The organism is Myxacorys chilensis (assembly GCF_059505265.1).
In genome coordinates this window covers 1-40738 of sequence record NZ_JCACKG010000271.1, presented here as the reverse complement: position 1 = coordinate 40738, position 40738 = coordinate 1, and the positions used below count along the sequence as shown (strand labels likewise).

The 40738-nt window shown below is 46.3% G+C and carries 38 protein-coding genes and 1 pseudogene; 24 read left to right on the top strand and 15 right to left on the bottom strand.

The genetic code is table 11. The annotated features are described in order from the left end of the window. Window positions 1–98: 98 nt before the first annotated feature. Window positions 99–848: a DUF561 domain-containing protein gene (locus tag AC5JLB_RS27785; RefSeq protein WP_495877075.1), complete on the bottom strand. Its 750-nt coding sequence runs from the start codon at window positions 846–848 to the stop codon at window positions 99–101. Between the two features lie 767 nt (window positions 849–1615). Here AC5JLB_RS27785 and AC5JLB_RS27780 point away from each other — a divergent pair. The 9 genes from AC5JLB_RS27780 (at window position 1616) to AC5JLB_RS27740 (ending at window position 11292) form a co-directional block, all read left to right on the top strand. Beyond that, window positions 1616–4843, top strand: coding sequence for an ABC transporter transmembrane domain-containing protein (locus AC5JLB_RS27780; RefSeq protein WP_495877074.1), 3228 nt, complete (start codon window positions 1616–1618; stop codon window positions 4841–4843). A gap of 566 nt (window positions 4844–5409) precedes the next feature. Then, the gene (locus AC5JLB_RS27775) at window positions 5410–6771 is read left to right on the top strand and encodes a beta-barrel domain-containing protein (protein ID WP_495877073.1); all 1362 of its coding nucleotides are present in this window, start codon (window positions 5410–5412) and stop codon (window positions 6769–6771) included. 39 nt (window positions 6772–6810) lie between these two features. Next, window positions 6811–7290 carry a HetP family heterocyst commitment protein gene (locus AC5JLB_RS27770; RefSeq protein WP_495877072.1) on the top strand — a complete coding sequence of 160 codons (480 nt, stop codon included), beginning with the start codon at window positions 6811–6813 and terminating at the stop codon, window positions 7288–7290. A 327-nt stretch (window positions 7291–7617) separates the two neighbouring features. Beyond that, window positions 7618–7953: a hypothetical protein gene (locus AC5JLB_RS27765; RefSeq protein ID WP_495877071.1), complete on the top strand. Its 336-nt coding sequence runs from the start codon at window positions 7618–7620 to the stop codon at window positions 7951–7953. 302 nt (window positions 7954–8255) lie between these two features. Further along, entirely contained in the window at window positions 8256–8558 is a 303-nt protein-coding gene (locus tag AC5JLB_RS27760) for a hypothetical protein (protein ID WP_495877070.1), read from the top strand. A 494-nt stretch (window positions 8559–9052) separates the two neighbouring features. Beyond that, window positions 9053–9370 carry a hypothetical protein gene (locus AC5JLB_RS27755; RefSeq protein WP_495877069.1) on the top strand — a complete coding sequence of 106 codons (318 nt, stop codon included), beginning with the start codon at window positions 9053–9055 and terminating at the stop codon, window positions 9368–9370. A 293-nt stretch (window positions 9371–9663) separates the two neighbouring features. Continuing rightward, window positions 9664–10419, top strand: coding sequence for a peptidylprolyl isomerase (locus AC5JLB_RS27750; protein WP_495877068.1), 756 nt, complete (start codon window positions 9664–9666; stop codon window positions 10417–10419). 23 nt (window positions 10420–10442) lie between these two features. Next, window positions 10443–10631: a hypothetical protein gene (locus AC5JLB_RS27745; RefSeq protein WP_495877067.1), complete on the top strand. Its 189-nt coding sequence runs from the start codon at window positions 10443–10445 to the stop codon at window positions 10629–10631. Window positions 10632–10713: 82 nt separating this feature from the next. Beyond that, complete coding sequence (locus AC5JLB_RS27740) at window positions 10714–11292, top strand: Uma2 family endonuclease (protein WP_495877066.1); 579 nt, start codon at window positions 10714–10716, stop codon at window positions 11290–11292. Between the two features lie 184 nt (window positions 11293–11476). On the opposite strand, the gene AC5JLB_RS27735 is transcribed toward AC5JLB_RS27740, so the two are convergent. From AC5JLB_RS27735 to AC5JLB_RS27725, 3 genes are all read right to left on the bottom strand, one after another. Continuing rightward, window positions 11477–12793 (bottom strand): YcjF family protein, encoded by a 1317-nt coding sequence (locus AC5JLB_RS27735; RefSeq protein WP_495877065.1) that lies wholly within the window; start codon window positions 12791–12793, stop codon window positions 11477–11479. 103 nt (window positions 12794–12896) lie between these two features. Then, window positions 12897–13202, bottom strand: coding sequence for a DUF2973 domain-containing protein (locus AC5JLB_RS27730; RefSeq protein ID WP_495877064.1), 306 nt, complete (start codon window positions 13200–13202; stop codon window positions 12897–12899). Between the two features lie 199 nt (window positions 13203–13401). Continuing rightward, window positions 13402–13719, bottom strand: a complete 318-nt coding sequence (locus tag AC5JLB_RS27725) for a DUF2605 domain-containing protein (RefSeq protein ID WP_495877063.1) — start codon at window positions 13717–13719, stop codon at window positions 13402–13404. Between the two features lie 219 nt (window positions 13720–13938). On the opposite strand from AC5JLB_RS27725, the gene thrS reads away from it, so the two are divergent. From thrS to menH, 3 genes are all read left to right on the top strand, one after another. Beyond that, window positions 13939–15747 (top strand): threonine--tRNA ligase, encoded by a 1809-nt coding sequence (thrS, locus tag AC5JLB_RS27720; RefSeq protein WP_495877062.1) that lies wholly within the window; start codon window positions 13939–13941, stop codon window positions 15745–15747. A 161-nt stretch (window positions 15748–15908) separates the two neighbouring features. Beyond that, a complete protein-coding gene (locus tag AC5JLB_RS27715) occupies window positions 15909–16313 on the top strand; it encodes a hypothetical protein (protein ID WP_495877061.1) in 405 nt (134 codons plus the stop codon). 35 nt (window positions 16314–16348) lie between these two features. Further along, the gene (menH, locus tag AC5JLB_RS27710) at window positions 16349–17137 is read left to right on the top strand and encodes a 2-succinyl-6-hydroxy-2,4-cyclohexadiene-1-carboxylate synthase (RefSeq protein ID WP_495877060.1); all 789 of its coding nucleotides are present in this window, start codon (window positions 16349–16351) and stop codon (window positions 17135–17137) included. A gap of 164 nt (window positions 17138–17301) precedes the next feature. On the opposite strand, the gene AC5JLB_RS27705 is transcribed toward menH, so the two are convergent. Further along, complete coding sequence (locus AC5JLB_RS27705; RefSeq protein WP_495877059.1) at window positions 17302–18783, bottom strand: serine/threonine protein kinase; 1482 nt, start codon at window positions 18781–18783, stop codon at window positions 17302–17304. Between the two features lie 298 nt (window positions 18784–19081). Here AC5JLB_RS27705 and AC5JLB_RS27700 point away from each other — a divergent pair, with 298 nt between their 5' ends. Further along, window positions 19082–20455, top strand: coding sequence for a cytochrome P450 (locus AC5JLB_RS27700; RefSeq protein WP_495877058.1), 1374 nt, complete (start codon window positions 19082–19084; stop codon window positions 20453–20455). A gap of 205 nt (window positions 20456–20660) precedes the next feature. On the opposite strand, the gene AC5JLB_RS27695 is transcribed toward AC5JLB_RS27700, so the two are convergent. The 3 genes from AC5JLB_RS27695 to AC5JLB_RS27685 all read right to left on the bottom strand — a co-directional run bounded on the left by AC5JLB_RS27695 (window position 20661) and on the right by AC5JLB_RS27685 (window position 22811). Then, window positions 20661–21662, bottom strand: a complete 1002-nt coding sequence (locus AC5JLB_RS27695; protein ID WP_495877057.1) for a zinc-dependent alcohol dehydrogenase family protein — start codon at window positions 21660–21662, stop codon at window positions 20661–20663. A gap of 494 nt (window positions 21663–22156) precedes the next feature. After that, window positions 22157–22549 (bottom strand): type II toxin-antitoxin system VapC family toxin, encoded by a 393-nt coding sequence (locus AC5JLB_RS27690; RefSeq protein WP_495877056.1) that lies wholly within the window; start codon window positions 22547–22549, stop codon window positions 22157–22159. A 1-nt stretch (window position 22550) separates the two neighbouring features. Next, on the bottom strand, window positions 22551–22811 hold the full coding sequence (locus AC5JLB_RS27685; protein ID WP_495877055.1) for a DUF2281 domain-containing protein: 261 nt from the start codon (window positions 22809–22811) through the stop codon (window positions 22551–22553). Between the two features lie 230 nt (window positions 22812–23041). Here AC5JLB_RS27685 and AC5JLB_RS27680 point away from each other — a divergent pair. From AC5JLB_RS27680 to AC5JLB_RS27665, 4 genes and pseudogenes are all read left to right on the top strand, one after another. Continuing rightward, window positions 23042–23614, top strand: a pseudogene (locus tag AC5JLB_RS27680) (ABC transporter ATP-binding protein); the annotation flags it as partial. Next, window positions 23612–24271, top strand: coding sequence for an ABC transporter ATP-binding protein (locus tag AC5JLB_RS27675; protein ID WP_495877076.1), 660 nt, complete (start codon window positions 23612–23614; stop codon window positions 24269–24271). The pseudogene AC5JLB_RS27680 and the gene AC5JLB_RS27675, both read left to right, overlap by 3 nt. A 31-nt stretch (window positions 24272–24302) precedes the next feature. Then, entirely contained in the window at window positions 24303–25040 is a 738-nt protein-coding gene (locus tag AC5JLB_RS27670) for a cytochrome c biogenesis protein CcdA (RefSeq protein ID WP_495877054.1), read from the top strand. 14 nt (window positions 25041–25054) lie between these two features. Beyond that, entirely contained in the window at window positions 25055–26425 is a 1371-nt protein-coding gene (locus AC5JLB_RS27665; protein WP_495877053.1) for a cytochrome c biogenesis protein, read from the top strand. Between the two features lie 188 nt (window positions 26426–26613). On the opposite strand, the gene AC5JLB_RS27660 is transcribed toward AC5JLB_RS27665, so the two are convergent. Both AC5JLB_RS27660 and AC5JLB_RS27655 read right to left on the bottom strand, forming a co-directional pair. Then, entirely contained in the window at window positions 26614–26880 is a 267-nt protein-coding gene (locus AC5JLB_RS27660) for a DUF2584 family protein (RefSeq protein ID WP_495877052.1), read from the bottom strand. Window positions 26881–27188: 308 nt separating this feature from the next. Further along, the gene (locus AC5JLB_RS27655) at window positions 27189–27830 is read right to left on the bottom strand and encodes a Uma2 family endonuclease (RefSeq protein ID WP_495877051.1); all 642 of its coding nucleotides are present in this window, start codon (window positions 27828–27830) and stop codon (window positions 27189–27191) included. Window positions 27831–28049: 219 nt separating this feature from the next. Here AC5JLB_RS27655 and AC5JLB_RS27650 point away from each other — a divergent pair, with 219 nt between their 5' ends. Together AC5JLB_RS27650 and AC5JLB_RS27645 are read left to right on the top strand one after the other, a co-directional pair. Beyond that, window positions 28050–30380, top strand: a complete 2331-nt coding sequence (locus AC5JLB_RS27650) for an ATP-dependent helicase (protein WP_495877050.1) — start codon at window positions 28050–28052, stop codon at window positions 30378–30380. A 23-nt stretch (window positions 30381–30403) separates the two neighbouring features. Further along, window positions 30404–30967 carry a Uma2 family endonuclease gene (locus tag AC5JLB_RS27645; RefSeq protein ID WP_495877049.1) on the top strand — a complete coding sequence of 188 codons (564 nt, stop codon included), beginning with the start codon at window positions 30404–30406 and terminating at the stop codon, window positions 30965–30967. A 99-nt stretch (window positions 30968–31066) separates the two neighbouring features. Here the strand turns inward: AC5JLB_RS27645 and gap are convergent, their stop codons facing one another. Then, window positions 31067–32095 carry a type I glyceraldehyde-3-phosphate dehydrogenase gene (gene gap / locus AC5JLB_RS27640; RefSeq protein ID WP_495877048.1) on the bottom strand — a complete coding sequence of 343 codons (1029 nt, stop codon included), beginning with the start codon at window positions 32093–32095 and terminating at the stop codon, window positions 31067–31069. Between the two features lie 172 nt (window positions 32096–32267). Then, on the bottom strand, window positions 32268–32828 hold the full coding sequence (locus AC5JLB_RS27635) for a Uma2 family endonuclease (protein ID WP_495877047.1): 561 nt from the start codon (window positions 32826–32828) through the stop codon (window positions 32268–32270). Window positions 32829–32999: 171 nt separating this feature from the next. Here AC5JLB_RS27635 and AC5JLB_RS27630 point away from each other — a divergent pair, with 171 nt between their 5' ends. Beyond that, on the top strand, window positions 33000–33581 hold the full coding sequence (locus tag AC5JLB_RS27630; RefSeq protein WP_495877046.1) for a cytochrome b/b6 domain-containing protein: 582 nt from the start codon (window positions 33000–33002) through the stop codon (window positions 33579–33581). A 470-nt stretch (window positions 33582–34051) separates the two neighbouring features. Beyond that, on the top strand, window positions 34052–37267 hold the full coding sequence (locus AC5JLB_RS27625) for a phosphorylase b kinase regulatory subunit alpha/beta (protein ID WP_495877045.1): 3216 nt from the start codon (window positions 34052–34054) through the stop codon (window positions 37265–37267). A 23-nt stretch (window positions 37268–37290) separates the two neighbouring features. Here AC5JLB_RS27625 and AC5JLB_RS27620 read toward each other — a convergent pair whose 3' ends face one another. Next, a complete protein-coding gene (locus AC5JLB_RS27620) occupies window positions 37291–37692 on the bottom strand; it encodes a hypothetical protein (RefSeq protein ID WP_495877044.1) in 402 nt (133 codons plus the stop codon). A gap of 257 nt (window positions 37693–37949) precedes the next feature. Between AC5JLB_RS27620 and AC5JLB_RS27615 the strand changes: the two genes are divergently transcribed. After that, on the top strand, window positions 37950–38621 hold the full coding sequence (locus AC5JLB_RS27615) for a hypothetical protein (RefSeq protein WP_495877043.1): 672 nt from the start codon (window positions 37950–37952) through the stop codon (window positions 38619–38621). 183 nt (window positions 38622–38804) lie between these two features. On the opposite strand, the gene AC5JLB_RS27610 is transcribed toward AC5JLB_RS27615, so the two are convergent. Continuing rightward, window positions 38805–39134, bottom strand: a complete 330-nt coding sequence (locus tag AC5JLB_RS27610) for a type II toxin-antitoxin system PemK/MazF family toxin (RefSeq protein WP_495877042.1) — start codon at window positions 39132–39134, stop codon at window positions 38805–38807. Further along, on the bottom strand, window positions 39112–39339 hold the full coding sequence (locus AC5JLB_RS27605) for a hypothetical protein (RefSeq protein WP_495877041.1): 228 nt from the start codon (window positions 39337–39339) through the stop codon (window positions 39112–39114). Before AC5JLB_RS27605 ends, AC5JLB_RS27610 begins: the two co-directional genes overlap by 23 nt. A gap of 546 nt (window positions 39340–39885) precedes the next feature. Here AC5JLB_RS27605 and AC5JLB_RS27600 point away from each other — a divergent pair. Both AC5JLB_RS27600 and AC5JLB_RS27595 read left to right on the top strand, forming a co-directional pair. Beyond that, a complete protein-coding gene (locus AC5JLB_RS27600) occupies window positions 39886–40284 on the top strand; it encodes a carboxypeptidase-like regulatory domain-containing protein (protein ID WP_495877040.1) in 399 nt (132 codons plus the stop codon). Window positions 40285–40309: 25 nt separating this feature from the next. Then, complete coding sequence (locus tag AC5JLB_RS27595) at window positions 40310–40711, top strand: hypothetical protein (RefSeq protein WP_495877039.1); 402 nt, start codon at window positions 40310–40312, stop codon at window positions 40709–40711. Window positions 40712–40738 lie beyond the last annotated feature (27 nt).

Below are 40738 nucleotides of genomic sequence, written 5' to 3'. Positions count from 1 at the left end.
GATTTGATCTGTTCTAAACTACAATCAAAAAACCGTAACGCCTTCAAAAGCATTACGGTTTTTTGATTGGACCATTCTTTGATCAAGCTATGGATTGACTAAACCAGCGATCGCGTGCGGCTAACCGTTGACAACGATTCAACTAACGCTCGAACTGCCGCAATCATTGCTATTTCACTATCGAGCTTATTGATAGCGGTTCCAACCCCAATACCCGATGCGCCTGCTGCGATCGCAAGAGGAGCCGTCACGCTTGATAGCCCCGATGCACACAACACGGGCACACTCACGGCACGCGAAATCTCATAGGCCGCCGCTAAGGTCGGAGCCGCTTTCTCGATTAAACCAAGCGAACCTGAATGAGCCGGATTAGAGGACGTACCCCCTTCAGTTTGAATGATGTCTGCGCCTGCGGCCACCAATTCTTCTGCCAAGTGAACTTGCTGATCGATCAGCAAAATGTGAGGAACCGTTACAGATAGCATGACGTGGGGCAGCCGCTCACGCGTGGCACGAGTCAAGGCTAAAACTTCTGCGGCTTCAAACCGGATGCCCTGCGCATAAAAGCTATCGAAGTTGCCAATCTCAATGAGATCTGCACCCGCATCGACGGCTGTCACAAATAACTCAGGTTCAACCGCCGAAACGCAGATCGGCAATGCGGTGAGTTTCTTTGCCATCCTTACTAAATCAGGGCTTGCAGCAATATCGATAAAAGTTGCACCGCCGACATCAGCAGATTTAACAACGGCAGCCACGCGATCGCGATCAAAATTATTTAAACCGCTAATAATCTTGAGGGCACGTCCCTGTTCTAAAGCACTCTGTAGCGTAGGGAGAATTGTCATGATGGTCAACTCACAAAACAAGTACAGATCATCATACATAAAGTAATTCGCTAGGACTTGCCCGACAACATATTCTTCAAAAGTCATATGACTATATATAGATTAATGCTTCTCTGAAGATATATTTAGACCCTTGACAGGACTGAACCCCAGCGATTAGTCTTGCAGTAGATCTAGCGTGATCTTGAGAACTATTGCTTTTACCCGTTTCTAGTTACGATTAGCGCTCCAGTTAGTTTGATGAGCCCGATTTTCACGCTAAATCTTGACTTTGTCAAAGCAACGTTATCCAAATTTATAAGCGTTATCACGATAGCAAGTCTAATAAATCGTGAAACGATAAGTTTTGATGTAATCAGCATCTTTGGATTGCTTACAGATACTCAGTAGCATCGATAAAGATTACTCCATAGGAGGCAAGCTAATTACTCGCACTACAAAAAATGAATGCAGCCAAAAAATTAACGGCGATGTGAAGCAAGGCGTTCATTCTAAAGTTGCGCGTGGGTAACTGAATCCAGTTGAAAGAGCGAAACTTCATCTGCATCAGCGGCATGTCTATCAATGATTGCTGAATTATCACTTTGGCAATTTAGCAGATCTTTGCAAGCGAATAAAATTTATGAGTCTAATCCGGTGGGATTGCCTATAAAGAGGCTGAGGATGCCTTGCGGTTTTTACAGGGCTACGCTCTGTGCTAATCGCGTTAAGGCTACTCCCTCTTCAGACTCCCTATTAATCTGAATTTAACCTTCTGGAAGGATGTGATGAGCAAGAATTCTGGATCTAAAGTGGAGCAATCTTCTAAGGCTCCTCTATCTATCTCTACGAAAGACCTCGCTGTCCTCAAACTCCTGTCGGTAACAGAAATATCTGAAACGTCAGTACTAGCCCTCAGTCAGCTACTGAGCGTGACCCAGTTTCAGCTAGGTGACTCGTTGCTTAATTATAGGTTATCAGATGCTTCAGATACTTCTGTTCAGAGTAAACAAATTGAGTCCCTTTATGTAGTTTTCCAGGGTCGGGTGCGTATCCTTTGTGACGATCCGATTCGACAGCGTCAAATCTCGGCAATGGTGCTAGAGGAAGGAGAGACCTTTGGAGGTGATTCTCAGTTTTGCAACGCGCCATTAAGCTATGAAGCTATTGGTGCTAGTGGAGGTCAAGTTGCCCACCTTTCTCTGGCTCAATTAGAGCCTTGGTTTGAGCGATTTCCGCCACTGCGAGAGGTGATTAAACAGCAGGCCATTCAGCGGGAACGCCTGGTTTTTCTAAGAGCCTATCTTGCTGGAAGCGTCGGCGGTGTAGCAACAGAATTGCTAACGAGCTATCAAATTCAGCAGTGGTTGCCTTACATAGAAGAGATCCAAGTTTCTGCTGGCACACTGTTGTCTGAGGTAGACGCTTGTCAATCTGGTTATTTTTGGTTGCGCCAGGGTGAGGTAGAGGATGTTAACAGCTTATCTGAGTCAATCGGTATGGGCGCAAGTTGGAGCCGTCTCCAAGATACATCAACCGATTGGAGAGCAAAGACAGATCTGCTGATTTACAAAGTTTCGATCGAGTATTGGAAAACTGCGATCGCGCCTGTTTTAGCAGCAGCGACCAACGGGTCAGAAAGTACTCGCACAACGTCAGCAGGCCCTGCAACGAATAGATCTTTGCAGCCCAAGGCAGCAGATACTTCACCCAAGGCAGACCGCTCTAAGCCCCGTTTAGTTCCACCTGTAGGAGCCAAGCCATCGAGCGAGTCAGTCCGTTCCTCCCAGCAAGACAGATCTTCGCGAAGCGAAGGCACGATCGTGCCGTTTCCCAAACCGACAAAACGGCGTCGCTGGCAACCCAGGCTCTTGTATGGCTATCCGTTCATTCAGCAACAAAGTTCATCAGATTGCGGCGTTGCTTGTTTAAGCATGATTGGCCAGTTTTGGGGAAAGCGATTTGGGATTAACCTTCTGCGAGATTTGGCCAAGGTAGGGCGATCGGGAGCTTCCCTCAAGAACTTGGCAGTAGCCGCAGAGAGCGTAGGCTTTCAGGCACGACCCGTGCGAGCGAGTCTCAGTCGCTTAGAGGAACAGGGAAACCCTTGGATTGCCCATTGGCAGGGCGATCACTACGTAGTCGTCTATCGGATCAAGGGCGATCGAGTGCTAGTTGCCGATCCCGCTCGCGGAAAACGTAAGTTGACGCGCCAAGAGTTTTTGAATAGCTGGACAGGGTACGCCTTGCTTCTAGATCCTACCTCTCAACTCAGGAAGGCAAAAACAGAAAAGCGGGATCTTGGACGCTTTTGGGGAGTGTTGTGGTCTTACCGCTCTGTGCTTTGGCAAATTATCTTTTTGTCTTTGTTAGTGCAGGTATTTGGTCTCATCACTCCTCTATTTACACAAGTGATTCTAGATCGAGTCGTCACCCAAAAAAGTTTGGCGACTCTTCACGTGTTCTCGATAGGGTTGATTCTGTTTGGTATTTGGCGCGTTGGATTGGTTGCCGTTCGTCAGTATCTACTAGATTACTTTTCCAACCGAATTGATCTCACGTTAATTAGCGCTTTTATTAGTCACACGTTAGCATTGCCGTTGAAATTTTTTGAAGCTCGTCAAGTGGGTGACATCATTACGCGCGTGCAAGAGAATCGCAAAATTCAGATGTTTCTCATGCGTCAAGCGATTTCTACTTGGTTAGATGCGTCAATGGCGATCGTCTACCTCGGATTGATGTTGTACTACAACTGGCGGCTCACTCTGCTAGTACTCGCTTTAATTCCACCGATCGCACTCCTCACGCTTGGGGCAACCCCATTTCTGAGACAAATCTCACGAGAAGTCTTTAATGCAACTGCCGAACAGAACTCTTTGATGGTTGAAATGCTGACAGGCGTTGCCACAGTGAAATCGGTCGCGGCTGAACGCGAAGTTCGTTGGCGCTGGGAAGACAGCCTGACAACGACACTCAACGTTCAATTTAAGGGACAAAAGTTTGCCAACAATCTACAAGTTGTGGGAGGAACAATCAATTCCTTGGGTAGCACGGCGCTCCTATGGTACGGAGCAACATTAGTGATTCAAGGCGAACTCACAATTGGGCAATTTGTAGCGTTCAACATGCTAGTCGGCAATGTCCTTGGCCCAGTTCTGGCCCTAGTTGGCTTGTGGGACGAGTTCCAGGAGGTCTTAATCTCGGTAGAACGCCTGAATGATGTGTTTGCAACAGAACCAGAAGAAGCTCCTGGACAACCGATGTTTGTCTTGCCCTCTATCCAGGGAGAGATGCAGTTTAGTAATGTGACCTTTAGCTACGACACGGCAGAAGAACACAATACTCTGCAAAATCTCTCTTTCACTGTCCAAGCGGGACAAACGATCGCGATCGTTGGGCGGAGTGGCTCTGGAAAAAGTACGCTTGTGAAGCTGTTGCAAGGGCTATATCACCCTACGAGTGGTCGAATTTTGGTGGATGGGCACGACATTAAACATGTTTCTCCACAATCTTTGCGATCGCAAATGGGTGTTGTGCCGCAGGAGTGCTTCTTGTTCTCTGGCACGATTTTGGAAAACATTCAGCTTTACCGTCCAGAGTTCACGCTAAATGAAGTTGTGGATGTTGCCAAACTGGCAGAAGCTCATACATTTATTCAGGATTTGCCGTTGGGCTACAACACCAAAGTAGGGGAACGTGGCGCAAATTTATCGGGTGGGCAACGGCAACGAATTGCGATCGCGCGTGCTCTACTGGGCAGCCCAGCCTTACTGATTCTCGACGAAGCTACAAGCTCTCTAGATACAGAGTCAGAGCGTCGATTTCAACAAAATTTGGCGCGGATTAGTCGCGGACGCACCATTTTTATCATTGCTCACCGTTTATCGACGGTGAGAAACGCCGATCGGATCTTGGTTCTCGATCGCGGGGTTCTTGTTGAACAAGGAACTCACGATGAGCTAATTGCACTCCAAGGACTTTACTATCACCTTGCTCAACAGCAACTTGATCTTTAGTACTAGTTCCCGTGTCTGAACGGCAGCAAGATTTAGGGTAAATTGCCGACAACCTTAGAACAAAGTGCTTCCTCAGTTAACAGGACTGACGAAAAAACTGGCAGTGGATTTGACAACTGATGTAGTAGATGCCTTCAACATCCGCTGCCAATCCGTCAGTTCTGTTTGATTTACACCTTCAATGCTTTGAACAGCGCTAGGAAAGTACTGTGAATACAAAAAACATTCAGTGAAATCTATAGTCAAATGCAAGATTTATTGATTGCTAACTCTATGTTTATAGAAACGGCAATTGCAACATGGATTCACAAGCAAGTTAAATCAATAATTTGGTGTAAGGTTGGCTTAGAGATTAAAAATTCTAACAAATGCAGCACATAGAATGACATTATTAGCAGTGTCGTTATAATGAACGCAATACAAGTTTTCAAAAGTTAAATAGCTGTTAGTTCTAACACGTTGCCATGAGATCTCTAATGCTATGGTTAACGCTATAGAAATTCCCCTCCAAAGTCGAATTGTTCCCTCTGATACAAGTCTGTAAATTCTGAACGCTTGAGGCATTTATGTTCAATACTGCCCCTCAAAGCCGACGTTCCCAGTCCCCCGATCGTCAGCTACAGACAGCCATTCCAGCTAATTCAATAGACAATACTGCTTCATTAAATTGGTCTATTCCGGTACGCACCCTGCTTGACCAGCCTCCTTCGGTGCTTCCTTTTCGGCTAGCAGTAGGAGGAGTTGCCTTTTTAGTTTGCTTTGCGACTTGGGCTTGGTTTGGGCAACTCAATGAAGTCGCTTACGGCCAAGGGAAACTGATTCCTAAAGGCAATGTTTACAAAGTGAATCCCCTAGAGACGGGCAAAGTGGCTCGTGTTTTGGTCAAAGAAGGAGATGTGGTCAAGGCAGGACAAGTCTTGGTCGAATTCGATACAGAACTAGCAACCCGTGAAGTAGAGCGTTTAGAAAAAGATTTGTCAGCAGCTCAAACTGAATTAGGCCAAATGCATAATTTGCTGATGCAGAGCCAACTACAGGATCGCACGCATGTAGCTGTCATTCAGGCAGCCACGCAAGCGCAAGAGGTAGAAGTTGCCCAAGCACAGGGCGATATCAGCACAACGCGGCAGTTGCTTGAGCAGTTACAGGTAGATGCCTCTGCCCAAGAAGAGCGTCTGAGCCGATTACAACCGTTAGTAGTAGCGGGAGCCATCTCACAAGAGCAAATCTTTCAGATAGAGCAACAGTTGCGGACTCATCAGCGCACGATTACCGAACACGAAGGAACTCTCCAGCGGCTGATTGGGGAAGCCCAGCGATCGCAAGTTGGGCTGAAACAAAAGCAAACGGAAGAGAAGGAATTTCAGCAGGAGGCAAAACAGCGATCGCAGCAGCAGGACATCAAAATTGCTCAACTGCAAGCGAAGATTAGCCAGCTAGAAACCTTAATCAAAGCGGCAAACACCAAATTAAAACAACAGTTTCTGTATTCCCCTGCGGATGGAATGATTTCCACCCTCAATATTCATAATTCGGGAGAAGTCGTACAGATAGGACAACCGATCGCTGAAATTGCTCCTAGCGGCAAACCGCTGGTCGTATCGGCCATGCTGCCCAGCCAGGAAGCAGGCTTTGTCAAGGCTGGAATGCCAGTGCAAGTGAAGCTTGACGCCTACCCATACCAAGATTACGGCGTCATTGCGGGTAAGGTGATGACCATCTCTCCAGACGCCCAAGCCAACGAGCAGCTTGGGCAAGTCTACCGAGTTGAGGTGGAGTTAGACCGCACCTACGTTACAAAAGAGCATCAAAAAGTTTTGTTTAAGTCAGGGCAAACGGCAACCACTGAAATCGTCACACGCCGCCGTCGAATTTTAGATCTTCTGACGGAGCCGTTTAAGAAACTACAAGGCGATGTCAACTTGTAATTTTTTTGTGTAGCTCTCTTTAATAAAAAGGAGAAAGGGATGAATCCCTCAAATTATTACGCTCAAAACTCCAATAGCAAAACCGATAAAGCAATGACTCCTGAGCAGTTTACTCAGGTCGTTGATGCCATTCTTGAGGGGAAGTACTCTTGGGCATGTATCCTGATTTTGCGGTTCGCAGGTTACAATCCTTGTCACTACATTCCTCGCCGAACCTACAATCGGTTAGTCAAAGAAAATCTTCAGGAGATTCGGGCTAAAGACCAACATCAAACAGATGCCGCAAAATCTCTGCGATCTCATCTTCATCAGACGCCTGATTTAGCTTACTTAGAAGTGTTAGATAAACAAAAGACGGAAATTCGGGGTGGTCACTTTGAATGGTGGACAAATACCGATGCTCCGAAGTATGGCTCCGTTCTGAATTGCGCTCAGGCACTCGAACGGTTTGGTGATTACGAAGCGCGACCGTCTATTAACTCACAAGGCATTTATGAACCGCTAGAAATGCCAAGATGAGGTTAAGCTAAGAAAAAATTAGATGGTTAACTGCTTGTAACTAGCGCAAAGCAAGGCTCCAAAGAATTAGCTCTGCCAAACTTGTGAGGAGCACTTTTTAATTTGCTATAAATTTCGCCGAGGCGCAAATAATTGCGCCTTTTTTTATGGAAATTTCTCTTAGAACCGAGCCAAAATGACCCCACACTTTCGACTGTTCTCGTTATATGTAGGAATGTAGGATAGTTACTTAAGATGACAGAAATAGAGCGTTTATTCTCTAACTGCTCTATTCACAGGACTCGACTAAATTGATACGAAGCATCACCAATTTAGAGGACTGACTTCATGTTTATCACTGATTTAGACCATTTAGTTTATTCCCCTGGCGACGAGAGTATTGTAGGCAGTAGCTTAACTTCAAACTCTCTTTTTTTGGATCTTAATAACCAACAGCTTATCTTGAGGTTAGGCGAAACAGAACTCTTTCAAACAACCCTTCCTCAATCCCCTTCTGGTATTCAGCTATCTTATGAGGAAGCGCCAGGTTTTGCGGTTTCGATTAATAGCAGCAATGAAAATGGTAGCTTTACAACCTCATCAACTGTGGTCAGAATGGCCACTCATAGCAGCGGCTTAACGCCTACCTCATTCTGGGGCTTGCTTTTCAATTCCTTTAGATAACTTGCCCATAAAGCTGATGTTACCTACTCAATGCTGAGCCTTTACAAGCTTTCAATTTGCTTTAAAGCAATCAAAATAAAACAACTTTTCAAGTGCCAGAGAATATAAGAATTTGGCACTTGTTTTGCTGAAATAAAGGAAACTTCTAGACTGCTAAAAACTGAGATTACTAGAACCAAATTCTCAAAATAAATTCGAGAATGAGCCAAAATGACCCCACGCATAACAACAAAAAACCTATCTTATAAATATCAACTCAAGCAGAGTTGAAACAGAAAAAACAATTTTCTAGGAGCAATCTGATGATTATCTCTGATCTAAACTATCTACAATCTGCTGAAGAGACCAATGTTCTAGGTGGTTACTTTTTTGGTGAAAGCTCGAACACTGTCATCAAAGAATATTTGGAACTCAACAAGAAATTGACATCCAAGGTTGATATCAAAGGTAATTTTGCTGGGGCTGAAGCTGACGCCACAGCACTGGGTAAAAATTCATCCTCTCAAGCAGTTTCTTACACTTTTACTAAGGAAGGATTCGGTTCTGAGTCTAAAGCAACCTCTGTTTCTGGTTCACAAGGCTCTTACTTCAACTGGTCTCACTAATTTTGCTTTCATTAACCAGATTGGCTGATAAAAGCAATTTTCGGAGTTGACAAAAGAAGTTGGCGAGCATCTGCAATCTTTGCGATGCTCACCGGCTTTCTTTTCACAGAAAAACCATCAAAACTTCGCGATTACAAACAGGTTATAGAATATCAATGAAATAAGATTCAACGCAACTCTGAATCTTTTATTTTTGACTTGTCTTATACTGAGGTGCGGAGTTTTTTCTTAAGAAAATCTTTGAAAAGCTGATTTCACTGCTTCAATTTGCCTTGGACTGAATTAGATTGAAGATTCCTTAGCTGATACAGTTGCATAACCCAGTTAACGAGTTCTTCACGCTCAGCTCGTGGCTAAAGGTTCTGTGTAGTAGCCTTCAATTTAAGATAAGGCAGAACTGAAGTAAAGGAATTATAGGCTCCTCAGACATTTTCTCAGGAAGAAAGTGCAGGTTTTATCTTAGAAATGTGTGAGAGTCTTGGAGTGACAATGTAATGATATCTATCGAAGATCTAGACTTTATTAACCCCCAGGCATCTACATCTACTGCTCTTTTAGGAGGCATTAACACTGAAGTAAATGCTAGTGTATTTACCGGATATAACTTTGCTGCTGGAAACGTGTCTAGCTACGCTTTTGGGCAGCAAACTTTGACTTTTGCTGGCGTTTCAACAAAAATTACCAATACCTCTTTCTCAAGCAATAGCTCTGTTGAGGCAGACGGCACAGCAGTTGCAAAAAGTGAAACGCAATATTCTAGAACAAGCATTAAAATAAGTTCTTCTTCGACATACATCGATTATTCCAATTAAAACTTTTTCATAATTCTACTTTCGGTCAAGTGGTTGGCATTTTAACTCTACCTAAATAGGCTCTGGAGTTATTATTTAATTGCCACTGTTTACGTAATTTTCTCAATCTATCAACTGAGGCTGAAACTCAAATTACAGAAATCTAGAAGGCTCAAACATGCATCTACTTATAGTTGTCGATTGGTTCTAAAACGCGGTGAGTAGCATTACGCGAGAATGGGTGACTATACGACAACAATGGTCAGTTCTTCCCTACCATACAGCTAATGATATTTACTCAGCTTGACAACAACATGGCTCCCTCATCAAATTCGCCGGTTCAGCCAGCTTTAAGTTCATCTATTCAGCCGGACGAGATTATTGGTTTTCTGAAAAAAAACTTACTGCTTAAGGATATTCGACAGAAAATTTTATGTCAGAGAATTATTGATCAAGCGGCGCGATCGCGCGAAATTACGATCGCACCCGAAGAAATCCAGGTTGAGGCTGATCGTCTACGCCGCGAGTTTCGTCTAGAGCGGGCAGCAGAAACCTTAGCATGGCTTACAGAACAGCAGATAACAGTAGAGGATTGGGAAGCCGGAATCCGCGATCGTCTGCTCTCTGAGAAGCTCAAACAAGAGCTTTTTGGTCATCAAGTCGAAAGTTTTTTTGCCCAAAGCCGTCTGGATTTTGAGCAAGTGTTGCTCTATCAAATTATTGTTCCTTACGAGAAGACGGCTCGCGAGATCTTCTACCAGATTGAGGAGCGAGAAATCAGTTTCTACGAAGCGGCTCATGTTTATGATATTAATGAACAACGCCGACATCAATGTGGTTATGAAGGAGTAGTATATCGTTCGAGGTTGAAGCCAACTTTAGCAGCCGTCATCTTTGGTGCAACTGCGGGAGTAACAATTCCGCCTGTTCAAACGGAGAACGGCTTTCATCTACTGTTGGCCGAAGAGTTTATTCCGGCCCAATTAACGCCAGAAGTCAGACAGCATATCTTAAACCGCTTGTTTCAAGAATGGTTGTTGGGCGAATTGAACTATTTACTTCATCAATAAGACATTAGACATTAAGGAGCGTAATGATGAACCATTCTAAAACTTTGATTCAATACGTTGTCTCTGCTGATGGTAAAACGGTTGCAGAAGCAAAGAGTTCTGTGATTGTGAATGGAAAAGAAAACACAACTTATCAATCGACTAAAGCTAAAGTTCATCAGGACGGAAGCTCTAGTAGTTCATCGTCTAGCGCGTCGTCTAGCAGTTCATAATTGAACTCTTGGCAGTGACAGTAAAACGACTCAAGATGTACCTAGACGATGCTAAGCTACGCATAGTGAGCAGGAAACGACCATGACCGCTCTAATCCTTAGTCTTAGTCCTACGCTTGAGCTAACCGACGAGCAATTCTTTGAGCTTTGCCAAAACAACCGAGATTTACGCCTAGAGCGAACTGCTAATGGAGAACTGATCATCATGCCCCCTACTGGCTGGCAATCGGGAAACCGCAATTCTAAGCTCACAGCGCGTCTGGAGGTTTGGTCAGAAAGGGACGGAACAGGACTCACATTCGATTCTTCAACGGGCTTTACGTTGCCAAAGGGGGCAAATCGTTCTCCTGATGTTGCTTGGGTCAGGCACGATCGCTTAAAAGCTCTTAATCCTGATCCAAATAGATTTCTTCCACTGGCTCCTGATTTTGTGGTTGAGTTGCGATCTGCTACCGATGCGTTAGAGCGACTGCAACAGAAGATGCAAGAGTATATTGATTGCGGCGTTCGCTTAGGCTGGCTAATTGATCCGCAAAATCAGCGTGTTAAGATTTATCGACTAGGACAACCCGTTGAAGTGCTCCAGTCTCCAAGAAGTTTATCTGGAGAAGACATATTGCCAGGCTTTCTGTTAGACCTAAATCAAATATTGTTTAGTTGATACTATTGCTCTTCAGTGTTTCAATTAATTCTAATTGGGTTTCCGCTGATGGAAAATATTGGAGATACCTTTCACGAGAACACGGAGGTAGATTCGATTCGTACCCCATATTTGATGACTATGGTGATGAGTCAAGCCCATAGCTTTTAATTTGAATTGGATAAGATTTTTAACTTTAGTTTTCCTATTTAGACTTGTTCTTAAAGCGCTCTTTCGCGATCGCAAAGGATTCTCGCATCGCGGCTTGAATTCGTTTTGGGTCGGGCTTCTTTCCGCCCATCAAGTCGCCAAAGTAAACACAAGCCCCTTCACCTAGCGCCCATGTGTACGCGCTCGCCCACGATGCCGCAATCACACTGCCAAAACCGGGAATAAACTTGACCAACTCTCGCCCGATCGTTTGCGCCAGAAATCCGCCTGCGATCGCGCTCACCACCCCGCCCGCCTGCGAAGGGTTGAGCGTTTGCCCATACAACTGTCCCAGTGCCCCTACCATCGACACTTGCAGAGCCGTCAACACAGGCATCGTTGCAAGTGGAAGTGGAATTGCCGCCAGTGCCCCCGCCATTACCGAAAATGGCAAAATGTAGCGCCGCCCGGCTTCTCGGTAAATATTGCCGATCTCTTGTCCGGCTTCTCGCTCTTCTAGAAGTTCCCCGATCGTTCGCGCTTCGGCTTCAGGAAGCAGGTCTGACAACGCATCAACTAACGCTTCCAAACCATAAAAGGTGGAATTAAATTCGTCTTCTTCGAGGGTAAAATCGATCAGAACAGCGCGATCGAACAAGTTCTTAAAGCTGCGTTGAATCTCAGCGAAGGCGCGATCAACATCCTCGAAACTGGGTGGATAGGGAGGATGATCGGTAACGCTAGACGGGTAGAGTTCATGCAAACATGTGACCGCTAGTAGGCAAGGCACTTCAGGATGCTGCTGTCGAATTTGGTTGGCAATCTGTTGCAGAGTGTCCGTCGCAAAGTCATTGATTTTGACGGTCAAAATCAAAACGTTCGCCCGTTTTTCGGCCTTCTCTTCTTCAAGCTCTCCTGTCAGTTCTCGAATCACATCCGAAGTTTCTTGCCTTCCGTCGCCCAATCCAACCGTGTCCGTAAAGATGATTAGTGGCAACTCGGCTGTCGGATAGCTGTATTGCTGAGTGTGTTGGGTGTGAGGACGAAAACCCTGACCGACAATACCTGATGACACTCCCGTTAGCCCTCTTACGATCGAGCTTTTGCCTGCCTGTGGTTTTCCAATCAAAAGCGCTTCTGTCGTTGGCAATTCCGCTCGAACTTTCTCTAGAATTTCGGCAACTTCCGCCTCATCGACCTTGAACCACCCTGTCACCCACTGAGCCGTCTGCTCAACAGGTAAAAACTTACTTGGTAAAAACCCAGTGGCATTCGACCATCCGCTAGACAATCCGCCACCGATCGCCGCTTGAGCTTTACTCAACCAATTCTGCGATTCCTTATCAGAGGGCTTTTCAGGAGGATGAGCCATAGTTTGATCCTCGTTCAATCTCAGACAGCGAAAAACAGGAAAAACCAAGGCGCGGTCTTTCCTCTTCCGAATGTATCGCAATTTGATGTATCGCGATTCAAGGCTATGCGTCTTCCCGAGAGGTGTCTCCACCCGGAGAAGAGTTGTACAGCGCATCCAATTGCTCACGCGCATCTTCTACCGTCATCGACTTCATCACCAAAAGCGGCTCGTTCACCACTCTGCCTTCAGAGTCCAGCAACTCAGGATGAGGGACAGAACGCGCCGTTGACGCCCGACCGTATGGCCCGCCACCGGAAGGATACTGCCGAGATTCACTGCCTAACGTTATCAAATTGCGGATCAAATTGCTCATCGCCAAGAAGGCAAGAGTTGTAAAAGCCAGAATGTAAAGCAGGTGGAGTAACATAGCGCCTCTCGCCAAACGACATTGATCAAATGGGGGACTTAAAAATGTAGTGAATCTAACAAATTTTTTGCTAAATCCAATCTAGTAATTATGAGAAAAAATTTTCCCTGTTGTCTAACAGTTTCTCAGATTTTTCCTGATTCTTCCATCCATTCTCAGAGAGAGTTTGTGACTACGCTACTAAGATGATTCTTGATCTCTACCGGGATTTCTCAGACCGCAGGCGCATACTAACTTGCCAGCACTCAGAGACGAGTTGATGCCAGGTCATCAAAATTGGCGTATCAACTCCGGCTTGTCCGTTTGTCGCTTTGAGGAGAGCCTGCGCAGTGAGGACTTCTTGATAGGCGTAGTTGACCCGCTGCAAGAGATCCGCTTGCTGTTCTTCAGTTAGAAATGCGATCGCTTGAGATTCGAGCAAGGTGCGCGATCGCGTAAACCAATACTGAAAATCTTCCAAAAGGGGTTCCAGAACGGTCTTAAGCAAATTGGACTCGGAGAAGTTGGAGTTAAACATCTAAAAATGTTGAATTTTATGTTGTCAGAAAACCCTAATAGTCGTTACATTTCGTAATCTCTTCTCATTCTATCTGAAATTGCCAGAAATAAGCAGGAAATCTCTTAGCTCGATAAGATAGATGAACGGTAAAGTCCATCATGCGTAGAGATGATTTTTTGTCTCTATCGTCATCGGTGTTTATCCTGTCCTGACCTTTATGTTTTAGCGATTGAGTTCATGGTTGCCGAATCCCCCGAAAAAATCCATCTGCCCAAGACCAGCGAATCGGAATCACTGCAAAAAATTCGTCACACAGCATCGCATGTGATGGCAATGGCAGTGCAAAAGCTATTTCCCAAAGCGCAGGTGACGATCGGACCGTGGATCGAAAATGGCTTCTACTACGATTTTGATAGCCCTGAGCCGTTCACCGAAAAAGATCTCAAGGCAATTAAAAAAGAGATGGCGAAGATTATCCGCCGTCAATTGCCGGTCATTCGCGAAGAAGTCAGCCGCGAAGAGGCAGAACAGCGGATCAAGGCGATCGCAGAGCCGTACAAGCTAGAAGTTTTAAACGACATTAAAGAAGAGCCAATTACGATTTACCACTTGGGCGATCAGTGGTGGGATTTGTGCGCGGGTCCGCACGTTGAGAATACCTCTCAGTTGAACCCCGATGCGATCGCGCTTGAATCGGTGGCGGGTGCCTACTGGCGGGGTGACGAAACCAAGGCGCAACTCCAGCGCATCTATGGCACAGCGTGGGAATCGCCCGAACAGTTAGCCGAATATCAGCGCCGTAAAGAGGAAGCGATCCGACGCGATCACCGTAAATTGGGCAAAGAATTAGGGCTGTTTGTCTTTTCGGATTTGGTGGGTCCTGGTTTGCCGATGTGGACGCCCAAAGGAACGGTGCTGCGATCAACGCTGGAAAACTTTCTGCAAAAACAACAGCTTAAGCGCGGCTATCTTCCTGTGGTAACGCCTCACATTTCCAGAGTTGATCTATTTAAGGTCTCTGGGCATTGGCAGAAATATCACGAAGACATGTTTCCAATGATGGCGGAGACCCAAGACGCCAAAGATCACGAGCAAGGCTTTGTGCTCAAGCCGATGAACTGCCCGTTTCACATCCAGATTTATAAGAGCGAACTGCGATCGTATCGAGAACTGCCGATGCGCTTAGCCGAATTTGGCACGGTCTATCGCTATGAGCAATCGGGTGAACTGGGCGGATTAACGCGAGTGCGCGGTTTTACTCAAGATGACGCTCATCTATTTGTCACGCCTGAGCAACTCGATGATGAATTCCTCAAAGTGGTGGATCTGATCCAAAACGTGTTTCAAGCTCTACAACTCAAGAGCTTTAAGGCTCGCTTGAGTTTCCGTGACCCCAGTTCTGATAAATACATCGGTGGCGATGAGGCTTGGAACAAAGCAGAAAGCGCGATTCGTCGCGCGGTCGAAACGTTGGGGATGGATCACGTTGAAGGGGTTGGTGAAGCCGCGTTTTACGGTCCTAAATTGGATTTCATGGTGCAAGATGCGCTCGATCGCGAGTGGCAGCTTGGCACAGTGCAGGTCGATTACAACCTTCCCGAACGCTTTGACCTGGAATATGTTGCGGATGACGGCACCCGCAAACGCCCAGTGATGATTCATCGTGCGCCCTTTGGATCTCTAGAGCGGCTCATCGGAATTTTGATCGAAGAATATGCAGGGGATTTTCCGGTGTGGTTAGCACCTCTGCAAGTGCGTCTCTTGGCGGTGGGTGATGAGTTTCTGCCTTTTGCAAAACAAGTTGTAGAGCAAATGCAAGCGATCGGCATTCGGGCTGAGGTCGATTTGAGCGGCGATCGCTTAGGCAAACTGATTCGCAACGCTGAGAAAGACAAGATCCCAGTCATGGGTGTTGTTGGTGCAAAGGAAGTGGAATCAAACTCACTAAGCATTCGGACTCGTGCTTCGGGTGAATTGGGCGCACTTCCACTCGCTGAAGTGTTGGAGCGACTAAAGCAAGCGAACGAAACCCACGGTAATTTCTAGAAGTGGTTATCGTCAGGTATTTAATGGCTTCCAAAATTTGGAAGCCATTTTTCAAAGTGGGATCATTTTTAGAAGAACCACACCACTACCTCAATTTTCAATCCATGATTCAAGAATTATGAGAAGGTAGACAAAGGTGCATCCTTTTGAGTGATCTGTTCATGACTCCAGAACCTATGCGTTTGCCAAAGCTACCAAAACCGTTAAGCGCACTATTGACGGTTGTGCTGCCGATCGCTGCGATCGTAGCAATTGACTTGATTCCCTACTTTCAATATAAATATGCTCGCGGGCAAATGTTGTCTGAAGTCAACAAAGGCATGAATCTAGATGATGCTATGTTTTTGCTGAAACGAAAAGGCTTTCAGGTGGGCGAAAAATATACACCTCCTGGAATGAAGAACATTTACTTTGCAGACGTGACGTTAGTGAATCACATCCCTATCACCATCACCCTCCTAAACACCTTTGGAGTGGGAACTGGATTCTATCAAACCGAAGCGCTAGAGGCAGGGGCTGATAACAAAATTCGGCAAGTGGTGGGAGTGAACGATTTTGACTCCTAGCGATTTGCATTACTACTACGTCTAGGCACATCATTTTGTCTGACTATCACTACACAATAGATAACGACAGAACCTTGCCAATTGTTCTGTTTTTGCATGGGTTTCTCGGCAGCAGCGAGGATTTTGATTCGGTTGTTGCATTGTTGCCGCATCATTGCTGCTTGAGAATCGACTTGCCGGGACATGGCAATACTCAGGTGACAGGCGGAGAAGATGCCTATGCGATCGCACCGACCGCAATCGCGATCGTGGATCTTCTCGATCATCTCAACATTCCTCAAGCCTATCTAGTGGGCTACTCAATGGGCGGACGGTTAGCACTTTATCTCGCGTTGCATTACTGCGATCGCTTTCCCAAAGTGCTACTCGAATCGGCTTCTCCTGGTTTAAAGACAGAAGCAGAACGAGTCGCAAGACGTGACCATGACTTCCAATTAGCAAAACGATTAGAATCTGATTTTCCTAAATTTCTCGCCGACTGGTACAATCAACCGCTATTTCAGTCGTTAAAGCACCATCCCGACTTCGAGAACATGGTGCAGAAACGATTAAAGAACAATCCGATGGAACTTGCAAAATCGCTACGAGCAATGAGTACAGGAATGCAGCCGAGTTTGTGGAAAAAACTAAAGTACTATCAGAACCCACTGTTGTTGGTTGTTGGAGAGCGCGATCGTAAGTTCATTACGATTAACCAAGAAATGGTATTGGCAGATATTGCAATTCCTTCATTACGCTCAATGCAGATTGCGCCCAACGCTGGACATAATATTCACCTTGAAAACCCTGAATTTATAGCGTCCTGCATCCATCATTTCTTCTAATTCTAAGTTCCAACATTGTCCCTCCTGCACGGTTCAAATGCTGAAACAAAGACTGGTGGCCGCCAACGAGAGGTGAGTTGTTACTGAGGATTAATAACGCGATCTTCTCCTCTAACAAGAGAACCGTGTAACGAAGTAAGTCTAATCAGCTACTCCACATAAGGTTATCTTTGAATTCCTTTTTCCCCTTTCGTCTGCTCTTGACCTTGCTGATTAGATTTGTTTTCGCGTTTCTCGTCGCGTTGTTCCTCTTTAGCGCCCTTCTTATCATCCTGTTCGGGTGGCGGTAGCGGATCGGTAGGTTGCGGTTTAGGGGGTTGCGGTTCAGTACTCGGAACAGGCGAGGCCGAGACGGATGGAGTAGGCTCTGAAGAAGAGGGTGACGCAGCAGGAGATTCTGGAGGAGGTTCTGGATCGGGTGCCGGAGTAGACGCAGGTGTTGTAGGAAGAGGCTCAGGATCGGGTTCAGGGATGGGAGCAGAGAAGGCGGGTGTCGGCTCCGGACTAGATGCGGGTGTTTCGGTCGGTCGTGTCGGTGACACAGGCGATTCAACCACGGGTGAGGGAGTCACCGAAGGCGAGGGAGGACTGAACTGGGATGGCCTTAATAGCAAAACGCTTGCTCCGAGCGCTGCAACACCGACACTAGCGCCGAGTAGCCAAGGTTGCCACTTTCGGGGTCTAGGTTCAGACAGGGGATCTAGGGATCGGGGAGCTACAGTTTCGGTGAGTTGCGGCGATCGCGCGATCGGAATGGTGGCAACATGGCTCATTGGCTGAACAACGCTTTGAACAGGTACCGAAGTGCTTCTCTCAAGGTTTGCCGTGTGAATTGCTGCATCGGGCAGCAAAGAGAGCCATTCGGTTACACTAGCAGGCCGATAATGGGGTTCCATTGCCATGCCGCGCAAAATCGCTTGGTTTATGGCAACGCTTAAATCGGGTCGTAGATCTCGTGGTTCTGAAAGCGCTTGTCGATCGCGCAGCACCGATGCGATCGGCACCTGCGCCGTCACCAGCGTATATAACGTTGCCGCGAGTCCATACACATCCGTAGCGGCAGTGCGTTTTGCTTGAGGTAAATATTGTTCGATTGGAGCATATCCTTCAGAAATCATGCTCGTGTGAATTTGGGTCACACCGGGAGAAAATTCTCGTGCCGTGCCAAAGTCAATCAATACTACTTGTTCAGAGCCTTGGCGCAGAATGAGATTTTGCGGTTTCACATCTCGATGCAGCAGTCCGAGGTGATGCACGGCGTTTAGTGCAGCCCCGACCTGTCGGACGAACGCGATCGCTGTCGTTTCGGGCAAAGGACCATTGGTAGCCACGACTTGCGCTAAGGTCGAACCTGGAATATAGTCCATCACCATGTAAGAGATTCCGTCTTCGATGAAGAAATCACTCACGCGCACAATACTGGAATGCACACACAGCGCTAACCGTTTCGCTTCATCCTGAAACTGTCGTTGGAAGTCTACAAAATTCGCATCTTGACGCAGGGTGTCATTCACCGTCTTAATCACGACGATCTGATCTAACCAATGGTGAGTGGCTTTATAGGTGATGCCAAAGCCGCCGCGTCCGAGTTCCTCGTCGAGGGTATACTTGCCGTTTTGCAGAGTTTTGCCAACAAAGGGAGCCATAGACGATCGCTCAGGGTAGGTCTGAATTGACCGTTCTAGTTTAAGCTGTCTCGATGTGCTTGTGGACTGTCCAACGATGGATCGTCAGTAGCCATCAAATTTGTTTGTAACTATGCGAACATGCTTTGCGGACAATGACCTTGGCTCATTGAGTGACTGATTTTTTTGTCCATTGCGAGGATTGGAGCTTGGCAAAGTTAACAAAGTTAATCGTAGCTATCATGATTTCGGTGAACCATCAACCCTTTTCCCCTAAGGTAAAGTTGAGAAAGAGTTAGTTATAGCTAGGGGGAATGTTATGTCAACTCAACTACCAAATTGCATCCCCGGTTCTCCTTGGTTGCAACTGAGGCATTGGATTGCCGATCCGATCCAATTTCAGGAGAAATACAGCCAACGCTATGGAGACATCTTTACCATGCAGCTGGCCGGACTGGGATGTTGTGTGGTGATTGGTAATCCACAAGTGATTCAGGAGATTTTTAACCGAGATTCCAAACAGTTTGATGTGGGACGCGCAAATGCCTTGGCAGAACCGCTAGTTGGGCGCAATTCTATCATGCTGCTGGACGGCGATCGACATCGACGAGAACGCAAATTATTAATGCCTCCGTTTCATGGAGAAAGGCTACACACTTACGCCCAGCAAATTTGCCTGATTGCGGATCAAGTCGCTAGTCAGTGGCAAGTCGGTCAAACCTTTGTCGCTCGGACTACGATGCAGAAGGTTAGCCTTGAAGTGATTTTGCAAGTTGTTTTTGGTTTAAGCGATGGAGAACGCTATCAACAACTGAAGCCCCTACTCACCGATTGGCTCGATATGACCGATTCTCCGCTGCGCTCAAGCATTTTGTTTTTGCGGTTCTTACAGCGCGATTGGGGAGCCTGGACACCGTGGGGACAGATGAAACGGCGACAGCGTCAGGTTCATGATCTGCTGCAAGCAGAAATCGAGGAGCGACGACAGACGGGTGATCAGGGACGCACCGATGTCTTGAGCTTGATGATGGCAGCACGAGATGAAGCCGGACAAGCAATGACCGACGAGGAATTAAGAGATGAACTCCTCTCACTTTTGTTTGCTGGACACGAAACTACAGCTACAACGTTAGCCTGGGCACTGTATCAGATCCACCGATTGCCCGATGTGCGGGAAAAACTGGTGCAGGAACTAGATAGCTTAGGGGAACATTCAGCCCCTATGAAGATTGCTCAACTTCCGTATTTAACGGCAGTTTGTCAAGAAACGCTGCGGATGTATCCCGTCTTGCCAGTCCTGTTTCCACGCATCACTAAATCCGCTATGACGATCGCAGGATATCAGTTTGATGCTGAGACAACATTGATGCCAAGCATCTATATGGTACATAGGCGCGAAGACTTGTATCCAGAGGCGCACCACTTTAAGCCCGAACGCTTTCTGGAACGTCAGTACTCTCCTTCCGAATACTTTCCTTTCGGCGGTGGAAGTCGGCGCTGTCTAGGATATGCGATCGCTCAACTAGAGATGAAACTCGTCCTTGCAATGGTTTTATCAAAGTATGATCTTGCTTTGGTAGAAGATCAACCCGTTCAACTGCGCCGACGCGGGTTTACCCTTGCTCCGGCAGGCGGAGTGCGGATGATGATGACGGGGAAACGCTCAACACCGATTTGCTCAACATCTGTTTGATGGGCTGATTCTATTTAATGGACTGATTAATGGGCTGACCTGCCAGTGTTTGCAATATAGGCATGTATTTAGCGATCGCGTAATCCTTAAATTAAAACCCTCTGAATGAAGTTGCGATCGCTGATCTGGCTGCTGTAGCGGTAAAGCGATCGTGAACTCCGTTGATGATGAAGTAATCTACCAAGTCTGACCTAACAGCTATCTATCAGTGCTGAATCACAATTTTGCCGAAGTGAGCGCCGCTTTGCATATGACGGTAAGCAGCTTTAGCTTCGCTAAACGGAAAGACGCGATCGACAACGGGTTTGATCTGATGTAGCGCGATCGCGGCGTTCATTGCTTCAAACATGTCTCGACTACCCACATAAATTCCCTGCACATCAATACTCTTCATGAGAATTTGCGTGTGATTCACTTCACCCACGCCTGCTAAAATCCCGATCAGGCTGACTCGTCCGCCAACGCGCACTGATCGCAGCGATTTTTCCAACGTTCCAGATCCGCCCACTTCAATCACCTGATCAACGCCTTCTCGCTCGGTTAGTTCATAAACTTTTTTCTCCCAATCGGGATAGGTTTTGTAATTTACCGTTTCGTGTGCTCCCAAAGCTTTCGCGCGGTTTAATTTTTCATCGCTGCTAGAGGTAATGATGATTTTGGCTCCGAATACTTTGGCAAATTGCAGCGCAAAAATCGAGACGCCACCTGTTCCTAGCAGCAAAACTGTTTCACCTGCTGTTAAACATCCTCTTGTCAACGCGTGCCAAGCTGTTACAGCGGCACAAGGAAGCGTTGCTCCCTCTTCATAGGACAAATGATCGGGCAATTTGACGACGCTATCTTGATCTAACACGACATAGTCAGCCAGCATTCCATCGATCGCGCCGCCAAGAGCGGAGAGAGTGTTTTGGCGCGTTAATCGACCCGAAAACCAGGTTTGAAAGAAACAACCAGCCACGCGATCGCCTACCTTTACCCGCGTCACGCCTTCCCCAATTGCCACTACCTCTCCTGCTCCGTCTGATATTGGAATAAGAGGCAGCGTTTGTCCCGGATACAGACCTTGAACGACGACAGTATCTCGGTAGTTGAGGGAAGTGGCTCGAACGTTAATGAGAATTTGACCTACACCGGGCTGCGGATCGGGAAGTTCTGCGATCGTAAGGGCATCAATTCCTGACGCAGTTTGGATTTGATAAGCCTTCATAGTTTTGTTTCTGCAATTGACTGAATTTAGTTTAAAGCGCAATTAATTTGCAAGCTCTAAAGGATCGCAACTTGATTCTTAAGCTACTGAGGTTAAAGTGCTAAGAATTTCTGAAGTTAAATCCGCGATCGCTTTGTAAGTTCCGAAGAATCAGAAATTTGAATCGCAAAATTAATAAACGATGCGTAGATCACGAGCGTAGATCCCGCAATTGAACTCATTTGATCACTGAAAAACATGATTTTACTCCGCGATCACGGAGAGTTGATCTGTGAAAGAGGAGCTGCTAATGCAATCGCGCAGAAATTTAACTGTGATTAGGCAGTGCGATCGCCGTAAAACGCGATTTGTCTCAGTGCTTACGGAGATGCTGTCTAGCAGAATCTTGAACAGATGCTGTGATTAGCTCAAAGCAAACCTGCGAGAGGATTTCTAAATTGAAATCCATTGCGCTCGTAAGAATCTTTTCTGGTTTATCTTGCAAGTGCTAAAAATCAATACCAATCTTCGATCTTAAGTCGTGAAACTCTGGAGAACTCATCGACATTGCGAGTGACCAGCGTCGCCTGAAGTGCGATCGCTGTTCCAGCAATCAAAACATTGATTGAACCAATTGGAGTTCCTTGTTGCTCTAGCTCGGCGCGAATTGTAGCGGCAGTAAGAGCAGCATTCCGATCAAACGAAACCAAATGAACACGGCTCAAAAGTTGCTGAAGCTGTTGGGTACGCTTTACAGGCGAGGTAGATTTTGCAATGCCAACTTGCAGTTCAAAAAGAACGAGCGTCGGAATGCAAATTTCTTTGGAAGCAACGTTACCAAGGTTTTGAGTAACTTGTCCTTGACCTTTGAAGTAGTAAATTAAAGTATTTGTATCTAAAACGTACATTTTAGAGGCTCTCGCGCTGGATATCCTGCCCTATCTCCCTGCGAATCTCTTCTAAAGTGGGAAAGTCATCTGCCCAAGCTCCAGATAGGGAATGAACTAGTTCTGACCAAGGCATCGAAGCATCTGAAACATCTACTGCATTGGTTGATCGGTTTGCATTCAGGTGCTTAGCGCGAATAAACTTCGCAAATGTGAGAATTTCGTTGGCTTGCGCTGGGGGCAGAGTTTTGACAATCTCGTAAATCTGTTCAGGAATAGCCATGATCAAATTCTGAAGCAAAGTGCAGTTTGGATTTCATTTTAACGATCCTTCGGAGCTTGCAAAGCAATGTGCGACTAAAACTGATTACTATTGCTTCCTTTTCCATCCAAGAAATTTATAACGATGTCGAGCTTGTAGCATCTCCGACTGCAAACAATTCGTAACGACTTCCATTCCATCGAATTTCCGGTACGATAAACTGCATTTACACTGCGTCAACAGGTGCGATCGTGGCTCAAGTCGTTCTCGAAAATATCTATAAAACCTACCAAAAAGGCACAACCGAGCAGGACACTGCTGTATTGCGATCGATTAATTTGCTGATCGAAGACGGCGAATTTATGGTGCTGGTCGGCCCGTCAGGATGCGGTAAAAGTACGCTGCTGCGGCTAATTGCCGGACTCGAAGACATTACAGCAGGGTCAATTCGAGTCAGCGATCGCACCGTTAACGATCTGCCGCCCAAAGAACGAGACATCGCAATGGTGTTTCAAAATTATGCGCTCTATCCTCACATGAGCGTTTACGACAATCTCGCCTTTGGCTTGCGACGGACAAAACTTGACGGGCAAAAGTCGCGTTGGATCGATAACGTGCTGGTGGGATCGACTCGCAAACTCCCAACCAAATTGCGTTATGTCACAGATCGAGAACGCGCCGTTCAGGAACGGGTAAAACTCGTCGCACAAATGCTGCAAATTGAGCCACTGCTCAAGCGCTTGCCCAAACAGTTGTCGGGTGGACAAAAACAGCGCGTCGCGTTAGGTCGAGCAATGGCACGCAATCCGCAAGTATTCTTAATGGACGAACCGCTGTCCAATTTAGATGCAAAACTGCGGGCAGAAACTCGCGCTCAGATTGTTAAACTGCAACGCCAACTCGGTACAACAACCATTTATGTCACCCACGACCAAACCGAAGCCATGACCATGGGCGATCGCATTGCGGTCATGAACGCCGGACAAATTCAGCAACTCGCCACCCCGCTCGAACTGTATCACCGTCCAGCGAACCGCTTTGTTGCAGAATTTATTGGTTCACCGCCCATGAATTTTCTGCCGATGCAAGTTCGCGCTCCATTAACTCTGCATCATGCGCTCTTTCGCCTCACCTTGCCTGATTCTTGGAAAACCATACTGACACCGTATGACGGTCGCATGGTGACACTAGGAATTCGCCCTGAGCATCTGAGCGTGGGTGTTTCATCGGAACAGACCATTCCCGTTAAGGTTGATCTTGTAGAAGCGTTGGGAAGTGAGACTTATCTGGCGGTTAAGTTGAGAGATAATTCTGACCTAATGCAAGTGCGAATAGACCCCGATCGCAGAGTCAGAATTGGAGAAGAGCTATGGTTAGCGATCGCAGGGCGCAACGGAGAACCTGCGATCGACAATATTCACATCTTTGATTGCGATACGGGCGTCGCCCTCAGAGCCGATACATTAGCCGATAGAATATGAGTGACGCTTTAAATTGCGTAACACTTAATCCATGTTAGAAACCCTTCAAACATCGCTTTACGAATTGGCTCAGTTTGCCAATGGGCTTGTTTCAACTCAGCTAACTCATCTCACGCCTGTTAGCGCGGCGATTATCTTCGCGGCGGGGTTGCTCACCAGCTTGACTCCCTGCACATTGTCGATGTTGCCCATCACCATTGGCTATATCGGCGGATACGACACTGACAAACGTTGGCAAGGAGCGCTCCAATCGACCTGGTTTTCGCTTGGACTCGCAACCACACTGGCAGGATTAGGCATTGCAGCAACCTTGTTGGGGCAAGTGTACGGGCAGATCGGATTAGGACTGCCGATTGTAGTTAGCCTAGTCGCGATCGTCATGGGCTTAAATCTCATGGAAGCCCTCCCGTTTCCGCTGCCGTCATTTGATGGCATGAATTGGATTTCTAAAGACTTGCCGACGAGTGCGCGATCGTATTTCTTGGGCGTCACGTTCGGATTAGTGGCGTCTCCGTGTAGCACTCCTGTTTTAGCAACCATCCTCGCTTGGATTGGATCTACAAAAGATCCGGTTTTAGGCGGCACGCTGTTGCTTTGCTACACCGCAGGTTACGTTGCGCCCCTGATTCTTGCAGGAACGTTTACCGCGTCGATCAAGAAATTGCTAGAAGTGCGGCGTTGGTCAGCCTGGATTACGCCCACCAGTGGAGCGTTATTAGTCGGATTCGGCGTATTCTCGCTGCTGTCGAGATTTGGATTACTGAGTTAAGCCGTTTAAGAATTATGAATACTTGGATCACTGCGCCTAAGCGATATTTTAGAAAAGAAATTGTACCCGTTCTGGCAGATTTGCGCCTCGCGATCGCATTGCTGTTGGCGATCGCCATCTTCAGCATTGCTGGAACCGTAATCGAGCAAGGACAATCGCTGGCATTCTATCAATTCAATTATCCAGAACACCCGGCTCTGTTTGGCTTTCTCACCTGGAAAGTGTTGCTAACAGCAGGCTTGGATCATGTGTATCGAACTTGGTGGTATTTGGCAATCTTGATTCTGTTTGGCGCAAGTTTGACCGCCTGTACCTTTACTCGTCAGTTGCCTGCGTTGCGCTGGTTTTCGCGGACATGGAATTTCTACAGCCAGCCTCGCCAATTTCAAAAGTTTGCCCTGAGCGCAGAATTTAAGCAAGCCCCACTTCCAGACATTGCGCCTTTGCTAAAACAGCGTCGCTACAAAATCTTTCAAGAAGGCGAAAAACTCTACGCGCACAAAGGCATTATCGGCAGAATTGGTCCGATTGTCGTTCATGTGGGAATGCTGGTGATCTTGCTGGGTGGCGTGATCGGCGCGATGACCGGATTTATCGCTCAAGAAATTGTTCCAAGTGGAGCCACCTTTCAAATCAGAAATGTCACCGATGCTGGACCCTTTGCCAATCTTTCGGTGTTAAATGATTGGTCAGTGAAAGTCGATCAATTTTGGATTGACTATTTGCCATCTGGAGAAATCGATCAGTTCTATTCAACGCTGTCTGTGTTGAACAAAGACGGCAACAAAGTTGATCAGCAAACAATCCACGTTAATCAACCGCTTCGTTATAAAGGCGTCACACTCTATCAAGCGGATTGGGCGATCGCGGGTGTTCAGCTTAAATTAAACAACAGTCCCCTGTTGCAGTTGCCAATGGCAAAACTAGATGCGATCGGCGGCAGAATTTGGGGAACATTTTTGCCGCTCAAACCGGATCTCAGTGATGGTGTTTCTCTGGTGGCGAGAGACATGCAGGGGTTACTGCTCATTTACGACATGCAAGGCAAACTGATCTCTACTGTGCGTAAAGGCATGTCGGTTGAGATTCACGGAGTCAAGGTTGCGATCGCGGATATCATCGGCAGCACCGGACTGCAAATCAAAGCCGATCCCGGTATTCCTGTGGTGTACCTCGGCTTCGGCTTACTGATGCTTGGCGTCATGATGAGTTATGTATCTCACTCGCAAATTTGGGCATTGCAACAAGACGACACGCTGTATATCGGCGGCAGAACGAATCGCGCTCAAGTGACATTTGAACGAGAATTTCTCAGCATTTTGGATCAGTTAGATGGTCAGAAAGACTTGGTTCAATCATCAGAAGATCAGCTTGCAAATGTTTAGCGTATGACTAAGCTATCTTCTATTTTCGCTAGTAAAAAAGATTAAGTATCGCCCAAACTGATAATACTCGAACAACGAGAAATAAGATAGATATGAAAGCTTGAGTTAATCTAAGTTTTGGGAGAAATGATTCAGTTTCATAGATGATTGTTTTACTTAAACGTAGTTAATTAACCCTAACCATACTTCTAATCTTTGGTTAAAAATGGAATCTGGTAAATTCTATCAATTTCAAACTCTACACTGGTCATGCCATCTTGCCAAACAAGTCTGCAAATTTTAATATCTGCACGAGCAAGCCAATCTTCATCCACTAACGGAATTGGAACATCTACCGGAATGATTCTGTAGCCTTCTTTTTGAGCCTGATACCGTTTACCCTTCTCAAATTGTGTAGGATAGCCCTGAGATGGATTTAATTTTAGAATGCTGTTGACTTGACATGGCATTCCCATAATCTAAGCTCCACTTTAAATTTGAGTACAAGATTCAGTAACCTCACAGCAATCGCCTCATAGTTGACCGCAAGACAACTATACATCTGGACTAACGCTTTTATCTAAGTGCTCAAATCTGCTGCTCACTGATAGCAAATATGGCCTAACCTTCAACTAAGTTACCCTGTTTCTAAACGTTGCGCTATCTGTCTGCTGTCAAAATCTGTTCAGCCAACAGTTGCAAGTTTGAACAGATAGCAGAAACAATCATAAAAGGCTTTGAGGGTTTGCTCTAGAGATGTTCGGCTACTCATTTTCCACTTCTTTCATTGTCCTGCTGCAAAAACTTGTTCTGCGGTCAGTTGTAGATCTGGGAGTGTTGGAGAAATGATGCGCGCTGCTTCGCAGATACCGCTAGGGTCGCTTCCTCGAAACTGACGGATCTCATATTCTCCATCGATTAGCTCACAAACCGAGAGGGTTGGTTGCTTAGGATTGCCAATATAACGTCTACCGCCTAAACCCAAATAATCAACCTGCCAATATTCAGGAATGCCTAACGCTTCATAATCTGTAAATTTGTGGGCATAATCATCCCGCCAATTGGTACTGACTACTTCAATAACTAGCCGCGTAGACTTCCCTTTGGTAATAACCGATTCTTTCTCCCACTGCAGATCGTCTGCGATCGTTTGTCTGTCCAACACAATCACATCGGGTTCATAGCCCGATTCCCCATCAATTGTTCTAACGATGCATTCTCTAGGAATAAAGTAGGAAAGGTTCATTCGCCCTATTTCAATAAACAGCGATCCGCTTAGGAACCCTGCAACATCAGAATGTTTGCCTCTTGGTTTTGGCATTTCAACAATTACTCCACGATGCAGTTCGTAGCGAGTCTCTGAGTTTTCTGGATACCAAGCGATAAACTCATCAAACGCGATCGATTGTGCAAGAGCTTGAATCATAGTGTGAAGGCACAACAAAAATAGGGAGCGATTTGCAAATCAGTAGCGCTGCTGAACACTGAAATCTGCTCTCCTAAATAATAACGCTTCTAGTTTTCTCCAATGAATTAAGCTTACGAGAATCACTCAACCTTGGTTTTCAGCCATTCAGTCACTACATCTGCCAATCCAATTCTGCGAGAAGTCTAGTAGGATTAGTGCAAGTGATCTATTTTGCCTATGTCTGCTGATACTTGGCTCGCCTCAGATGCTCAATCAACTAGACGCGACGATCTGCTGCGATCGCTTCGTGACACATTGCGTCCCGGACAGCGCGAGATTGCCGACTGGCAAAGCGGACGCTTAGCTGTCTCTGCCGTGCCTGGAGCCGGGAAATCGACCGGAATGGCCGTTGCTGCTGCCTTTGCGATCGCGCGTCATCAATTGCATCCACGCCACCAATTAGTCGTCGTCACCTTCACGCGATCTGCTGCTGCTAACATCAAAGCCAAAATTCGCAAACATTTAAAGGAATTAGCGCTGCCCCAAGGGGGATTCGTCGTTCACACCCTGCATGGATTAGCGTGGGCGATCGCACGGAGCTACCCAGAACTATCGGGCTTAAATCCAGATGCAGTTTTGATTACGCCAACTCAAGGACATCGGTTAATTCGTACCAGCGTTGAGCAATGGTTAGGTCTGAATCCAACGTTGTATCAACGGTTGCTTGAAGGCAGACAGTTTGATGGAGAAGAAACCGAGCGATTACGACGGCAATCAGTTCTGCGAACAGAAGTGTTACCCGATTTAGCCGCAACAGTAATTCGAGAAGCAAAGAGTTCTGGATTGATGCCGCAAGATTTGCGAAATAGTGAGGTAAATGATGATTATTCGATTTTAGCGATCGCAGCAGGACTCTATGAGCAATATCAAACTCAACTCAAATCAAGAAATTTGATTGATTATGATGAGATGATTTTAGGAGCATTGCGAGTATTAGAGTATTCAAATGCGCGCGATTCGCTTCACGAAACTCCGAAGGATCGTTGGCAAACTCAAGTTTTTGCGGTGTTTGAAGATGAAGCCCAAGATTCAAGTCCATTACAAACGAAATTACTAGAAATTCTATCTGCTGATCCCACAGATTCTTCTATTCAAAACTTGGTGCGCGTTGGTGATCCAAACCAAGCGATTAACTCAACCTTTACGCCTGCCGATCCGGTCTTCTTCCGTGATTTTTGCCAAACTTGTGCCACTGAAAATCGGCTCGCTGAAATGAACCAAGCGGGTCGTAGCAGCCGCACGATTATCAACGCTGCAAATTTCGTTCTCACCTGGATCAATCGCAAGTACGGCAAACCTTCCGATTCTGCTACCGAGGCAGAAGCCCCATTCCGCCCACAGGCAATCCATCCCGTCTCCGCAAACGATCCGCAAAAAGATGCTAATCCTGCGCCTGAAGGATTGGGACTCGAACTGCACACGCCAGATGACGTGTATCAGACCGTAGAAATGATTGGGCAACGTGCGATCGCGCTCTTTCAACAAAACCCCAACACCTCGGTAGCAGTACTCGTAAGAACGAATGAACAAGGGCGATTTGTCGCTCAACAGCTTGCTCGGTGGTATGACGAAAAATTGAGCGTGTTTGAAGTCGGACAGCGCGATCGCCAATCTCACATTCCGGGCGAAATTCTGTCTCTCTTGCAATTTCTCGATCGTCCTCATTCGTCCGACAATCTCAAAGCGGCATTGTCAGTATTAGTTGGACGGCGACTTATTCCTAATCAAGATCTCAACGCGCTGATTCTGTTCCCCGAACAGTTTTTATATCCCTCTCCACTCGATCCACCACAGTCCACAACTGTTCAACAGTCCAGCCGTTATTGCATCAATTTACTGAGAGCCAGAATAGAACTTCCGCTCTATCAACTGATTCCCTTTCTCGCCTACACGCTTGACTATGATCAAACAGAATTAGCAACAGCAGATAAATTGACTGAGCGAATCATGCAGCAAATGCATCAGAGTTCGCTAGGAGCAATGCTAGAGGTATTAAATGAAATTGTTAGTTCCGAGCGGTTTGAACCCGTTGAGGCGGAAGATGACGATCGCTATATTCGTCCCGCACAGATCACAATTATTACAATGCACAAAGCCAAAGGGTTAGATTGGGATTATGTGTTTCTGCCGTTTCTGCATGAGAACACGATTCCGGGATCGCTCTACGTGCCGCCGCTCATGCAGTTTCTAGGAGAGTTTACCCTGTCAGAAGTGGCGCGATCGCAGATCCGAGCGATCGTTCACAACTACCCCATTCCTGGCACAGAAGAAGCTTGGGAACGCGCAGGCTATCTCAAAACAGCAGAGGAATTTCGCTTGCTCTACGTCGCGATGACTCGCGCTAAACGATTGCTGTGGATGTCGGCAGCAAAACAAGCGCCGTTCAGTTGGGGCAAACCAGAAAACTTGGACGAGCGTAAACCGTGTCCCGTTATTCCTGCATTAAAAGAACGCTTTCCGCTCTCGGTAATTGGCGGGTCGGATGAAGATGATAACGTAGAGTTCTAGAGAGTCCTTGAGAGGCAATAGACATGGTTCAGACACCCGCTAAATCTCTCACATTAGAAGAATTTTTGAAGCTGCCGGAAACAAAGCCCGCCAGCGAATATTTTAATGGTCAAATCACTCAGAAACCAATGCCGCAAGGAAAACACAGCACAGTTCAACGGGATCTGACACTTGCGATCGAGGTGGGGTTAAAGCCGAAACGCATTGCGCGAGCTTATCCTGAGTTGAGATGTACATTTGGTGGACGATCAACGGTTCCAGATGTAGCAGTGTTTAGCTGGGATAGACTTCCGCGTGATGAGAACGGCGAAATTGCTAACTCGTTTCAAATTTCGCCTGATTGGACAATTGAAATCCTTTCTCCTGATCAAAGCCCAACCAGAGTAATTAAAAACATTCTGCACTGCCTTGAACATGGAACTCAACTCGGTTGGTTGATCGATCCATATGAAAAAATTGTATTTGTTTATCATGCCGATCGACCGACTCAATTCTTTGATGTGGCAGAACAGCAAATTCCTGTGCCTGACTTTGCCAATGAGTTTCGTCTTACAGTCGGAGAATTGTTCGGGTGGCTGTTAGATTAGAGGTTGAGTTTAGATGCTCGATTACTTATCCAGAATTTTTCTGATCGTTGTTGTAAACGCGCGATCGCGCCTTCATTTCGAGAGCGATCGCGCATTTACTTAGTTCAAGATGCCGTCTTTTTGTGCGATCGTCATCATCAAATCAATCACTCGATTGGAGTAACCCCATTCGTTGTCATACCATGACACGACCTTGAAGAAATTGGAGTTGAGTTCCATCCCTGCGCCCGCATCAAAAATACTAGAGTGCAGATCGCCCTGGAAATCAGTTGAAACCACCTCATCTTCTGTATAACCCAAAACGCCTTTTAGCGAGGATTCCGAGGCCTCCTTCATCGCGGCGCAGATACCTTTGTAGCTCGTCGCCTTTTCGGTTTTGAACGTGAGATCCACCACAGACACATCGGGAGTTGGAACGCGAAAGGCCATGCCGGTTAGTCTGCCTTTCAGTTCAGGCAGCACCAGCGTCACAGCTTTTGCGGCACCTGTTGCGGCAGGAATGATGTTTTGCGAGGCCCCGCGTCCGCCGCGCCAGTCTTTTTTACTGGGGCCATCGACCGTGGGTTGCGTTGCTGTCATCGCATGAACAGTGGTCATCAACCCTTCACTTAGCCCGAAGTTATCGTTCAGAACTTTCGCGATCGGCGCGAGGCAATTCGTCGTACAACTGGCGTTGGATACGATCGTATGAGTGTCAGGATCAAATTCGTGATGATTTACGCCCATCAATAGCGTTTTGACATGCTCTGGATCTTTGGTCGGAGCCGAAATCACAACCCGCTTTGCACCGGCTTTGATGTGGTTTGATGCCCCTTCAAAATCGGTGAAAAAACCCGTTGCTTCGACCACGTAATCTGCGCCCAACTGATCCCACGGCAACTCTGCTGGATTGCGGATAGCTGTGCAAGGAATGAATTTATCATTCACCACGATGCCATCGGCTTTCGCTTCGACTTTACCCTTGTACATGCCATGAGTGGAGTCGTATTTCAGCAAGTAAGCCAGATTGTCTGGAGGAACCAAATCGTTGATGCCGACAAATTCGATGTTGGGATTGGCAAGTCCTGCCCGAAACACCAATCGGCCAATCCGACCAAATCCGTTGATTCCTACCTTAACGGTAGTCATAGTGACTGCTCCTAAAACTTGGTACCTAAATCTACTCAGTGGGAAACAAATCTTTTTCAGATTTCTAAACACGTTACCGCACTTTTTAGAAATAGCTGTAGGACGTAATGTTTTGATCCGTTCTGGTGGGATGAAAAATAGGGCAGGAGTGGGGGCAGCGATCGTTAAGAAATTAATTTAATAGCCAATCGAACAACTGCTGTACGGTAAGTTGGAGGTCTTTTGCGAAATCAGGAACGGGAATAATCTGCTCTGGTTCATCAAAGAAATCACCGGGATGGTTAGGAGCACAAACAAATACTGTTTTTTCAGATGGATCAATGAGCCATCCTAATTGAGTACCGTGCTTGAGGCAATGCAGAATATTCTTTACAACTTTTGTTTGGCTTTGGTCTGGAGATAGAATTTCAATTGTCCAGTCAGGGGCAATGGCGAAATCATTGGCAACGCTGCCATCGTCCTTACGAGGAATTCGATCCCAAACAAAAACCGATATATCTGGCACGGTTGAGCGTCCCCCGAAGGTACATCTCAATTCAGTGAATGCCCGTGCAATCTTTTGAGATCGAAGCGCTGCATTAATAGCGGGTGGAAGTTCAGTCTGTATAGCGCTATGTTCTCCTTCTGGCATTGGTTTTTGCATAATTTGTCCGTCAATGTATTCGCTAGCGGGGTTTGTTTCTGGCAGTTGCAGAAATTCTTCTAGCGTGAGAATTTTAGGAGATTGCACCATATGCGCTTCGCCTCAAGTTGCCTTTGGCTTTGGTGAGCAAGTACCCTAATTGTACTAAATCAGCATATATTTCTTTCTGAACAGCTATTTTGTATATCTCCTAAATAGCGAATATGTTTAGCTCTAGAAGAACCACGCGCTAAACTAAATCAGCCGCTTAGAATTCCGACGATGCCTCTCATTAAGCCCTATCAGCCAGTATTTTTGCGAATTCTTCATAGCGTGAATGGAGTGCTGGTTTTTGCCGCGATCGCGTCGGGTTTTCTAATCTACAACACGTTTGATTACCGCTTTGGAAAACTTCCTTTGTCCAGGATTGACACGATTATTAGCATTCACGCGAATCTCGGATGGGGTTTATTTGCGATCGTTCCGGCGTTTGCGCTTTACGGCCTAGCCTTCGGGAACAAGCGCCTCGTTCAACGAAATTCTCTAGAGAAGTTAGCCGAAGTTGGGAAGCCGATTTGGTGGTACACCCTACATCGCCTGGTGAATACTGTGCTTCTCCTAGCGCCACTCGTTGCGATCGTGTCCGGAAACCAAACGCAGGCAGACTGGATATTGGGTGGTGAATTACTTCATCCTATCTACTCCCTGCATCTGCTGGCTTGGGCAACGATTGTGATTGCTCTTGTGCTACATGTGCTGATGGGCTTAAAAGTAGGCGGAGTGCCACTGCTGCTGTCGATCGTCGATTGGAAAATTCGCTCTAATGACCCAATTAAGCAATGGTTTAAACAACGACGCGATTAATTTGTCGTCTTCGGACTTTAGTGGTAAATCTCACAAGACTGAGCCGATCGGGTTACTGATTCTAAGGTGCTTTGTTAATCAGGTAAGCTACATTTGGGTAAATAGAAACGTTTGCTTAAAAGCAACAACATTGTGAACATCGATGATAATAGCTAGAGACAAAAATTATTTAATCAAAGCAAGTGGGTACCAAACAGCGATCACATACAGTGGCAAAATCAAAGCTCACCACCGATTCGTTTACAATTTTCGATCCTAGGTTAAGGCCAGACATCTTCAGGGTAGAATCTAAAATCTCTACTTGAAATGTTCTTATTAAACTCCACTCCACAAGTGATTGAACTAAAGTTCTTATATTTACGCACCACTCTAACCAATCTTAAACTTAAGCGCTTTGAAATCTGGATGTAAGACATTTTTTGGGGCAACCTGTTTAAGGCATTCTTCAGTGTCTCGCTTTGAGGTGAAATATGACCGACCAAGCTTTAAACGTAGCGAACCGACTCGATCGCTACTATCAGCAAGTGCACTCTGTGATTCTGAGCCGGCAAAATCCGATTTCAGGATTGCTGCCTGCCAGCACTGCGGTTAATGCTCACGGCGATTACACCGATGCTTGGGTGAGAGACAATGTGTATAGCATTTTGGCGGTTTGGGGCTTGGCGCTAGCTTACCGAAAACGGGACGACAGAGGACGCACCTACGAGCTAGAACATAGCGTTATTAAACTGATGCGTGGTCTGCTATTTGCCATGATGCGGCAAGCCGATAAAGTCGAAAAATTTAAAGAAAATCAAGTCGCCTTGGATGCGCTTCATGCCAAATACGATACCGCCACCGGCTCAACCGTAGTAGCTGACGATCAGTGGGGACATTTGCAGCTTGATGCCACCTCAGTGTTTCTCTTGATGTTGGCGCAGATGATCAACTCTGGACTATCAATCATCTATACAAACGACGAGGTTAATTTTATTCAGAACCTTGTTTACTACATTGGCAGAACCTATCGCACTCCCGATTACGGAATATGGGAACGAGGAAACAAAATCAATCACGGCAACCCTGAACTGAACGGGAGTTCCGTTGGAATGGCGAAGGCAGCGCTAGAAGCCATGAATGGATTAGATCTGTATGGGGTGCATGGCGATCGCGCTTCCGTCATTCATGTGTTGCCCGATGAAATCGCTCGCTGCCGAGTCACGCTAGACTCACTGCTGCCACGAGAATCAAGCTCTAAAGAAGTAGACGCAGCGCTGCTTAGCGTTATTGGGTTTCCAGCCTTTGCGATCGAGGATACTGAACTCGTTGATCGCACCCGAACTAAAATTATCAATTTACTTCAGGGCAACTATGGCTGCAAGCGATTTCTGCGTGATGGACACCAAGCCGTGCTAGAAGATCACACTCGCTTACACTACGAGCCATGGGAGCTAAAGCAGTTCGAGCATATTGAGTGTGAATGGCCTTTGTTTTTTACATACTTGGCATTAGACGGAATTTTTCGGGGCGATCGCACTCAGGCACAAGCTTATCTCGATCGTCTCGCTAAGATCGTGGTGCATCGAGATGGACTGGATTTGTTGCCCGAATTATATTACGTGCCGGAGCACGCGATCGCAGCCGAAAAACAACATCCCAACACTCAAACCCGCCTCCCAAATGACAACGTTCCGCTAGTGTGGGCGCAGAGTCTCTACATTCTCGCTCAACTGCTACAAGACGGTCTGATTTCGGTGGGCGACATCGATCCATGCGGACGGCACCTGCGGCTAGGACAACGGCGTAAAGCCACGATACAAGTCGTACTGATTGCTGAAGATGAAGCATTACAGGCAAGGCTTGCTGCCAATAATATAGAAACGCAAACGCTAGAACAAGTCGCGCCAATTCAAGTTCGCCACGCTAGAGAACTTGCAGCCGCCTATACGCAAATTGGACGAAATGACAAACTTGGGTTAACGGGTCGTTCTCAGCGGCGAATGCGAAGTTTGACAACCTCTCGCGTTTATAAAGTCCGGGGAGAAACGATCGTATTTCTGCCGTCATTTTTAGAGCCTGAGCGGTTTTATCTGACGTTGGACTATCACTTCTTGGTTTCCAACATCAAAAGCGAGATGGCCCACATTCATCGTCATTGGCAGCATTTAGGCAGACCCACTGTAACGCTGCTGCTGACAAAAGATATGTTAGAACTCGGTCGAGAAGCGCTTTTAGATCTAGTTCAAGACTTGCAGGAAGGGCGATGTGGAGACATCCCTGTTCAGTTAGGGCAACTCCGACAATTTATTCTCACCGCCAGCACCGAGCGCATTGATTTCCTCCACGATTTTCAATTTGAATCGACTTCTGTAGCTGAAGTTGGAATTTCAAAATTTTATCTTGCTCACAATCCTCAGAAGACGCAGCCGTTAAACTTTATGCAAGAGTTTCGGCTAGACTATGAAGCGGATTTACCCTTGCTAATCCAAAATCTGCGCGAGTCAGAGAACCTCTACGAACAGGTGGAAATTCTCAGCACGCTAGTCCGTCTTAGAGGATTGGACTCAACGGTAGACTTGGGCATACTTGTAACCGTGCGCGATCTATTGAACGAGATCTATACCAGAGCGAGTAAAGGCAACGCTGCACGATCGCCTTACTGGAGCATTATTCGTCGGGTGGCAGGATTGCTCGACAAAGTAGATGTCGGGTTGTCAGATGCCGTCACGGACATTCTCGTGCGCCAGAAACAAATTTCGGTGGGTCGTGCCTATAGCGAGGCTTCGCTAATTGTGCAGCCGTTGCCGCACACGGAAGTTTTAGAAAAAATTCGCAACTTTTGCCGCGAAGATAATGGCGATCGCGTCCTGACTCAAGAAATTCTCGTCTATCTCAGTTTGCTTATTAAAGCCGAACCCCAATTATTCAAAGGTTTGCTGACTCTGCGGGTCGGCTATCTGATCTTGCTGATGACCAGCGATCTCGCCCGTGAGCTAGACGTGACGCAAGACGAAGCTTACGAACGGCTGATGCGATTGAGTCCGTTTGAGATCAAAACCCGACTGCATGAAATTTTGGTCGGATACGCCGATTTGAATCAAGCGTTATTTAAACAAGAATCGCTGAAAGTGAAACTTCCTGATCGCGGCATCGATTGGGTCGTCGTTTTGGATGAACAAACGGAGATTGAACCCGCCAATCAAAATTGGCGACGCAAACGACAACTAGAAGGAGCCGTCAATCGTGTCCCCAAAGATTTCTATCCGGGTGTATGGAAGTTACTTCATCATTGCAAAGGGTTAGTGATTGGTGACAAACTCGAACGACGCAATAGATTAGATAGTGAATCGTTAATCACTGAAATGACAGCAGGAGAGAAGAATTTTGCGCTGAAAGTGGAACACCTGTTGAATAAAATGCAAGCGCCAGAATATCGCCAAGTCAATGTCGAAGCGCTGATGGAGCTTGCCGCGATCGCAGCCCAAAACCCAGACTTTAAAGTTGAAGAGTACATCGTGATGGATGTCCTGGTCGGTCACGCGGTTCGTCTCGCTTGGCTGGAAAATCATGCCGATCACGCCGATCGGTATGATGAATTCAAAGGTTCTGCATGGCGATCCTTCTATGAAACGTCGCCTTACGACTGTGCAAGATATGTGGCAAAAGCACTGCAATTCCTGACTCAGTTAGGACAAGCCGTCGCTTAGCGATCGATAGAGAACCTCGTCGTTCAATCTGGCTTACGCACTCGTTCTTCGATGTCTTCTAGCGTCTGAATGACGAGTCGTTTGGCTTGCAGCTTCCAGCCGAGTCTTTGAACGTAGATTGCGATCGCGCCGCCTGCGATCGTTGCTGCAAAATCGATTGGTTGCGAAAACGAAATACCGAGCAGCAGCCCCAATCCGGCGATTCCCCAAAACGGAAGGGCAACGGTTTGACGTTGGGTTTCTACAATTTTATTAAACGGATCGGTCGGCATTTCAGCCAATAGTTGCTCTTTCACCTGCTGTTGTTCCTTCGCCGATACCGAAAGCCCAATTTTGCGCCGCAGCTTCTCGATTTTGCGGGCATCAGTGCTGTACTGCGTCAGTTCATCTTCTGCCATTAGAATCAAGCGGTCATACTGTCCCATTCATTCACCTTTCATTCGCTTCTTCTATTCTTCATCAAATTCGTTATTTAAGTAGATGCACTAGCTAGGTAAGATGCCCTGCTGATCTAAGTGTGGCTAAGCTTTGGCTGCAAACAACACAGAATCTTTAATGAAAATACTTAGAAACAACAAATTTCGGCTAAACGTCTAAGTAATAATAAGGATATCAATCAACGGCTTTATACCGTAATACCACCAGGCTTCCAAGCTGGACTAATGACTAGCGGGAATAATTTATGAATCCAGATAATGACATTGCATTAATCCAAAAGTTTGTTCAAGGAGAACTCTCACTACTGGCTAATCAAAATCTACGAGTGGAGCCAGCTTTTGATACGGCACAACTGTTGTCTAAAAAAGGCGGACTTTTAGCAACCGCGAAGCTTGTCGGTCAAATTCGTTCTGTGTTGGTTCGCCAGTCTTCTACCTATCAAGAGCTAATCAATCGAATTCTAGTCGAACATCGCTACATTCCCATCAGCGTGAACGAAAAGGGGTTTGTGGAATATGAGCATCGCCCGATTCCGTCTGGATATGAGCTAAACAGTACAGAAGTGAGACAACTCTGGAAGATTTGGCGCATTTATTACAGTAAAAAACAGGATCAAGCTCCACTGCTCGTCCTAACGTCGCAAGGGTGGGAAGCAGTTCGGACGATCGCATTTAGTCAGGAGAGCTTTTTTATTCAACTGGAAACCGATGAGTTGATGTTGCAGGTCAGCGATCGCATTGTTTGGCTTAGTCCTGTAGAAGAGGAAGAGGCAACTCAGATTTTCAACCCTGTTGCTCCTATCGATCGCAATCCTCAGGCTGAGAGAAAGGCTAATGCCGCAGATGTTCCCTCCAGTCAGGCATCAATGTCTGAAACGCCGCAGTTTGAAGGCTTTAACGATTTCTACAGGGTGTGATAAAAGCTGGCTCTATGTTGCACGCCCATCAAGTTGTGACCCTTCTGCTAAGGCGATCGTTCATAATTCGATCGTAGCCAGTTTTTGTTGTAAAGGGAGGCATTGAGCGCGATCTCTGGGTGAAGTGACGCGATCTCTGGGTGAAGTGACGCGATCGCATATGAAAGACTGCCTGTAAACCTTTCAGAATTGAAGTTTGATGTGCAAATTCCAAGCAATTTTCAGCGATTGTGCATCTGATTGAGAGATTTGTCCAATTTTGGCTAAGAGGAGAGCTTTTTCTAAACAATCTAGCCGAGATAAGCGAACAGTGGATGCCACTCGCAGACCACTCGTTGCCCAATCCATTAAGGCAACATCAGTTTGAGTTCGCGGTTTTGCAGAGGTAACGACAGCAGCAACTACATCATCACCATCTAGCCAGAGAATCAGAATGGGGCGTTTCTTAGAAGCTGTACCGTTTGTAAAGGGAATGTCAGCAACCCAAAGTTCACCTGGCTGTATAGTCGTCATAGAGTCCTTCGTCTTCGGCAGCGTACCCACTCAAGAAGGCACTGTGATTTTGGATGTCTGTTTGGGGAGGAGTCGTTTCTACAGGGGCAATGGTAACGCGCCAACGACCTGCACCAATGTTGTCGAGGATTTCATCAGGCAAGGTCAATTTCTCTCCGTTTTGCAGTTCGATTTCGTAAGACAGGTTTACGGATTGAGGATTCATATCGGTTTTAGAAGGAGATCGAGATCGTATCTAGTTTTTATTGTAAGGGGAGGCACTGAGGGCAAACATTTTGTGAAGCGAGGCCACCGAGACAAGAACTATGGAGTTCAAACTGTGACGGATGATGAGAGAACGATCGCTTCGCAAGCTCCAAAGGAGCGCACTTCGAGCGAAAAGTATTAAGCTTGTGGAGAATATTACGAACGATCGCTGAATCTACTCAAAAGCTCTCTCTAATTTTGCCGAACATGCCTAAAAAAGTAAGGACGTTCCTGCTTCTAATCGCTTCTCAAGAAAGACGGAAGATGTGAGCGTATCAGATTTCTAGCACGAGAAGTTAGAAAAGGTGGATTGCACAAAAAACAATGGTCTTGAAAGAAAGCGCACGTATTTCTATAATGTCCGAAATACAACCTTCAAGAGCTGTTTCCTGTTTTATCCTCGCTCGACTAGGAGAACTGCATATCTCTCAATGCAAAAGCTGAGTAAGGATACTATATTTGGCTTCAAGACTACAATTCCTAGCGACCTTTTACCATCAATCCAGTGGACCTTAGCAATCTACCTAGACCATTACTCATTGCCTCGATCATTTGCTTTTCACTTGTTGTAGGTTATGGAGCCTCAAAGCATATCCCCTGGCTCACTACTCCGGAGCAAACCGATTCGACGAAACAAGAGCTAAAGAGCGTAAAGATTCGAGTTTTAGATGCAGATTCTCAACAACCTGTAGTTGGTGCACAGGTAATAATAGAATCTGAGGGCGGCGCTGATTCAGATACTACAGATAATCTAGGCGTTTTTCGGATACAAATACCGAAAACGGATTACGTGAGAGTCCGCATAAGTAGAAATGGCTTTCAGTCTTCTGATCAAAATCTAAACCTACTCAGCAATCCCGATAGAGTGAAGTCAATTCTGCTGAAACGAATCAACTCTAAATAAAAGTAGTCATTGCTCTACACTCCCAATGTCATCTCTACATCTACATTTTCAGCGAATTAAAGAAATAGTTGATTGGAGTTGGACATTAGCTCTGTTGTGTCTCTTTGGCTATCTAACTTTGGGACAAATCGCTCAGCTATATTATGCAATGGTGTTTCTGGGAGGCGTGGCAGCTAGTTTTGGGCTTTTCTACGACTTTTCATGCCAAAAGTTGGCTGAACTGGACTCTTTAAGTCCATTTGAACTTCAGAAAGCTAATGCCTCCGCTGTTCAAGCTGAAATTTTGTTAGATCGATTTGCTCAAAGAAATCCATCTTTTGTCAATGGTTCTTCTAAATTTTCTCAGGTGAAACGAGAGGTAAACAACTTTAAAGCAGGAACTTACAGCAAGTTTCAAGACGGTAATGTCCCAGATATGTTGTTGTGACTGAGAGAATCTGCTGAAATAGAGGGT

Excerpts from the sequence above, each read along its gene's own strand:
- AC5JLB_RS27785 (WP_495877075.1), bottom strand. The coding sequence starts at position 848 with ATGACAATTCTCCCTACGCTACAGAGTGCTTTAGAACAGGGACGTGCC.
- AC5JLB_RS27780 (WP_495877074.1), top strand. The coding sequence starts at position 1,616 with ATGAGCAAGAATTCTGGATCTAAAGTGGAGCAATCTTCTAAGGCTCCT.
- AC5JLB_RS27775 (WP_495877073.1), top strand. The coding sequence starts at position 5,410 with ATGTTCAATACTGCCCCTCAAAGCCGACGTTCCCAGTCCCCCGATCGT.
- AC5JLB_RS27770 (WP_495877072.1), top strand. The coding sequence starts at position 6,811 with ATGAATCCCTCAAATTATTACGCTCAAAACTCCAATAGCAAAACCGAT.
- AC5JLB_RS27765 (WP_495877071.1), top strand. The coding sequence starts at position 7,618 with ATGTTTATCACTGATTTAGACCATTTAGTTTATTCCCCTGGCGACGAG.
- AC5JLB_RS27760 (WP_495877070.1), top strand. The coding sequence starts at position 8,256 with ATGATTATCTCTGATCTAAACTATCTACAATCTGCTGAAGAGACCAAT.
- AC5JLB_RS27755 (WP_495877069.1), top strand. The coding sequence starts at position 9,053 with ATGATATCTATCGAAGATCTAGACTTTATTAACCCCCAGGCATCTACA.
- AC5JLB_RS27750 (WP_495877068.1), top strand. The coding sequence starts at position 9,664 with ATGGCTCCCTCATCAAATTCGCCGGTTCAGCCAGCTTTAAGTTCATCT.
- AC5JLB_RS27745 (WP_495877067.1), top strand. The coding sequence starts at position 10,443 with ATGATGAACCATTCTAAAACTTTGATTCAATACGTTGTCTCTGCTGAT.
- AC5JLB_RS27740 (WP_495877066.1), top strand. The coding sequence starts at position 10,714 with ATGACCGCTCTAATCCTTAGTCTTAGTCCTACGCTTGAGCTAACCGAC.
- AC5JLB_RS27735 (WP_495877065.1), bottom strand. The coding sequence starts at position 12,793 with ATGGCTCATCCTCCTGAAAAGCCCTCTGATAAGGAATCGCAGAATTGG.
- AC5JLB_RS27730 (WP_495877064.1), bottom strand. The coding sequence starts at position 13,202 with ATGTTACTCCACCTGCTTTACATTCTGGCTTTTACAACTCTTGCCTTC.
- AC5JLB_RS27725 (WP_495877063.1), bottom strand. The coding sequence starts at position 13,719 with ATGTTTAACTCCAACTTCTCCGAGTCCAATTTGCTTAAGACCGTTCTG.
- thrS (WP_495877062.1), top strand. The coding sequence starts at position 13,939 with ATGGTTGCCGAATCCCCCGAAAAAATCCATCTGCCCAAGACCAGCGAA.
- AC5JLB_RS27715 (WP_495877061.1), top strand. The coding sequence starts at position 15,909 with ATGACTCCAGAACCTATGCGTTTGCCAAAGCTACCAAAACCGTTAAGC.
- AC5JLB_RS27705 (WP_495877059.1), bottom strand. The coding sequence starts at position 18,783 with ATGGCTCCCTTTGTTGGCAAAACTCTGCAAAACGGCAAGTATACCCTC.
- AC5JLB_RS27700 (WP_495877058.1), top strand. The coding sequence starts at position 19,082 with ATGTCAACTCAACTACCAAATTGCATCCCCGGTTCTCCTTGGTTGCAA.
- AC5JLB_RS27695 (WP_495877057.1), bottom strand. The coding sequence starts at position 21,662 with ATGAAGGCTTATCAAATCCAAACTGCGTCAGGAATTGATGCCCTTACG.
- AC5JLB_RS27690 (WP_495877056.1), bottom strand. The coding sequence starts at position 22,549 with ATGTACGTTTTAGATACAAATACTTTAATTTACTACTTCAAAGGTCAA.
- AC5JLB_RS27685 (WP_495877055.1), bottom strand. The coding sequence starts at position 22,811 with ATGGCTATTCCTGAACAGATTTACGAGATTGTCAAAACTCTGCCCCCA.
- AC5JLB_RS27675 (WP_495877076.1), top strand. The coding sequence starts at position 23,612 with ATGGACGAACCGCTGTCCAATTTAGATGCAAAACTGCGGGCAGAAACT.
- AC5JLB_RS27670 (WP_495877054.1), top strand. The coding sequence starts at position 24,303 with ATGTTAGAAACCCTTCAAACATCGCTTTACGAATTGGCTCAGTTTGCC.
- AC5JLB_RS27665 (WP_495877053.1), top strand. The coding sequence starts at position 25,055 with ATGAATACTTGGATCACTGCGCCTAAGCGATATTTTAGAAAAGAAATT.
- AC5JLB_RS27660 (WP_495877052.1), bottom strand. The coding sequence starts at position 26,880 with ATGGGAATGCCATGTCAAGTCAACAGCATTCTAAAATTAAATCCATCT.
- AC5JLB_RS27655 (WP_495877051.1), bottom strand. The coding sequence starts at position 27,830 with ATGATTCAAGCTCTTGCACAATCGATCGCGTTTGATGAGTTTATCGCT.
- AC5JLB_RS27650 (WP_495877050.1), top strand. The coding sequence starts at position 28,050 with ATGTCTGCTGATACTTGGCTCGCCTCAGATGCTCAATCAACTAGACGC.
- AC5JLB_RS27645 (WP_495877049.1), top strand. The coding sequence starts at position 30,404 with ATGGTTCAGACACCCGCTAAATCTCTCACATTAGAAGAATTTTTGAAG.
- gap (WP_495877048.1), bottom strand. The coding sequence starts at position 32,095 with ATGACTACCGTTAAGGTAGGAATCAACGGATTTGGTCGGATTGGCCGA.
- AC5JLB_RS27635 (WP_495877047.1), bottom strand. The coding sequence starts at position 32,828 with ATGGTGCAATCTCCTAAAATTCTCACGCTAGAAGAATTTCTGCAACTG.
- AC5JLB_RS27630 (WP_495877046.1), top strand. The coding sequence starts at position 33,000 with ATGCCTCTCATTAAGCCCTATCAGCCAGTATTTTTGCGAATTCTTCAT.
- AC5JLB_RS27625 (WP_495877045.1), top strand. The coding sequence starts at position 34,052 with ATGACCGACCAAGCTTTAAACGTAGCGAACCGACTCGATCGCTACTAT.
- AC5JLB_RS27620 (WP_495877044.1), bottom strand. The coding sequence starts at position 37,692 with ATGGGACAGTATGACCGCTTGATTCTAATGGCAGAAGATGAACTGACG.
- AC5JLB_RS27615 (WP_495877043.1), top strand. The coding sequence starts at position 37,950 with ATGAATCCAGATAATGACATTGCATTAATCCAAAAGTTTGTTCAAGGA.
- AC5JLB_RS27610 (WP_495877042.1), bottom strand. The coding sequence starts at position 39,134 with ATGACGACTATACAGCCAGGTGAACTTTGGGTTGCTGACATTCCCTTT.
- AC5JLB_RS27605 (WP_495877041.1), bottom strand. The coding sequence starts at position 39,339 with ATGAATCCTCAATCCGTAAACCTGTCTTACGAAATCGAACTGCAAAAC.
- AC5JLB_RS27595 (WP_495877039.1), top strand. The coding sequence starts at position 40,310 with ATGTCATCTCTACATCTACATTTTCAGCGAATTAAAGAAATAGTTGAT.